This window comes from Sphingopyxis sp. JAI108 (assembly GCF_013410105.1).
In the GTDB taxonomy this organism is placed as follows: Bacteria; Pseudomonadota; Alphaproteobacteria; order Sphingomonadales; family Sphingomonadaceae; genus Sphingopyxis; species Sphingopyxis chilensis.
Window position 1 is genome coordinate 1,578,303 of record NZ_JACCCJ010000001.1, and the last position, 56,609, is coordinate 1,634,911.

Here is a 56,609-nt window from a genome sequence, read left to right on the forward strand (position 1 = left end):
TCCCGGTGCGGAACTTGTTCTGGGCGCGCATGCGGGCGACGCTTTCGCCGCTGATGCCGTCCCATGTGCCGTCATAGTCGCGGATGAGGCGGCCGGCCTGTGCCATGTCTTCCTGATAGCCCATCGTTCGAGTCCTTGTGCGGAGGTGATGGGTGGAAGTTGGCGAAGGTGCCGCGGAAAGTGAAAAGCTTTGTCAATAATATTTGTGAAATACGGCGTATCGGTGTAAATTGGCATGTAAATTTGTAAAGAAAGTTACAACGCGATGGCGGAGCGGCGGGTGTTTGGGGGGGCGGCGGTGCGGCGGGTGCGGCGCGAGGCTGGGATGACTCAGGCTGGGATGGCCGAGGCGCTCGATATTTCGCCAAGCTATCTCAACCTGATCGAGAACGGGCAACGCCCGCTCTCCGCCACGGTGCTGGTGAAGCTCGCCGAACGCTTTGGGTTCGACGCCGCGACGCTGGGCGGCGAGGAAGTGCCGGGGGGCGCGGCGGGGCTGCGGCGCCGGCTTGCCGACTCGCGCTTCGCCGATCTGGCGATCGGGGCCGAGGAGGTCGAGGAGTGGCTGCAGTCCGCGCCCGCGACCGCCGCGGCCTTTGCACGGCTGTTCGATGCGGCGCCCGAAGGCCCGGTGGAAGGGGACGGCGATGCGCCCGAAGTTGCCGCGGTGCGCCGCGCGATCGAGAAATGGCGCAACCATTTCGCCGACCTCGACGCGAAAGCCGAGGAACTGGCCGACGAACTGCGGCTCGCGGGCGGCGACCTTTACGGCACCATTGCCGAGCGTTTGCGCACGCGGCATCAGCTCGGCATCCGCATATTGCCGAGCGACGTGATGCCCGACCGGCTGCGCTGGCTCGACTGGCACGCGCGGCAATTGATGCTGAACGAGCTGCTGCGCCCCGCCTCGCGGACTTTTCAGGCCGCGGCGACGCTGGCGCAGATCGAAGCGAAGGGCGAGATCGACGCGCTCGTCGCGGGCGCCGAATTTGCCGAGGCGGCGGCGGCGCGGCTGTTCGAGCGGCATCTGGTCCATTATTTCGCCGCGGCGCTGATGATGCCCTATGGCCGCTTCCTGCGTGCATGCGACGCGACGGGGTACGACCTGCTGCTGCTCCAGCGGCGTTTTGGAGCGGGGTATGAGCAGGTCGCGCACCGGCTGACGACGTTGCAGCGTGTCGGCGCACGCGGGCTGCCCTTTTTCATGCTGCGGATCGACCGCGCGGGGCAGGGGAGCAAACGTTACGCGGGCGCGAGCCAGTCGCCGCTGACCGACGGCGATGCGCGCTGTCCGCTGTGGGGGGTGCACGAGGCCTTTGCGCGGCCGGGCGAGGTGGTTGCCGACCTGGTCGAGCTGGAGGACGGATCGCGCTGGTTCACCCAGTCGCGCTCGGTCGCGGCACCGGGCGCAACGGGCAGCGGCACGCCCGCGCGCTTTGCGGTATGCGTCGGCGTCGATGCCAAAGTGGCGGCGCCGCTGATCGCCGCGCGCGGGGTCGATCTGATGCGCAGCCCCGCGACGCCGATCGGGCTCGGCTGCCGCCGCTGCACGCGCACCGGCTGCATCCAAAGATCGATGCCGCCGCGCGGGCGCCCGTTGCGGTTCCGCGATGGCGAGCGCGGGGTGAGCGCCTTTGATTTCGCGGGCGATTGACCGGCGCGCATATGGGGGTTTGCTTAAACTGGCACGCATAGTGTCGTTATCAGCAGGGTGCGTGTCTATCAGGCGGCCGCAACGGGACCCGAAATGCTTGTACGAATCCAGCGAGAGGACGTCGAAATCGGCATGTTCGTCCACGCCTTTGAGGGGTCGTGGTTCGATCATCCCTTCTGGCGTCGATATTTCCGCATCGAGACGGAAGAGCAGCTCGACCGCATCCGCAATTCGGCGATCGACGGGCTGCTGATCGACGACGCGCTTGGCGTCGGGCTGCGCGAGGCGGCGGCAGCGACCAAACCCGAAAGGGAGCCGGGACCGCGCCGCAAGCCGGCGGCTCGCAAGAAGTTCCGGGACGAAACGCGCGCGCCGCGCGCGCAAACGACCTTCGCCTTCGCGCAGGAGGAAGCCGACACCCCGCGCCGACGACGCGGTTATGCCGCCGAGTGTCGCCGCGCGCAGCGGACGATCGACCGGACGCGCGATGCCGTCGCGGGCATGTTCGACGCCGCACGCCTGGGCCGCGCGGTCGAGGTGCGGCAGATGGTCCGGCTGGCGAGTTCGATCGGGGCGTCGATCGAGCGCGATGCCAAGGCGCTGATCAACCTGGTCCGGCTGAAGGAGAAGGACGAATATACCTATCTCCATTCGGTCGCGGTGTGCGCGTTGATGATCAATTTCGCGCGCCACCTGGGGCTCGATCCGCAGGAGGTCGAGGATATGGGCGTCGCCGGACTGCTCCACGACGTCGGCAAGGTCGCGGTGTCCGACGCGATACTGAACAAGCCCGGCGGGCTTTCCAAGGGCGAAATGCGGTCGGTGCGCGAACATCCGGTCGCGGGACACCGCTTGCTTGCAAGCTCGGCCGGCGCGCCCGACCTCGCGCTCGAACTCTGCCTGCGTCACCATGAAAAGATCGACGGCACCGGCTATCCCGGCGGGCTGAAGGGCGACGAACTGTCGCTCGCCGCGCGCATGGGGGCGATTTGCGACGTGTATGACGCGGTGACGTCGAACCGGCCGTACAAGGCGGCGTGGACGCCGTGCGAGGCGCTGACCGAAATGCGGACGTGGGAGGGGCATTTCGACCCCGCGCTGCTCGACCGCTTTGCCGACAGCCTGGGCATTCACGCGATCGGCACACTCGTCCGGCTGTCGACAGGCGAACTGGGCGTCGTCGTCGGCAGCGCGGGCGAGGCGGGCGAAAATGTCGTCGTGCGCGCCTTTTTCGATTGCGCGATGCTGAGCGAGATCGCGCCGGTCGACCGCACGGTCGCCCCGTCGAGCGAGCATCCGCGAATCATGGGCCGCGAAAGCCCGACCTTCTGGCGCTTTCACGACTGGGATGTCCTGCGCTTCCGGGTTCTCGCGGCGGCGCCGGACGCCCAGCCCGCGCCGGAAAGCGTCTCACGCTGACCCTGCGATCCGCCTTATAGGCTGCCGTTCCGCATCCTTTCGCGCGCCGAGCCGTTGACCCTGCTCGAACTGCGAGGACGAGCTTTTGAAATTCATCACGATTATTCCCTGCCTGCTGTTGGTCGCGGGCTGCAATGCGCCGGACCAAGACCGTTCGGGCGAGCCGCCAACGACAGCGGAGGCGGCCGATGCGGACTCGCTCCGGTTCGCGGATGCCGACACGGACGCGGCGCCCTTTGCCGCGCCGCCAGTCTTTCGCGCGCAGGTCCGTCTCGATCGTCTTGGTTTTTCGCCGGGCGTGATCGACGGCAAGGAAGGCGAGTCCTATGTCGCTGCCTTGCGCGGTTTCCAGAACGCGCGCGGGCTGGAGGAGAGCGGCGAACTCGACCCGGCGACCGAACGGGCGCTGCAAGAGGGCGGCGAGGCTCCGGCGATGCGTATGGTCGTCATCCCCGCTGGGTTCGCGAAGGGGCCGTTCGTTCCGGCCTTTCCGAAGGATGCCGCCGATCAGGCCAAATTGCCCGCGCTCGGCTATCGCAACCTGACCGAGGCATTGGCCGAGCGCTTTCATACGACGCCCGAGGTACTGGTCGCGCTGAACAGCCCGTCGACGCTGGTCGGCGCGGGGCGCCCCTTTCGCGTTCCCAACATCCCCGACGTCGATGTTCCCGTGATGGGCGAGGACCCGCGCGGCTGGAACGGCACGCTCGAACGGCTGGGCGTCGCGCCGAAGCAGATCGCGGCCGCCAAAATCGTCGTCGACAAATCGGAAGGCGTGCTGAAAGTCTATGACGAGGCTGACAAGCTGGTCGCGCAATTCCCCGCGACGATGGGCAGCCGCCACGACCCGCTGCCGATCGGGACGTGGAAGATAAAGGGCGTCAGCCGCAATCCCGACTTCCACTATAATCCCGAGCTGTTCTGGGACGTGAGCGACAGCAAGGAGGCGGTCGTGCTGCAGCCGGGGCCGAACAGCCCGGTCGGGGTCGTGTGGATCGATCTCAACAAGCCGCATTACGGCATTCACGGCACGAGCGAACCGCACACGATCGGACGCGCCGAAAGTCATGGCTGCGTCAGGCTGACCAATTGGGATGCCGCCCGGGTGGCGCAAATGGTCAAACCCGGAACGCCCGCCATCTTCCAGAATTAGGGACAGATCCGATCGGGCGCTTCGCCGCCGCGCGGGGCGAAGCGCCCGATAACGGTCAGGCCTTTTGCGCCGCCACCCAGCGGTCGATCACGCCCGCCAGCACCTCGATCGGCATGGCGCCCGCCGACAGCGCGGTGTCGTGGAAACCGCGCAGGTCGAACTTGTCGCCGAGCGCGGCCTTTGCCTTTTCGCGGATCGCGACCCAGCGCGTTTGCCCGACCATATAGCTCGTCGCCTGACCCGGCCACACGCAGTAGCGCTCGATCTCGGTGACGTTCGACCCTTCGGGGGTGCCGAGCGAGTCGTTGTAATAGGCGATCGCCTTCTCGCGGCTCCAGCGATAATGGTGCAGCCCGGTATCGACGACAAGGCGCGCGGCGCGGAACATATAGGATTGCAGATAGCCGAGCTGGCCCCACGGGTCGTTTTCATAGACGCCCATCTCGTCGGCGAGCTGCTCGGCGTAGAGGCCCCAGCCCTCGGTATAGACCGAATAGGCGGGCAGGCGGCGGAGGCGGGGGATACCCTCTGCCTCCTGCGCGAGTGCGATCTGGTGGTGATGGCCCGGCGTTGCCTCGTGATAGGTCAGCGTCGGCAGCGTCCACGACGGGTTTTCGGCGGTGTCGCGCAGGTTGATATAATAGGCGCCGGGGCGCGAGCCATCGAGCGCGGGAATCTGGTAATAGCCGCCGGGGGCGCCGGCCTCGATTTCGGGCGGCACGCGGCGGATGTCGCACTTGGCTTTCGGCAGACGGCCGAAGGCCTCGGGCAGGCGGCGCTGCATTTCCTGAATCTGCTCGTTGAGCTTCGCGATCAGGTCGGCCTTGCCCTTGTCGGTGTTGGGATAGAGAAAGCGCGGATCCTTGCCGAGCGCGAGCATGCGTTCGGCGACACTTCCCTTGGTCATGCCCTGCGCCTTGAAGATCGTGTCGGCGCGGGCGGTCAGCGCCGCCATGCGGTCGAGCCCGAGCTTGTGCACCTCCTCGGCCGACATGCCGGTCGTGGTCGCGAAGCGCAGCGCATAGGCATAATATTCGTCGCCCTTGGGCAGGCGCCAGACGCCGGCGTCGTGGGTCGCGCGCGGGCGCACGGCGCGAAGCTCGTCCGCCTGGCGGCGCATCGCGGGATAGATTTTGCTTTCGACCAGCGCGGCACAGCGCCTGGCCCAGTCGCCCGGGATATCTGCGGTCTTGGTCTTGAGGTTGGTGGTCAGGATATTCGCGTCGGGCACGGGTTTCCAGATATTGTCGAACAGCGCGAGCGTGCGGTCGATGACGAAGTCGGGCGGGATGATGCCCGCGGCATGATCGGCCTTGATGCGTCCGGTTTCATTGTCGAGCTGAACCGCGAAATCGGCGCAGCGCGCAAGATAGGCCTCGGCATCGGCGGCGTTCGCGACGCTGTGCTGGTTGGTGAGGAAGTCGGGGATCGAGCGGTAGGTGCCGCTGAGCTGCGTTACCGGATGCGGTTCAGGCCAGCTGTGAAGTCCGTAAGAGAAGTTGTCGTAAGCCTTGACATAATCCTCCCACGGCCCGCGGAAGGTTTCGTAGTTGACGAGGTCCATGCCCGACAGTTTCGCGGGGTCGATCGTTTTCAGTTCCGCAAGGCCGGTGCGATAGAGATCGTGGCCGCGCTCGATGCCGGCGGGCGAGCGGTCGGCGAGCTTGGCCTTGGCTGCGGCCCGGTCGCCCTTGTCGAGGCCGAGCGCGGTCGCGAATTCGGGGTCCTGATCGACGAGCATGTCATAGATGCGTTCGTAGATCGCGGTCAGCCGCTCCCCTTCGCTTCCGGGCGCGGCCGGCGCGGCGTTGGCGGCCGAGCGCATGGCGGCGAGCAGCGAGGAAGCGGCCGCGGCGGCGAGCAGGGTACGACGTTCGAGCATATTCGATTCTCCGGACGATAGATTGGGTGCGCGTCCTGGCCGACCCGCAATGGGTGTATTGTTATAGCAAGTCACCGGCTGCGCAAGAGGCGGATGCGATTATCCGGGCGCGCGGCGATCCTGTTCCGGGTGAACGGGGGTGTGGCGAAGGCGGAGGTCGCAGGCTTTGCCACTTCGTCATCCCGGCGAAAGCGGTGGTCCAGAGCGCGCGCAGGCTGATCCCGCGCCGGGTTTCCCGCTTGCGCGGACATGACGAATGACGATGGTTGGCGTGGAAGCGTCCGCTGCCCACCCCGAAGCCGGGCGACGCGTCAGGCGTCGGTCATGTCGAGGAGCGTGCGGGCGTCGAGGCCGATGCGGCGCATCTGTTGCGCGACCGGGGGCCATACATTGGCAAGGAAATCGGCGCGCATCAGGTCGCGCAGCCGCTCGGTCGCGCCTTCGGCAACGAACATGCCGACCCCGCGCTTGACCGTGACGAGCCCCTCGTCCTGAAAGGTCTGATAGGCTTTCGCGACGGTCAGCGGGTTCGCGCCTTCTTCCGCAGCGAGCGAACGCACCGAGGGAAGCATGTCGCCGTCGCGATAGCTTCCGTCGAGGATGGCGTTGGCGATGACGTCGCGCAGACGCTGGTACACGGGTTTGGACTGATCGAGCATGCCGCCTTAATGCCATAAGACAGCAGCACAGTCAAATTCGGCTTATTACAATTCAGGTTCAAAAACTGAAACTAAATTTCCCAGACGTGAACGACTTCATCATATTCGGGGCGCGGGCGTTCGTCGAGGTCGCGCGAAGGCGTGCCGAAGAAGAAATAGCCGACAATCTTGTCACCTTCGCCGGCGCCGAACGCCGCCGCCACGTCGGGGCTGAACGCCGCCCAGCCGGTGAGCCAGCTGCCGACGAAGCCGTGCGCGTGCGCGGCGTGGAGCAGGTTCATGCCGACGGCGCCCGCCGACATCTGTTGTTCCCACAGGGGGATCTTGGCGCCGGGGACGGGGGTCGAGAGGAGCACGAGCAAGGTCGGCGCCTGATGCGCGAACTGGTCGAGCGCCGAGAGGTCCATGCCCGCCGCGCCGGGATTTTCGGCGACCCATGCCGTTTTGAGCAGCGCCGCGAAGGCGTCGCGCTGGTCGTCGGCGATGGTGACGATGCGCCAGGGCGCGAGCTTGCCATGGTCGGGGGTGCGCAGCGCGAGCGCGATAATGTCGTGCAGCGTGGCGGCATCGGGGCCGGGCGCCACCATGTCGCGCGCCTTGCCCGAGCGGCGCGTGGAAAGATGGGCGAGGAGCGAGGAGGTGTCGTTGAACATGGTGCGCCATGTGGGCTTTTCTGCGCCCCCGCGCAAGTGTTGCGAACCATTCGCAACAGTTTTGGGCCCGGTCCAAGCGGTTTCAGGCGCAATTAGATTCTTCCCATACGCAATTTTCGCGCTAGGTTGCCCCATTCGCGCGGCGGGAGGCCGTGCTCAAGATAATCGATAAAAGGGACGCTTTGATGAAAGATATAGGCCTTTGGGACGAAGGCGACTGGATCGCGGTGATCGCGCTGGTCGTGCTGGGGATATTCCTGACCGTCGGGGCGCTGATCGCGGGGAGCAAGAAACCCGAATTCGCCGGCCATCCCAAGGGCCTCTACATGCTCTTCTTTGCCGAGATGTGGGAGCGTTTCTCCTATTACGGCATGCGCGCGCTGCTGATTTTCTACCTGACCCAGCACTGGCTGTTTTCGGACGGCAAGTCGAACCTGATCTACGGCGCCTATACCAGCCTCGTCTATATCACCCCGGTGCTCGGCGGCTATCTGGCCGACCGCTATCTGGGGCAGCGCAAGGCGGTGCTGTTCGGCGGCGTGCTGCTCGCGCTCGGCCACCTCTTCATGGCATTCGAGGGCGTCGGCGGGCAGGAGGATGCGACGATCAACGTCTTCTGGCTCGCGCTCGCGCTGATCATCGTCGGCTCGGGCTTCCTCAAGGCCAATATCTCGGTGATGGTCGGGCAGCTCTATCGCCTGACCGACATGCGCCGCGACGCGGCCTACACCATCTTCTACATGGGGATTAACGTCGGCGCCGCGCTCGGCACGATCCTCGTCGGCTATCTGGGGCAGAAGATCGGCTGGGCCTATGGCTTCGGCCTTGCGGGCATCGGCATGGTCGCCGGCCTGATCGTCTTCGTGCTCGGCAAGAATGTGCTGCTCGGCGCGGGTGAAGCCCCGGCGCAGCTCGCGCGCAACAAGGAAATGACGATCTATGCCGTCGGCCTTGGCGCGGTGGCGGTGATGTGGGCGCTGGTCCAGTATCAGGATATCATCCAGAACCTGCTGATCGTCTCGGGCCTCGCGCTGCTCGGCTATGTGCTTTACGAGAGCTTCAAGCTCGACAAGGAACCGCGCGAGCGCATGTTCGCGATCCTGTTCCTGATCGCGCTCAATCCGCTGTTCTGGGGCCTGTTCGAGCAGGCGGGCGGCAGCTTCAACCTCTATACCGACCGCTATGTCGACAAGGGCGGCGTGCCCGCGTCGGTGTTCCAGTCGATCAACCCCATCTATATCATCCTGTTCGCGCCGGTCTTTGCCGCCTTGTGGCAATGGCTCGGCAAGAAAGGCCTCGAACCGTCGGCGCCCGCAAAATTCGCGCTGGCGCTGGCGCAGGTCGGCCTCGGCTTCCTCGTCTTCGTGTGGGGCGCGAGCAGCGTCGGACCCGAAGTGGCGACGCCGGTGCTGTTCGTCTTCCTGCTCTATCTTCTCCACACGACCGGCGAGCTGTGCCTGTCGCCGGTGGGGCTGAGCGCGATGAACCGCCTCGCGCCGACCTTCCTCGCCTCGCTGATCATGGGCGCCTGGTTCTATATGACCGCGGTCGGCAATTTCGTCGCCGGCAAGATCGGCGAAGCGACCGGCGGGCATGACGGCGCGATGACCAAGGATGCGACGCTGGGCATCTATTGGCAGATCGGCCTGATTACCATCGGGGTCAGCGTCGTCGTGCTGGCGCTGTCGCCGATCGTGAAGAAGTGGATGCACCTCGACACGCTCGCCGACCGCGACCCGGCCATTCCGGGCAGCGGCGAACTTGGCGAGCCGCAGGCCGCCGGCACCCATCCCAAAGGGGCGTAATCAATGATCAAAGGTGTGAAGGGCAGCCTGCTGGCTGCGGTGTCGCTGGCGCTCGTCGGTTGCGCGGCGACCGGCAAGGAAACGGCCTCGGCGAGCGACAAGCCCGCCGAAAAGCCAGCGAAGTTCAACAAGGACCCTTATCCGTCGACCTACAAGGGGTATCCGACGCGGCTGACGGTCGTGAAGGGCGTCACCATCTTTGACGGCGAGGGCGGGCGCATCGACAATGGGTCGATCGTGATGTCGAGTGGCAAGGTCACGTCGGTAGGCGGCCCCGATATGGAGCTGCCGACCGACGCCGATGTCATCGACGGCACGGGCAAGTATCTGACCCCCGGCGTCATCGACATTCACAGCCATCTTGGCGACTATCCCTCGCCCAGCGTCGACGCGCACTCCGACGGTAATGAAGCCACCGCACCGACCACCCCCGAGGTCTGGTCCGAACATAGCGTCTGGCCGCAGGATCCGGGGTTCAGTCGCGCGTTGGCGAACGGCGGCGTCACCAGCCTGCAGATCCTGCCGGGCAGCGCGAACCTGATGGGCGGGCGCTCGATCACGCTCAAGAATGTGCCGTCGCGTACCGTGCAGGGGATGAAATTCCCCGGTGCGCCCTATGGCCTGAAAATGGCGTGCGGCGAGAATCCGAAGCGCGTTTATGGCGGCAAGGGCCGGATGCCCTCGACCCGCATGGGCAATTTCGCGGTCAATCGCGCGACCTGGGCGAAGGCGGCCGCCTACAAGAAGAAGATGGACGACGGGAAGGCGGTCGACCGCGACCTCGCGATGGAGACGCTCGCGGGCGTGCTGTCGGGCGAAATCCTGATCCACAACCATTGCTACCGCGCCGACGAAATGGCGCTCGTCATCGATATGTCGAAAGAATTCGGCTATAAGGTGTCAACCTTTCACCACGCGGTCGAAAGCTACAAGATCGCCGATATCCTTGCCAAGGAAGGCATTTGTTCGGCGATGTGGGCGGACTGGTGGGGCTTCAAGATGGAAGCCTATGACTCGGTCCCCGAGAATATCCCGCTCGTCTACAAGGCTGGCGCGTGCACCATCGTCCATTCGGACGACGCCAACCAGATCCAGCGGCTGAACCAGGAAGCGGCCAAGGCGCGCGCCGCAGGGCGCCGCATCGGCATCGACGTCAGCGACGAGATGGCATGGACCTGGCTGTCGTATAACCCGGCAAAGGCGCTGGGGATCGCCGAGCAGACGGGCAGCCTGAAGCCCGGAAAGATGGCCGATGTCGTATTGTGGAACGGCAATCCGTTCAGCGCCTATACGCGCCCCGAAAAGGTATGGATCGACGGCGCGTTGATGTTCGACGCGATGGACCCCAAGCGGCGGCCGGTGAGCGATTTCGAGCTGGGCCAGCCGGGCGAAGGAGATGTGAAATGAGAAATCTCTTCGCCGGGATCGCTTTGATTTCCTTGATGGCTGCTGCCGTTCCGGCGGCGGCGCAGGACGTCGCGATCACCAACGCGAAGCTCGTCATCGGTGACGGCAGCGCGCCGATCGAGGGCGGCACCGTCGTCGTGCGCGGCGGCAAGGTCGTCGCGGCGGGCGCGGGCGTCGCCGTGCCAGCGGGCATCGAGCGCGTCGACGCGCAGGGTAAATATGTGACGCCGGGAATCGTCGCGGCGTTCAGCCGCGTCGGGCTGACCGAGGTCGATGCCGTCAGCGGCACCAACGACCGATCGGCGCCGCGCACGCGCTTTTCGGCGGGGCTCGACATCGCGCCCGCGCTCAATCCGATGGGCTCGCCCGTTGCGGTGAACCGCGCGTCGGGCGTCACGCGCGCGATCGTCGCGCCGGGGGGCAGCAGCAATCTGTTCGCCGGGCAGGGCGCGGTCGTCGACCTCGCCGACGACATGGACATGGTGACGCGCCCGCGCGCGCTGCAATATGTCGCGTTCGGTGAAGATGGCGCGTCGAAGGCGGGCGGCAGCCGTGCCGCGACCTTCCTGTTGTTCCGCGAACAATTGCTCGCGGCGCGCAGCTATGCGCGCAACCCCGCGGTGCTCGCCGAATGGGGCAATGACGCGATGATCCAGCGCGCCGACGCCGACGCGCTCGTCCGCGTGATCGACGGGACGACGCCTTTGTTCGTGCGCGTCGACCGCGCGGTCGACATCGTCAATGTGCTGAAACTGAAGGGCGAGTTCCCCGCGTTGAAGCTCGTCCTCGTCGGCGCGACCGAAGGCTGGCTCGTCGCGCGCGAGATCGCCGCGGCAAAGGTGCCCGTGCTCGTCTCGCCGCTCACCGACCTGCCGTCGAGCTTCGAGCAGCTCGGCGCGACACAGTCGAACGCGGGGCGGCTCAAGGCCGCCGGCGTCGATGTGTCGGTCGGCGTGTTCGACGACGATGACGCGCACAAGATGGGCTATGCGACGCAATATGCGGGCAACCTCGTCGGCCTTGCGCGCGTGCCGGGGGCGAGCGGGCTGAGCTGGGATCAGGCCTTCGCCTCGATCAGCAGCGTGCCCGCGCGCGCGGTCGGCATGGAGGCCAGCATCGGGTCGCTGCGTCCGGGCCGCGCCGGCGACGTCGTGATCTGGGACAATGATCCGCTCGAACTCGGTAGCCGGCCGACCGCGGTGTGGATCGACGGCAAGGCGCAGTCGCTGACGACGCGGCAGGACCGGCTGCGCGACCGGTACGAAACCCCGCAGGAAGGGGCGCTGCCCAACGCATACGACTGGTAGGTCCGTCTTGCACTTCGTCATCCCGGCCCCTTCGACCGACTTGCAGGCGCTCAGGGCAGGCTTCGCCGGGATGACGAGCGGTGCGCGCGGAATAGTTACGCGCCATGTTGACGCTGTTATCTTTGTGGCGGATGGTGCCGGCGACGCCGTCGCGATTCGCAAGCTGACGCGGCCTCGGCGTCGAGCAATATTGCTCGATGAGGGAATTCGCCATGCAACCGATGTCGCTTCTGATCGTCACCTGCGTCCTGTTCGTCGGATCGCATCTTGTCCTGTCGCACCCGCTTCGCGACGGGCTCGCGGGGCGGCTGGGGGAGCGCGGGTTCCAGATCGTCTATTCGGTGGTCGCGATCGCGACGCTGATCCTGGTGGTGCAGGCGTGGCGCGGGATGCCGCCCGAGCCGCCCTTGTGGATCGTCGATGACCCGCTGTGGATACTCGCCTCGCTGATCGTGCTGTTCGCGAGCATCCTGTTCATCGGGTCGCTGATCGGCAATCCGGCGCTGCCCGCGCCGCACGCCGCGCGGGACGCGGCAGCCGCCCCGCGCGGGGTGTTCGCGATCACGCGGCACCCGATGATGTGGGGTTTCGCGCTTTGGGCAATTGCGCATGTCATGGTGGTGCCCACGCCGGGACAGATCGCGCTCTCCGCGACGATTGCCTTCCTCGCGCTCGTGGGCTCGGCAGGGCAGGATGCGAAAAAGGCGCGGCTGATGGGCGAGGCCTGGCGCGGCTGGGCGGCGCGAACAAGCTTCATGCCCTATGCGCGGCAGGTCGCCGGCGCGGCGCCGTGGAGCGACACGATCCCGCGGCCGCACGCGCTCTTTGGCGGGATATTGCTTTGGATCGCAGCGACATGGGCGCATGGTGCGCTCGGCTATATGGTCGCCGGCATCTGGCGATGGGTCGGATAGGGTGGAATGAATACGAGCACGCATCTCAACGATTTGTCGCTGCGGTTGCTCGGGCGGGCCTTCGACCAGCTCGATGTTGCGGAGCGCCGGGTGGTCGAGGCGATCGGGCAGCGCGCGCCGAGCAGCCGCGATGCCGCCGATATCGAGGATGCACAGGCAAGCGCGGGCGACCGGCTCGCCGACAAGGTTGCTGCCGTGGGCGGGTCGTGGGGCTTCATCATCGCCTTCGCGCTCATCCTGTTCGGCTGGATGCTGCTCAATTCGGAAGTGCTCCAGCATTTCGGGCTGGCGTTCGACCCCTATCCCTTCATTTTCCTCAATCTGCTGCTCTCGACGCTCGCGGCGGTGCAGGCGCCGATCATCATGATGAGCCAGAACCGGCAGGCAGCGAAAGACCGGCTGACCGCGAGCGTCGATTACGAGATCAACCTGCGCGCCGAGCTGGAGATCATGCGGCTGCACGAAAAGATCGACCAGATGCGGATCGCCGAACTGGCGGTGAAGATCGATGCGCTGTGCGCGCGGATGGATGGGGACGACGGGTAGGCGGGCGGTTTCGGGGTGGTTATCGGTCGGTCGTGCACCCCGGCGAAAGCCGGGGCCCATTGCGGGAATATGCCAGGATAGCGTCATCTTTCTGGACCCCGGCTTTCGCCGGGGCACACATCTCTATCGGCAACCTCCGCTCGAAAGCCGCATTGCGCCAATAAAAAGGGGCCGCAGCGCGGCCCCTTTTGTCTTTCCCGTGAAAGCCCCGCTCAGCGCTTGTCGACGGGGACGAACGGACGGTGCGCCGGGCCGGTGTAGAGCTGGCGCGGGCGGCCGATCTTTTGCGCGGGGTCGGAGATCATTTCGTTCCACTGCGCGACCCAGCCGACGGTGCGGGCGAGCGCGAAGAGCGCGGTGAACATCGTCGTCGGGAAACCGATCGCCGACAGGATCACGCCCGAATAGAAATCGACGTTCGGGAACAGCTTCTTTTCGATGAAATAGGGATCGCTCAGCGCCATTTCCTCGAGCTGCAGCGCGACCTCGAACACCGGATCGTTGACCTTCAGCGCGTCGAACACCTCGCGCACCGTCTTTTGCATCACGGTCGCGCGCGGGTCGTAATTCTTGTAGACGCGGTGGCCGAAGCCCATCAGGCGGAACGGATCGTCCTTGTCCTTTGCGCGCGCGATATATTCGGGAATGCGTTCGGGACGGCCGATTTCGCGCAGCATGTTGAGCGCGGCTTCGTTCGCGCCGCCGTGCGCGGGGCCCCACAGGCAGGCGATGCCCGCCGCGATGCAGGCGAAGGGATTGGCGCCCGACGAACCGGCGAGGCGGACGGTCGAGGTCGATGCGTTCTGCTCGTGATCGGCGTGGAGGATGAAGATGCGGTCGAGCGCGCGCTCGACGGCGGGAACAACCTCATATTCCTCGGCCGGAACGCCGAAGGTCATGCGCAGGAAATTGCCCGTGTAGCTGAGCTTGTTGTCGGGATAGACGAAGGGCTGGCCGACCGAATATTTATACGCCATCGCGGCGATCGTCGGCATCTTCGCGATCAGCCGGTGGCTGGCGACCATGCGCTGGTACGGATCGTGGATCTCGGTCGAATCGTGATAGAAGGCCGAAAGCGCGCCGACGACGCCGCACATGACGGCCATCGGGTGCGCGTCGCGGCGGAAACCGCGATAGAAGGTCGCGAGCTGCTCGTGCAGCATCGTGTGGCGGGTGATGGTGTTGTCGAATTTCGCGAGTTCGTCGGCGTTCGGCAGCTCGCCGTTGAGGAGGAGGTAGCACACCTCCATGAAGCTCGAATTTTCGGCGAGGTCGCCGATCGCATAACCACGGTGGAGGAGGACGCCTTCGTCGCCATCGATATAGGTGATCTCCGATTCGCAGCTCGCGGTCGAGGTGAAGCCGGGGTCGTAGGTGAAGGCGCCCGTCTGGGCATAGAATTTGCGGATATCGACCACATCGGGGCCGACGGTGCCCGACAGGACAGGGCTGTCGACGGTCTTGTCGCCGAGCGTGATTTTCGCGGTGTCGGTCATATTATGTTCCCTGTTCTGACGGCGGGGAGAGTGAGTGGCTATGCCCCTGCCGGATAATGTTGCGCTGCGTCAAGTCGCGCCAGACTGACTTCGCGTCCGAGCAACAGCAGCACGTCGAAAATTCCCGGGGAAACGGTTCGGCCGGTTAGCGCCGCGCGCAGGGGTTGTGCCAGCTTGCCGAGCCCCAGTTCGGCGGCTTCGGCCTCTGCACGCACGGCGGCATCCAGCTCTTCTGTCGTCCAGTCGTCCAGCCCGCGCAGCCGCTTTGTGACGGCGGCCAGCAGGCCTCCGGGCGAGGCCTTTAGCACCTCGGCCGCCTTTTCGTCCATCGCCAACGGGTCCGGCTGGAAAAGGAAAGTCGCCCCGTCGGCGATCTCGTCGAGCGTCTTGGCGCGCGGCTTCAGCGCGGCCATCGCGCGCGTCAGCAAATCGCGATCGGCGTCGCCCAGCGCGCGCCCGACGAGCTTTTCGACGCGCGGCGCGACGAGGCCCGCAAGGCGGGCATCCTCGGCCTCGCGGATGTAGTGGCCGTTGAGATTCTCGAGCTTCTTGAAGTCGAAGCGCGACGGCGATCGGCCGACATGATCGAGGTCGAACCACTCGGTTGCCTGCGCGCGGCTGATGATCTCGTCGTCGCCGTGCCCCCAGCCGAGGCGGAGGAGATAATTGTTCACCGCTTCGGGCAGATAGCCCATGTCGTCGCGATAGGCATCGACGCCGAGCGCGCCGTGCCGCTTCGACAGCTTCGCGCCGTCGGCGCCGTGGATCAGCGGAACATGGGCGTAGACGGGCTCGCGCCAGCGCATCGCGCGAAGCAGCGCCAATTGGCGGAAGGCGTTGTTGAGATGGTCGTCGCCGCGAATGACGTGGGTCACGCCCATGTCGTTATCGTCGACGACGACGCTGAGCATATAGGTCGGCGTGCCGTCGCTTCTGAGCAGGATGAAATCGTCGAGCTCGGCGTTCTGGACGGTGACCTCGCCCTGCACCCGGTCGGCGATCGTCACCGCGCCGTCCTGCGGCGCGCGGAGGCGGAGGACGTGGGGCATCGACGGGTCACCGTCGTCGCGATCGCGCCAGGGGCTGCGGACACGGAAAGGCTGGCGCTTTTCCTGCGCCTCGGCGCGCATCGCGGCGAGCTCGTCCTGCGTCAGATAGCAGCGATAGGCTGCGCCGTTGGCGAGCAGTTCGTGCGCAACCTCGGCATGGCGCGGTGCGCGGGCGAACTGGTACACGGTCTCGCCGTCCCAATCGAGATCGAGCCACTGCATCCCGTCGAGAATCGCGTCGATCGCGGCGTCGGTCGAGCGTGCGCGGTCGGTATCCTCGATGCGGAGCAGGAACTTGCCGCCGTGATGGCGCGCGAAGAGCCAGTTGAACAGCGCGGTGCGCGCGCCGCCGATGTGCAGATAGCCGGTCGGCGAGGGCGCGAAGCGGGTCACGACGTCGGCGCCCGTCGCTTCGGGGGTCGCTTCGACCGCTTTGGGTTGGTTTTCGGTTGCCACTACGGCCTCTTTCACTCACTTTGCCGCCCTGTTGGACGGGGATCGGGGGTGCCCCTAGCATGGCGACAAGTCCGCTTCAAACGCCCATTTCGACGCGCTGGGCGGCGGCCGCGCGACGGGCGGGCGAAGCGCTGGAAGCGCGTCTCGAAGCCGAGCGCGAACGGATCGGGCTCTGGCTTCCCGTTGCGTTGGGCGCGGGGATCGCTGCCTGGCTTGCCTTGCCTGCCGAGGCGCATTGGACCGGACTGTTGCTCGCGCTGGCGGCGGGCCTGCTGTTCGGGCTGCTGATCGGTTGGCAGAGCCGGCTCGGCCGCACGCTCGTCGTCGGATGCGGCGCCGCGGCGGCGGGCGTCCTGCTGATCTGGATCCGCGCGCTGTCGGTCGCGGCGCCCGTGCTCGCGGCGCCGGTGACGACCGCATTTCCCGCCGTCGTCGAGCGCGTCGAGCTGCTTCCGGCCAAGGGACAGGTCCGCATCCTCGCGCTGCCGCAGCGGCGAAGCGACCTGCCGCCGCGCGTGCGCCTGACGCTGCGCGCCGAGCAGGCGGCGGGGCTTGCCGAGGGCGAAACGATCGGCGTGCGCGCGCGGCTGATGCCGCCGCCGACCGCGAGCCTGCCCGGCGGCTATGATTTCGCGCAGCGCGCGTGGTTCGACGGCATCGGCGCGGTCGGGACGATATTGGGCGACGTGTCCCGCGTGCCGGGGACGGGCGCGGCCTCGCCGCCGCTGCGCGCGCGGCTGAGCGCGCATATCCATGGCGAAGTCGAGGGGTCGGCGGGCGGCATCGCGGCGGCGCTGGTGACGGGCGATCGCGGCGCGATCGGCGAAGCCGACGAGGAAGCGATGCGCCGCAGCGGGCTGGCGCACCTGCTGTCGATCAGCGGGCTGCACGTGACCGCCGTGGTCGGCTTTGCGATGCTGCTGGCGATGCGGCTGTTTGCGCTCAGCCGGCGGCTGGCGCTCGCGGGCTATGTGCTGCCGCTCGCGGCGGCCGCGGGGGCGATCGCAGGCGGCGGCTATACCTGGCTCGCCGGCGCCGAGGTGCCGACCTTGCGCTCGTTCATCGCCGCGCTCCTCGTCCTCGTCGCCTTTCTGATGGGGCGCGAGGCGCTGACGCTGCGGCTGGTCGCCGCGGGCGCGTTGATCGTGCTGGTCTGGCGGCCCGAAGCGTTGGCCGGGCCAAGCTTCCCGCTGAGCTTTGCCGCGGTGACCGCGATCGTCGCACTCCATGAAAGCCGGCCGATGCAGCGTTTCCTCGCGCGCCGCGAGGAGCCGCGGGCGTTCCGGCTGGGTCGCGGGGTGGCCGGGCTGCTGATCACCGGGCTGGTCGTCGAGGTCGCGCTGGCGCCGATCGCGCTGTTCCATTTCCACAAGGCGGGGCTTTATGGCGCGCTTGCCAATGTCGTCGCAATCCCGCTCACGACCTTTGTCATCATGCCGGCGGAGGCGCTCGCGCTCCTCTTCGACAGCGTCGGGCTGGGCGCGCCCTTCTGGTGGGTCGCCGAACAGGCGCTGAAAGCCCTGATCGCGTTGGCGCATGGCGTGGCCGACGCGCCCGGCGCGGTCGCGACGCTGCCGAGCTTTCCGCCATGGGGCTTTGCCCTCGCGGTCTTCGGCGGGCTCTGGATTTTGCTGTGGCAGACGCGCTGGCGCACCGCCGGGGCGGTGCCGCTGGCGATCGGGGCGGCGGCACTGCTCGCCGCGCCGCGCCCCGACCTTCTGATCACCGGTGACGGGCGCCATATCGCGGCGGCGCTGCCCGATGGCGGCTATGCGCTGCTGCGCGACCGCGCGGGAGACTATGTTCGCGATACGGTCGCCGAGGCGGGCGGCGTCGACGCGCCCCTATTGTCGCTCGCCGAGCTGGACCATGTCGAGTGCAATCGCGATTTCTGCCGCTGGACGCAAGGCGAGGGCAGGGCGCGGCGCGTCATCCTGGCGTCACACGGGCGCGACCGGATCGACGGCGCGGATATGGCCGCGGCCTGCGCCGCCGCCGATGTCGTGATCAGCGACCGCTGGCTGCCGCGCGAATGCACGGCACGCTGGATGACGATCGACCGCGACAGCCTTGCCGAAACCGGCGGGCTGGCGCTTTATCTGGGCAATAGGCCCCGCGCCGTCGCCGCGCTGCGCGCGGGCGACGAGCATCCGTGGCGGCTGCCGCAGCAGCTTAGTGGTAACGACGAAGCAATCCCGACAGGCGCCCTTGCACGATGACGCGTTCGGCGGGGTAGCGCTGCGGCTCATAGGCGCTGTTGGCGGGGTCGAGCCGGATCATCTGGCCTTCGCGGCGGAAATATTTGAGCGTTGCGTCCTGCCCGTCGACGAGCGCGACGACGATATCGCCCTCGCGCGCGGTGCTCGCCTTCTGGATCAGCGCATAGTCGCCGTCGAAAATGCCCGCTTCGACCATCGAGTCGCCCGATACCTCGAGTGCATAATGTTCGCCCGACCCGAGGAGCGCGGCGGGGACAGCGAGATTGTTGTGATCCTCGAACGCTTCGATCGGCACACCGGCGGCGATCTTGCCGTGGAGCGGCACCTCGACGATGTCGTTCGCCGCGATCGGCCGCATCGCCGGCGGGTTTTTGCGCAGCGGCACGACATTTTCGCGCAGCGGCGCCGCGGATTTCGCCGCTTCGGGCACTTTCAGCACTTCGAGCGCGCGCGCGCGATTGGGAAGGCGGCGGAGGAAACCCCTTTCTTCCAAGGCGCTTATCAGCCGGTGTATGCCCGATTTCGACTTGAGGCCGAGCGCCTCCTTCATCTCTTCGAACGAGGGCGAAATGCCGCTCGAGTCGAGGCGTTCCTGGATGAAGTGGAGCAGTTCATGCTGCTTCGCGGTCAACATCGGTCGTTCTCCATGATGACCCGTTGCGAACGGGCCGGACATAGCAGGAACGATAGTGGAACAAACCGGAACTTGTCAAGCGATGACGATATAGTCCGCCATCGCCCCGGCATCGCGGGCGGGCGCGCCGATGTCGCGGATCAGCAGCGCATTGGCCGAGGCGAGGGGGAGGGTGCGACCGCTTTCCTGGCCGATCATGGGTATGAGCCGGCCGTTTTCGAGGCGCGCGCGCAGATAATCGCGGCGCGTGCCGCCTTCGCCGAGCGGCGCGGCGAGGGGCGCCTGATGCGCGGGCGGCAAGGGATCGCTTGCCCCGGAAAGATGGCGGACGAGCGGCAGCAGGAACAGCGTCGCCGTGACGAACGCCGACGAGGGATTGCCGGGAAGGCCGAGCAGCACCGCCTCGCCCAGCGTTCCGGCGATCAGCGGCTTGCCGGGCTTCATCGCGATCTTCCAGAAAGCGAGCCGCCCGCCAGCCTCGTCCAGCGCGCCGCGGACATGATCGTGATCGCCGACCGACGCGCCGCCGACGGTCACGATGACGTCGTGACGGCGCGCCAACTCCTTGAGAATTCGGGCAAGGGTCGCGCGATCGTCGGGGACATGGTGCGCGAGGACGGCGCCTTCGGCGTCGCCCGCGAGCATCGCGGCCAGCATGGCGCCGTTGCTGTCGGGGATCTGACCGGGCGCGAGCGGGTGTCCGGGCCGGACAAGTTCGTCGCCGGTCGTCACGATCGCGACGCGCGGGCGGCGGCCGACGCCGAGCGCGCCCGCGCCGCTCATCGCCGCGGCGGCGATCGCGCCGGGCGTCAGACGCGTGCCCGCGGCAAGCAGGCGATCGCCCGCGGCGAAATCGGCCGCACGCGAGCGGACATGGCGCCCGCGCGCGCCGGGGCCGTCGCGCGCCAGCGTCAGCGCGCCGCCATCGCGCACGACATCCTCCTGCACGATGACGGTGTCGGCGCCGGGGGGAAGCATCGCGCCGGTGAAGATGCGCATCGCCTCACCGGGAGCCACGCTGCGGTCGGGCGCGCCGCCTGCGGCGCTTTCGCCGACAATGATCCAGGGCCCCGGCATGTCGCCGAAGCGGATCGCATAGCCGTCCATCGCGGAGAGCGGCGCGGCGGGCTGGTCGCGCAAAGCGACAACGTCGTCCGAAAGGTGGCGGCCAAGCGCTTCGGAAAAATCGATATTTTGATTTCCGAGCGGTTCGCGAAGCGCGAAGAGCCGCGCCTGCGCCTCCTCGACGGCGAGCAGCCCGCTCATCCGGCGCGCCAGTCGCCCGAGCGACCGCCGCTCTTTTCGAGGAGGCGGATGTCGCCGAGGATCATCGCGCGGTCGAGCGCCTTCGCCATGTCGTACAGGGTGAGGAGTGCGACCGAGGCGGCGGTGAGCGCCTCCATCTCGACGCCGGTCTGGCCCGCCGTTTGGACGACAGCTGTGACGGCGATACCATTGTCTTCCCACGCGAAATCGACGCCGACCTTGGTCAGCGCGAGCGGGTGGCAGAGCGGTATAAGGTCGGCGGTGCGCTTTGCGGCCATGATGCCGGCGATGCGCGCGGTCGAAAGGACGTCGCCCTTGGGGGCATTGCCGCTGCGGATCGCTTCGAGCGCCTCCTGAGACATGGTGATGCGCCCGCCGGCGACGGCGCGGCGCTGCGTCGCGGGCTTGGCGCCGACATCGACCATCGACGCTGCCCCGCTTTCGTCGAGGTGCGTCGGTCGCGTCATGCCGCGGCGCCCTCCAGCAGCGCCCTCGTTGCCGCCGTGACGTCATCCTGGCGCATCAGGCTTTCGCCGACGAGGAAGGCTTTTACGCCGCTTTTGGCGAGCCTTTCGCAATCGGCGTGGCTCGCGATGCCGCTTTCGCCGACGAGCAGGGTGCCCGGCGGGACGCGCGTGGCGAGGCGTTCGGTGACCGCGAGATCGGTTTCGAAGGTCCGCAGGTCGCGGTTGTTGACGCCGATCAGGCGCGATTCGAGCTGGCTCAGCGCGCGGTCGAGTTCGGCTTCGTCATGCACCTCGACGAGCACGTCCATGCCGCGTTCGATCGCTGCCGCCTCGATCTCCTGCATCATGCCGTCGTCGAGCGCGGCGACGATGATCAGAATTGCGTCGGCGCCGATCGCGCGCGCCTCGGCGACCTGCCAGGGGTCGACCATGAAATCCTTGCGGAGCACCGGAAGCGCGCAGGCGGCGCGCGCGGCGATGAGGTAATCCTCATGCCCCTGAAACCAGGGCGCGTCGGTCAGGACCGACAGGCAGGCGGCGCCGCCTGCCGCGTAGGCGCGGGCGTGGTCGGCGGGATCGAAATCCTGCCTGATCAATCCTTTGGAGGGCGAAGCTTTCTTGATTTCGGCAATCAGGCCGAAGCCGCCGGCGTCGATCCTGGCGTGCAGTGCTTTCGCGAAGCCGCGCACGGGGCCGGCGTCGATCGCGTCGAGGTCGGAGAAGGAGCGCAGAGCGCGGCGCTCGGCGACTTCTGCGGCTTTGGCAGCAAGTATCTGGGTAAGCTTGTTCATTTATAGGCGATCCAGCAATTGAGCAGCGCATTGGCGAGACCCTTGTCGATCGCCTCGGCGGCTTCCTCGACGCCCTCGAGCAAAGTGTCGGCGGCGCCGGCGACGACGAGCGCCTCGGCGGCGTTATAGAGCACCGCGTCGCGATAGGCGCCGGGTTCGCCCTCGAGCAGGCGGCGAAGCGCCCTGGCATTATATTCGGCGTCGCCGCCGCGGATTTCATCGAGCGAGCGCGTGGTCAGGCCCGCATCGGCGGCGGTGCTGCGCTGCATCCGCACGCCTTCGGGCGTCACGACCGCGACCTCGTTGCCGCCCGCGAGCGAGAGTTCGTCGAGGCCCTCGTCGCCCGAGATCACGCGCGAATGATCGGTGCCGAGCCGGTGGAGCGCCTCGGCATAGACGGGAACATAGGCGGGGCGCGCGATGCCCACGAGCTGCCGCGTGACGCGCGCGGGATTGGCGAGCGGGCCCATCAGGTTGAAAATCGTCCGCCGCCCGATGGCCCTGCGGATCGGCATGATGCGCTTCATCGCCGGGTGGCGGGTGCCGGCGAACAGGAAGCAGATGCCGAGGTCGGCGAGCTGTTCCTCCGCCATGCGGTCGGCGCGCTCCATGTCGAGGCCCAGTGCCTCGAGTGTGTCGGCCGCTCCTGATTTCGAAGAAGCCGCGCGATTTCCATGCTTTGCGACCGGAACCTCGCACGCCGCGACGACGATCGATACCGCGGTCGAAACGTTGAGCGTATGGTGGCCGTCGCCGCCGGTGCCGCAGACGTCGATCGCGCCCGTCGGGGCGTCGATGGGAATCAGCCGGTCGCGCATCGCCTGCGCCGCGGCGGCGATTTCGACCATCGTTTCGCCGCGGTCGGACAGCGCGATCAGGAATTCGGTGACCTGTTCGTCGCTCGCGCCGCCGTCGAGCATCGTCGCGAAGGCGTCGGCCGCCTCGTCATGATCGAGCAGCACCGAGGGGTCGGGGAAGGGGCCGAAGCGGCTCATGCCGCCTTGCGCTCGCCGACCGGCAGCCCCGCGATCTTCAGAAAATTGGCGAGCATCGCGTGGCCATGCTCGGTCGCGATGCTTTCGGGGTGGAACTGGACGCCGTGGATCGGCAGTTCGGCGTGGCGGAAGCCCATCACCGCGCCGTCGTCGCTCGTCGCGTTGATCAACAGGCGCTCGGGAATGTCGACGACCTCGAGGCTGTGGTAGCGCGTCGCCTGAAAGGGCGAGGGCAGGCCCGCGTAGAGCCCGCTGCCGTCGTGGCAGACGGGCGAGGTCTTGCCGTGCATCAAATGGCCGCGCTGGACGGTGCCGCCGAAATGCTGGCCGATCGCCTGGTGGCCGAGGCAGACGCCGAGCAACGGACGCCGGGTTTCGGCGCAGGCGGCGACGAGGTCGAGGCTGATCCCGGCTTCGTTCGGGGTGCAGGGGCCGGGCGAAATCAGGATCGCGTCGGCGCCGGTGGCAAGAGCCTGGGCGGCCGTGAGCGCGTCGTTGCGCTCGACGCGCACCTCGACCCCGAGCTCGATCAGATAATGAACGAGGTTGAAGGTGAAGCTGTCATAATTGTCGACGACGAGGATCATGGAGGGCGCACTAACGCTTTTGCAGGGGTTGGGGAAGGGATAGAAGCTTGTGCGGGCGCAAACCCAACTTCGTCATCCGGACGTTGGCATAGCGGGCCTACTCCGCCATCAGCCGTGCGACATCGTCCTTCCAGAACTTCGCCCATGTGTGGGTGCTGTGTCCCTTGGTTTCGGGGCTCGCGGGGATCAGGATGAAGCGCGCCCTGTTCATGCGCGCCGCCGCCTTTTCGGTGATGCCATAGGCGGGCGGGTTGATGAAATCGTCGGCCGAATTGATCCACAGGACGGGCACCTCGATCTTTTCGAGGTCGGGCCAGGGATTGTAGGTCCGCGAGCTGTCGAGCTGATAGATCATGTCATTGGCGTCGCCGCGGCCATAGGCGCGCGCGAAGGCCTCGTCCTTGTATTTTTCGGCGGCTTCGCGCGTCGGATATTGCGCCTGCAACGCATAGGGGTTGGCGCCCGCGATCAGGAGGAGCGAGGCAGCGGTGCGCAGGCCCGCGACGGGCGGGGCGGTATAATCGCCGCCGTTCCACTGCGGGTCGGCCTTGATCGCGTCGATCGCGAGCGCGCGCCACATGCGGTTCTGACCCGCGATCTCGACGGGCAGGCAGGCGAAGGGCGCGAGTTTTTCGGCGAAACCGGGGCGCGTCTCGCCCCAGACGAAGGCGTGCATGCAGCCCATCGACGTCCCGAGAATGAGCTTGAGCTTCTTCACGCCGAGCTTTTCGGTCAGCATCCGGTGCTGCGCGCCGACCATGTCGTTATAATCGTAACGCGGGAATTTCATCCGCAGGCCGTCGCTCGGCTTCGACGAGCCGCCATGGCCGATATTGTCGGGCAGGATGATGTAATATTTGCCCGTATCGAGCGGCTGGCCGGGACCGAAGAGTTCGTCGGCGAACTGCGGCTGGAAGAATTGCTTTCCGGTCCCGCCGGTCCCGTGGAGGATCATCACCGCGTTGGTCACATCGCCCGCGGCGTCGCGCCGCGGCGTGCCGAGCGTGGTGTAATGGATCTTGAGCTCGGGCAGCTTTTCGCCGGTCGCGAAGGCGAAATCCTTGAGGATCGCGTCACCCTCGACCGCGTCGTCGATCGTCTGTGCGTGCGCGGCGGCGGCGCTGGTCAGGAGAAGGGCGAGCGAGGCGAGAATCTTGCGCATGAAAGCGACGCTAGCCGGTTTGCCCGGCCGTGATAAGCCTCCCGCATCGCGCCGCGAAAACGGCCGCGAACCGCTTTTGCCTCTTCGCTAGCGCCCGATCTGCGCCGCCTTGTCGCGAAGGTCCGCCGCCGCCTGCGCTTTCCCGCGCTTTTCCAGCAACCCCGCGTAAAATTCCATGATCCCGGCGTTGAGCGGCTGTAACCGATAGGCACGGTCGATCAGCAGCAACGCGCGCGCATCGTCGCCCTTCGCCGCCCAGGCGCGCGCCAGTTCGCGCAGGATCACCGCGTCGCGGTCGCCGATCCGCCGGCGCACGCGGTCGAAATGACCGATCGCCCGGTCCCAATGCCGAAGGTCCATCGCGAGGTGCCCCGCCAACCGGTCGGCGGCGATGCTCGACGGCTGCCCGTCGCGCAGCGCCAGGATCGCGGCGCCCGATCCCGCGACATCGCCCGCGCGATACAGCGCGTTGGCGAGGCGTAGCGTGGTGCGCTCGCCGGCATCGATGGCGCGCGCGGCGCGATAGGCCTCGACCGCCAGGTCGAACCGCCCGCCCGCCAGCGCCGCGTCGCCGAGCAGGATATGCGCGTCGGCGACGCCGCGGTTCGCGGCGCGCAGCTGCATCGCGCGCCCGATCGCCCGCGCGCTATTACCGCTCGCCAGGTCGACCGCGATCGCCGGGATCGCCTTGGCCGGGTCGAGCGGGGCGGCATCGGCCGCCATCGCGACCAGCCCGTAATCATCGTCGATAGCGAAGGGAATGGCTTCGCCGGGACTGAGCGCCGCGGCGCGCCCCAGATAATCCGCCGATTCCATATCGCGCCCCAGCTCCGCCGCCGCGCGCGATGCCAGGATCAGCGACCAGCTGTCGGCGTCGGGACGGCGGGTGAGCGGCAGCAGCGCCTCGCGCGCGGCCTCGGCATCGCCATCGGCCCATTCGGCGGCGGCAAGGATGCGCCGCGCGGTGAAATTATGCGGCTGCTCGGCGAGCAAGCGGTCCGCCCAGGTTGCCGCGACCGCCTCGCCGCCCAGTTCGAGCTCGACGATAGCGCTCAGCAGCATGAAGGACGGCTGTTCGTCGAGTTCGCCGCGCGTGCGCTGGAGCAGGCTGCGGGCCAGCGCATATTTGCCCGCGCGCGCCGCGAGCACCGCCTGCAGATAATAGAGGCGCGGATCGCGCGGCAGGATCGCTGCCGCATGACGCAGCGCCGCCAGCATGTCGCGATACCGGCCGAGGTCGCCGAGCGTCGCGGCCTGGTCGATGAGCGCGTCCGCATTGTCGGGGTTGGCGACGAGCGCTTCCGCATACCAGCCAAGCGACGCTTCGAGTCCCTCTTCGCCGCGCACGAGATTCGCCTTGAACGCCAGCGCCGCGCTGTTCGCCTTGTCGAGTTCGATCGCATAATCGACCGCGTCGCGGGCGCCGAGCGTGTCGGCGTTGGCCTCGCGAAAGCGCGCGACATCGACCCACAAGGCCGAGCTGCGCGGCAATTCGTGCACGGCCCGGTCATAGGCCTCGCGCGCTGCAGCGAGGTCGCCGTTCGCAAGATGGACATCGCCCGCGACCCACGCCGCCTCGCCCATCATCTCGGGAATGACCGGCCCGCCTTCCAGCGTATCGAGCGCGCGTGCGCCTTCGCCCTGCATCGCGTAGGCGCGGGCGAGCAGGGGCCGCAGCGCCGCATCGTTGGCGCCGGCACCGAGCGCGCCCTTGACCGCCGCTTCGGCTCCGACCCCGTCGCCGAGCCGGATCGCCACCCGCGCCAGCGCGACGCGCCGCGCTATGTCGTCCGGATCGTCGGCAATCGCCGCCTGCAGTGCCGCGCGGTGCTGTTCATCGGCCTGGCGCGGCGTGGCCGGTCCGCCATCGCCGCACCCCGCGAGCAGCAGCGCCGCCACGAACGGCGCACCGGTCCAGACGCGGCGAAAATCCATTCAGCCCTGCATCCGATATTGTTTGAGCAGGTCGTAGAGCGTCGGCCGGCTGATCCCGAGCAACTTCGCCGCGAGCGAGATATTGCCCTCGCTTTGCGTCATAGCGCGGCGGATCGCGACGCGGTCGGCGGCCTCGCGCGCGCTGCGCAGGTTGAGCCACGCCTCTTCACCGTCGCGATCGTCGCCCCCCGCCATATCGAGATCCTCGCGCATCACCAGCTTGCCGTCGGCCATGATCACGGCGCGCTTGATGCGGTTTTCAAGCTCGCGGACATTGCCGGGCCAGTGTCCCTCGTCGATCGCCTGCAGCGCGTCGGGGGCGAAGCCCCGCACGCCGGGGTTCATCTCGGGCGCATATTGGTGGAGGAAATGCCGCGCGAGCAGAACCGCGTCGCCGGGCCGCTCGGCGAGCGGCGGGATCTTCACCACCATTTCGGCGAGCCGGTAATAAAGATCGTCGCGAAAGCTCTGCTGCGCGATCATCGCGTCGAGGTCGCGGTGCGTCGCGCAGACGATTCGCGTATCGACGGGAATCGCCTTGCGTCCGCCGATGCGCTCGATCGTCCGCTCCTGCAGGAATCGCAACAGCTTGACCTGCAGCGGAAGCGGAATGTCGCCGACTTCGTCGAGGAACAACGTGCCGCCATGCGCGAGCTCGATCTTGCCCTCGGTCGTCTTGACCGCGCCGGTGAACGCGCCCTTTTCGTGCCCGAACAATTCGCTTTCGAGCAGATTTTCGGGGATCGCGGCGCAGTTGATCGCGACGAACGCGCCGTCACGCCGCGCGCTGGCCTCGTGCAATCCGCGCGCGAGCAATTCCTTGCCGGTGCCGCTCGCGCCGAGCAGCATGACCGACACGTCGAGGTTCGCGACGCGCTCGATCGTGCGCGCGACCTTCAGCATCTCGGGCGCGCCGGTGATCATCCCGCCGAGCACATGATTGTCGCCCGCGCCGCGTTCGGCGAGCCGCGCATTCTCGACCTCCAGCTCGCGCACATGGAAGGCGCGCGCGACGATCAGTCCCAGCTCGTCGATGTCGATCGGCTTCTGATAGAAATCCCACGCGCCGTTCGCGATCGCGCTCAGCGCGCTCGCCCGCTCGCCATGCCCCGATACGACGATCACCTTGGTGTCGGGCTTGACCTCGAGGATCGTTTTCAGCGTCCGGAATCCCTCGCGCGTGCCGTCGGGATCGGGCGGCAGGCCAAGGTCGAGCGTCACCACATCGGGCTCGTCGGCGCGCAGCATCTCGATCGCGGCGTCGTGATCGCCCGCGACCAGCACCCGATAATCCTCATAGGCCCATTTGAGCTGCGCCTGCAGCCCGGCGTCATCCTCGACCACCAGCAATGTGCGCAAACCGGTCCCGCCCTCGTTCATTTCATTCCCGCTTTCATGATCCGTGCATTGTCCGCGGCCTCGCCGTGCGCATCGGCGAGCGGCAGCCACAGCGTGAAATTGCTGCCCTTGCCCGGTTCGCTCGCCACTTCGATCGCGCCGCCCATCGCCTGCGCGATCTGCAGCGCCTCGAACGCGCCGAGCCCGAAACCCGAATCCTTCGTCGACACGAACGGCTTGAACAGCTCGTCGCGGATGAACGCGTGCGTCATGCCGCAGCCCTGGTCGATCACGTCGATGCGAACACGCCCCTGTTCAGCGACCGCAACGACCTGAACCGGCGTCTCGGGCGCCGACGCGTCGATCGCGTTGGACACCAGATGCTGGACGATCTGGCGGATTGCGCCTGCCTCCGCCCACGCCGACAATCCGGCCTGGCAGCCGACGAACAGCGCGCGGCGCGGGCGCATTTCGGCCGCGACCTCGTTCAGTACCGGCTCGACCAGCGTGCGGCCGGGCTCGGCCGCGGGCCCGCGTTCGCGCGGCGACAGGCGAACGAGCAGGTCGCTGAGCCGCCCGGCCGAAATCTTCAGCGTCTGCGTCATGTCGGCGCGGAATTCGGGCTTGTCGGCATGGCGCTCGGCATTGCGCGCGAGCAGCGACAGCTGGCTCGCCAGATTCTTGATGTCGTGCATGATGAAGGCAAAGCGGCGGTTGAATTCATCGAACCGCCGCGCCTCGGACAGCGCGCGCTGGCTCTGCGATTCGGCCAGATAGCTCGCCGCCTGCTGTCCCGCGATGCGCAGCACGTCGAGATCCTCCCAGTCGAGCGCCCGCGACGCCGGCGGACGGTGCAGGACGGCGATCGCGATCATGCGCTGGAAATGGAGGACCGGCACCACGACCCAGGCGCGCGTGTCGGCGATCAGCCACTCGGGGATCGCGAGATCCTCGCCCTCCGCCTTGTCGCCCGGCGCGCCCCGGCGCTCGGCGTCGAGGTCGACGATATGCTGCGTTTCCTGAAGCATGAAGGCCGAGCGCAGCGACAGGCTGGCGTCTTCGCTCACGCCGCCGGGCCAATGCCATTGCTCGGCGACGCGGAAACCGCCCGAGGCGGCGGGCAGCATCAGCAAGGCGCCCGGGCTGCCCGTCAATTGCGCAAGCGCCTTCGCGACGCGCCGGTATAGGTTGCGATCATCGTCGCCGTCCCCTTGCGCCAGCGTCGCGGTGAACCGCATCCATTCGGCGCGATAGTCGTAGCGATGCTCGAAGAAATGCTTGGAGATCATCACCGACAGCCATGCCCGTGCGCGCGAAGAGGCGAGCATGAGCCCGCCGGCGCCGAGTGCGACGACGAGTGAAATTGCCTGCGCCAGCTCGGCATAATCGCTGCCGACCGCGCGCGCGATCGCGCCGGTCAGCGCGATCAGGATGAGATAGGTGGCAGCGCCCAGCAGGATCAGCGACCGCGTCGCCGCCGTGCGCGACAGCCGCATCCGCTCGCGGCCGATGTCCATCGCGGCGACGACGTGGATCGGCACGGTCAGCAGGGCGACCGCAGGCAACAGCGCGATCAGCGTCGAGGCTTTCTCTCCGGTCAGGGCGCCGATCAGCTGGACGTTGAGTTCATAGGCCCAGAGCATGGCGAAACCGCCCGCGACCGCCATCACCGGCATCCGCAGCCCGCCGCTCGCGCGGCGGACGCCGCCGTCGAGGATCAGGAGTCCGCCGATCGCCACGATCATCGCGGTGAAGGTCAGCGTCGGTTTCATCCACGGTGCGGCGGCGGTTCCTGCGCGCAGGTGCGCCGCCGCGCCGAGCAGGAAGGCGAGCAGGCAAATCGTCGCGAGCATACGCAGGATCAGGCGGAGCGGGCGCGGCATCGGCGCGCGCGATGACCAGAATGTCGCCGCAAGCCAGCCCAGCATCGCGCCGTCGCGGATCATCTGGACGGCCAGCGCCTCCGACGATCCGGGCGAAAAGATCGCCAGCGCCGCGCACCACAGCGCGGTCGCCGCTGCCGCCAGCACCTGCCAGCGGGGTGCGGGCATCAGCGCCGCCATGCGCGCGCGCGGCCGCATCAGCAGCCACAGCGTGACGCCCGAAAAGCCCGCCAGTGCCGCGCCGGACAGGATCTGCGACAGGGCCGCGAGCGCGTTCACGCTAGCGCGCTCCCTCCGGCCACAGCACGACGCGCACGGTCTGGAGCAGGATCAGAAGATCGAGGAAGGGCGAATAATTCTTGGCGTAATAAAGGTCATATTCGAGCTTCACGCGCGCATCCTCGACCGACGCGCCATAGGGATAGTTGATCTGTGCCCAGCCGGTCAGGCCGGGTTTCACCATGTGCCGTTCGGCATAATAGGGCAGCTTCTTTTCGAGCTCCTCGACGAAGCTCGGCCGTTCGGGGCGCGGCCCGACGAAGCTCATCTCGCCTTTCAATACGCACCAGATCTGGGGCAATTCGTCGATACGCAGCTTGCGGATCACCCGTCCGACGCGCGTGATCCGCGGATCATTCTCGCTCGCCCACACCGCCTTGCCGGCGGCTTCGGCGTCGGTGCGCATCGAGCGGATCTTGAAGATGTCATAGGGTTCGCCGAACAGGCCGACGCGCGGCTGGCGGTAAAAGACCGGCCCGCGGCTATCGAGCACCACCGCAATTCCCGCGACGATGATCAGCGGCAGCCCCACGATCAGCACGATCAGGCTGGCAAGGATATCGAACAGGCGCTTGCCGACTTTCGAAATCCGCTGCCCCGCCGAAAAGCCGTCGGAAAAGATGAGGCCGCTCGGGTTCGTGGTCGCGAGGTCGACGCGCCCGGTCTCGCGCTCGATAAAGCTCGCGATATCGTTGACATGAACCCCCGTCGTCTTGACCCGCAAAAGGTCATTCAGCGGCAGCGCGTTGCGGCGCTCCTCGAGCGCGAGCACGACTTCGCCGGCGCGCAGCATCACGACATGGTCCGACAGATTGGCGATCGCATCGCGCGGGATCGCGCCGGCGACCGTCTTTTCATTGGCGCTCATTGCGATGAAGCCGACCATTTCGAGCCCGCTGCCCGGCGCGTCGGCGAGCGCCGCCAGCCGCGCGGCGCGGGGCCCGGCGCCGAGCACCAGGATGCGGCGGCGAAAGGCCTCGGTGCCTGCCGACTGGGTCAGCGCCAGCCGAATGACGAACAGCACCGCGATCGCGAAGATCATCGCATAGAGGCTGTTCGCGCGCCACAGCGTCGCGGTCGGCAACAGGAAGCCGAGCACCGAGAGAAAGATCACGCCGAGCGAGATGGCGGCCAGCAGGCGCGCGGTCGCGAAGCGCATCGAACGCAGCCCCTCGTTCCCGTACATTCCGGTCGCCATCATCGCGAGCGAATTGGACACGCCGAAGGTCAAGAGCGGCAGCCAGCGGCTTGCCAGCGGCCCGGCGTCGAACCCCGCCTGATGCGCATAAAGATGCCACGCCCCCTCGGCCGACCCGAGCAGCGCGAAAAATTCGATCAGCGCCAGCCAGACGACGGCGTGCGGGACATAATGTTTGAACAGCCGGAACATGGTCGCGAAATCCTACAGCCGAGGCGTCAACTGTCGGTTAATTTTACACTTGCTATATCGGCAATGACAAGGTGACCGGCCCCCTCGAAAGCGATAGACCCGATTTATGACGCTGATGATCCAGCCCGTTATCCTGTGCGGCGGCGCGGGCACCCGCCTGTGGCCCGAGTCGCGCGGCACGCGCGCCAAGCAGTTCCTGCTGCTCCACGGCCAGCGCAGCCTGTTCCGCCAGACGGTCGAGCGCACCCCCGCGGGTCCCGATTTCCTTCCCCCGATCGTCCTGTGCGGCGACGGCCATGTCGCGATGGTTCGCGAACAGATGAACGACCGCGAGGAGATGCTGCTCGTCGAACCGATGCCGCGCAATACCGCCGCTGCGATCGCGCTCGCCGTCGCGCGGGCGGATGCCGATACGCTGTTGCTGGTCATGCCCAGCGACCATGTCATCGCCGACGTTCCCGCCTTTCACGCCGCGATCGCCAAAGGGGTGCGCCTCGCGCAGCAGGGCTGGATCGTCACCTTCGGCATCACCCCCGACCGCCCCGAAACCGGCTTCGGCTATATCGCCGCCGGGGCGCCGCTGGGCGGCGCTGACGAAGATGGGGGCTTCGCGGTCGATCGCTTCGTCGAAAAGCCGCCGCTGGCGGAAGCCGAAGCGATGCTCGCGGCTGGCGGCTATAGCTGGAACGCCGGCATTTTTCTGTTCCGCGCTGCGCGAATGCGCGACGCGATGCTCACCCATTGCCGCGCGATCTTCGAGGCCGCCGACAAGGCGGTCGCTGCGGGGATGCGCGATGGCGACGCGCTCTATGCCGACGCCATCGAATTCGCGAAGGCGCCGCCCGACTCGATCGATTATGCCGTGATGGAAAAGGACGACCGGGTCGCGGTCGTTCCCGTCGCGATGGGCTGGTCCGACCTCGGCTGCTGGCACACGATCCACGCGCTCGCCGAAAAGGATGCGGCGGACAATGCCGTCACCGGCGACGCCTTTCTCCACGACAGCCGCGGCAACCTCGTGCGCGCGGGCGACAAGCGCGTGTCGATCCTCGGCATGGACAATATTGCGGTGATCGTCGACGGCGACGACATATTGATCCTGCCGCTCGAACGCTCGCAAGAGGTCCGTGCCGCCGCCAAGGCGCGCGAATAGCCTGGAGGGGTTTTACGGCGCGCCTTCCGGAAACGCCTACAGCCGCACCATCCGCATGCCCTGCTCGCCATAGCGCGGGCCGCTGGTGCCGCCTTTCGGCGCGGCGGCGGCGATCGCGGCGAGGTCGTCGGCGGTGAGCGTTACGCCGGCGGCGGCGACGCTGTCCTCCATCGTCGCGCGGCGCTTGGTGCCGGGGATGGGGACGATATCGTCGCCCTGCGCGAGCAGCCAGGCGAGCGCGACCTGCGCCTTCGACACGCCATGGCTGTCGGCGACCGCGCCGATCGCGTCGACGATCGCGAGATTGGCGGGGAGATTCTCGTCCGAATAGCGCGGGTCGCCCCGGCGCCAGTCGCTTTCGGAAAGCTCGTCGCGGCTGCGTACCGCGCCCGCGAGGAAGCCGCGGCCGAGCGGCGAGTAAGGGACGAAGCCGATGCCATGTTCGCGGCAGACGGGCAGGATCTCGTCCTCCACATCGCGTTCCCAGATCGAATATTCACTCTGCAGCGCGGTGATCGGCGCGGCCTTGGCGGCGCGGCGGATCGTTTCGGGACCGGCTTCGGAGAGCGCGATGTGGCGGACCTTGCCTTCCTTCACCAACGCCATCATCCCGCCGACCGTTTCCTCGATCGGCACATTGGGATCCACGCGGTGCTGGTAGAAAAGGTCGATCGTGTCGATGCCGAGCCGCTGGAGCGAGCTTTCGCACGCCGCGCGGGCGTTGGCGGGCGATCCGTCGACGCCGGTGATTTGCTTGCCTTCGAACCTGAAGCCGAACTTCGTCGCGATGACGAGCCCTTCGCGCTTGCCCTTGATCGCTTCGCCGAGAAGCTCTTCGTTCGAAAAGGGGCCATAGATTTGCGCGGTGTCGAAAAAGGTGACGCCTAGGTCGATCGCGCGGTGGATCGTCCGCGTCGATTCGCCCAGGTCGGCGGCCTCGCCATAGAGGATGTTGCCGCCCTTGATCATCGGCATGCAGCCGATGCCGATCGCGGAGACTTCGAGGCCGTGGCCGAGCTTGCGATATTTCATGGCGTTTCTCCTGCGGATTCGTTTTCGACGCCGTCGGCGGCATATTTGGTCGCGGCGACGTCACCGATAACATTGCCGATCGTCCGGAAGATGTCGGGAAAGGTCTCGACCGCGACGAGCAGCCCCAACGGCGCGACGGGAACCCCCATCGACACCGCGATCGGTGCGATCGAGGTGACGAAGCTGATCGAGCCGGGCAGGCTGACCGAAGAAAGCGCGGCGGCGATGGCGACCGCAAGCCCGATCGCCATCTCCCACGGCGTCAGCTCGATTCCGAACAGCCAGGCGACATAGACGACGACCGCGAGGTTCATCGCGGGGCTGGTGAAGCGGAACAAGGCGACCGCGAGCGGGAGGACGACGTCGGCCTTCTTGGGATCGACGCCGAGTTCCTCCGACGATTTGAGCATCGCGGGCAGGCTGGCGAGCGAGCTTTGCGTGCTGATCGCGACCGCGAGTGTCGGCACCATGGCGCGCAGGAAACGCGGCGGCGCGATGCCGACGACGAGCCAGGCGAGCAACAGCCCGAGGATGATGCAGCAAACACCGATTCCGGAAAGGATAAGCACATAATGGACAAGCCCGCCGAAGGCCGCGACCCCGGCCTTGACCGCGAGCGCATAGCCGAGCGCGAAGACACCGATCGGCGCGAGCGCGAGCACCCAGCCGATGACGATCAGCATCGCGTCGCCGAGCGCCTTGAACAGCCCCGACAGCGTCGCGCGCTGCACGGGTTCGAGGCGGGTGATGGCGAAGGCGAAGATGGTCGTGAAGACGATCAGCGGCAGGATCGCGGTCTCGGCGGCGGCGGCGATGGGGTTGGTCGGGATCAGCGAGAGCAGGAAATCGCCGAAGGTTGGCGACGGTCCCGCCTCGGTCGTGCCGCCCAGGCCGTGACGCAAGGCTTCGGCAGCGCCCGTCGACAGCGGGAAAAGCCGCAGCAGCAGCGGGGTCATCAGCAGCGACATCAATCCCGAGATAAAGATCGCGCCGAGGAAGGTCATCACCGCGCGAAAAGCCAGCGTGCCTGCGCGCGCCGCATCGGCGGTGGCGGTGATGCCCGTGATCAGCAGCGCGACGATCAACGGGACGATCGTCATCTTGAGCGCATTGAGCCAGAGCAGACCGATCGGTTCGATCCAGGGCAGCGAGGCGGTCCCGGCCGCCGGCGACACCAGCTCGACGCCGATCCCGAGGAGCATGCCGGCGATCAGCGCCGAAAGGATGAGCCAAGCGGATTTCAAAGCGGATTCTCCCGGCGATTTTTCTGGCCTGCTTGCCAAGCAAAAGAGGGTGACTTAGAGCACCTCCCGAAAGAAACGGGAACCGGTTTTTGGGCCGGGAAATGCTCCGCGGGGGCCATCCCATGGGACGCCGTTGCAGGCATTTGCCTGATCATCGGCCCGGATAGCAGAGGTGCAATGCGCAGATTTTTTGGAACCGACGGGATTCGCGGCCTGACCAACACGGCCCCGATGACGGCGGAGGTCGCGATGCGCGTCGGCATGGCGGCGGGCGCGCATTTCCTGCGTGGGTCGCACAAGCACCGCGTCGTGATCGGCAAGGACACGCGCTTGTCGGGCTATATGCTCGAAAATGCGCTGGTCGCGGGATTCACGAGCGTCGGCATGGACGTGGTGCAGGTCGGCCCGATGCCGACCCCGGCGATCGCGATGCTGACGCGCTCGATGCGCGCCGACCTGGGCGTGATGATCTCGGCGAGCCACAATCCCTATCAGGACAACGGGATCAAACTGTTCGGCCCCGACGGTTATAAATTGTCCGACGAGGACGAAGCGCAGATCGAGCATCTGCTGACCAAGCAGCCGACGCTCGCCGATGCCGCGCATATCGGGCGCGCCAAGCGCATCGACGATGCGCGCGGCCGCTATATCCATGCGGTGAAGCAGAGCCTGCCCGAATCGGTCCGCCTCGACGGGCTGCGTATCGTGCTCGATTGCGCCAATGGCGCCGCCTATAACAGCGCGCCGACGGTATTCTGGGAGCTGGGCGCCGACGTCGTCGCGATCGGCGTCGAACCCAATGGCACCAATATCAACGACAAATGCGGATCGACCGCGCCCGCGCTGTTGCAGGAAACGGTGGTCGCGAGCGGCGCCGATATCGGCATCGCGCTCGACGGCGACGCCGACCGGCTGATCGTCGTCGACGAAAAGGGCCGGGTCGTCGACGGCGACCAGATCATGGGCCTGATCGGCGCGAGCTGGGCGCGCCAGGGGCGGCTGAAGGGTGGCGGCGTCGTCGCGACGGTGATGTCGAACCTTGGCCTCGAACGCTTTCTGGAGGGGGAGGGGCTGCGGCTCGAGCGGACCAAGGTCGGCGACCGGCATGTGCTCGAACGGATGAAGGAAGGCGGCTTCAACGTCGGCGGCGAGCAATCGGGGCATATGATCCTGTCGGACCATGCGACGACGGGAGACGGTACGCTCGCGGCGCTGCAGGTGCTTGCCGAACTTATCGCGTCGGGCAAGCCGGCGAGCGAATTGCTGCACCAGTTCGACCGGGTGCCGCAGCTTTTGAAGAATGTCCGCTTTGCCGGCGGCAAGCCGCTCGAGGACAAGCATGTCATCGCCGCGATCGCCGAGGGCGAGGCGACGCTCGACGGCCGCGGCCGCCTTGTCATCCGTCCGTCGGGCACCGAGCCGCTGATCCGCGTGATGGCCGAAGGCGACGACGCGGGGCAGGTCGAGCAGGTCGTCGACATGATTTGCAACGCCGTGCGCGCAGCGGCGGCCTAAACCTTTTATTTTTGGAACCGAAAGAGACTGAACATGCTAGAAATGCGACCCGATTGCGAAAAGTGCGGACGCAATCTGCCCGCCGACATCCACGGTGCCTTCATCTGTTCGATGGAGTGCACTTTCTGCGCGAACTGTGCCGACAAGCTCGACGAACTTTGCCCCAATTGCGGCGGCGACCTGCTCGACCGGCCGCTTCGCGAAGGTGCGATCCTCGCGAAATACCCCGCTTCGACGGAGCGAAAGCATAAGGGGTGACCGCGCGCGTCCTGATCATTGCCGGATCGGATAGCGGGGGCGGCGCGGGCATCCAGGCCGACATCAAGGCGGTGACGATGCTCGGCGGCCACGCGATGACGGCCATCACCGCCATCACCGCGCAAAATACGCTGGGGGTGCAGCGCGTCCACCCGGTGCCGGCCGATATGGTGCTCGCCCAGATCGACAGTGTCGCGTCGGATATCGGCGTCGATGCGGTCAAGATCGGGATGATCGGGAGCGCACAAACCGCCGCCGCGGTCGCCGAGCGCCTGTCGCGGCCCGACCTGGCGCAGGCGGCGCTGGTATTCGATCCGGTGATGGTCGCGACGAGCGGATCGGTGCTCGCCGACGCGGCGACGATCGCCGCGTTCAAGGCACTGCTCGATCGTGCGACGGTTGTGACGCCAAATTTGCCCGAACTGGAAGTCTTGGGCGGCGAGGAGGCGGTGCTCGCGCACGGCTGCTCGCTGCTGATCAAGGGCGGCCATGCCGAAGGCGAGACGGTGACCGACCGCCTGCTCGAAACGGGCGAGGGCGAGGTTGCGCGCTGGGAAGCGCCGCGGATCGACACGCCGCACAGTCACGGCACCGGCTGCACGCTGGCGAGCGCGATCGCGACCGGGTTGGCGCAGGGGATGCCGCTCGAGCCCGCGATCGCGCGTGCGCGCGATTTCGTGCGGCTGTCGCTGCTCGACGCGCCGGGGCTGGGGCAGGGGCATGGTCCGATGGGGCAGCAGTTCGTGCGCAACGACGGGCTGTTCACCGGCCCGGCGCTCAACCAGATCACCTTGCCCGCCAGCGATTATGCGGTGTCGGTCGCCTTCTACAAACAGATGGGGTTGACGCAGATCGTCGATAGCCCGGACAATGGTTATGCGCGGTTCGAGGCCGCGAACGGCGTCACGCTGTCGATCCATGTTGATGAAAGCGTCGGCGACGGTGCGGCGGGCGGGGCGACGGCCTATCTTGAGAGCGGCGCGCTCGATGCGTGGGTCGCCTATCTGGCGCGGCGCGGGGTGCGGTTCGACCAGATGCCCAGGGATGAGCAGTGGGGTTGGCGCGAGGCGCGGTTGACCGATCCGGCGGGCAATCGTCTGTGCCTGTATCAAGCAGGCGAGTACCGGAGGTATCCGCCGTGGCGGGTGTAAAATTCGAAACGACATCATGGGTCCGTTCTGGAGCGACGCACATGATCGTCGGCGTCGACGAGGCTGGCCGCGGGCCGCTCGCGGGGCCGGTCGTCGCGGCGGCGGTGCTGCTCTGCGAGGGCGGTATCGCGGGGCTCGACGACAGCAAGAAACTGACCGCGAAACGCCGCGGTGAACTCGAAATCGAGATCAAGGCGCGCTGCCGCTGGGGCATCGGCGAGGCGAGCGTCGCGGAGATCGACTGCATCAACATCTTGCAGGCGACCTTGCTGGCGATGACGCGCGCGGTCGAGGCTTTGGGGTTTGACCCGCACGAGGTTCTCGTCGATGGCAACCGCCTTCCCAAATGGCGGTACAGCGCGCGCGCGATCGTCGGCGGCGATGCGCTCCACCCGTGCATTTCGGCGGCGAGCATCATCGCGAAGGAGCATCGCGACCGCTTCATGATTGCAAAGGCGCGCGATTTTCCTGGCTTTGGCTGGGAAACCAACATGGGTTATGGTACCGCGCAGCATCTCGCGGCGCTGCGCCAGCATGGCCCCACGCCGCTCCATCGGACCAGTTTTGCCCCGGTCGCACAAATGCAGCTGGTCTGAAGCCCGACAGCAAAAGGGGGGGAAGGCGATGAGCAGGGGATTTACGGCCGACGACGTGTCGGCCCAGACCGGCCGCACCGTCCTTGTCACCGGTGCCAATGCCGGGCTTGGCTTCGAGGTTTCCAAAGTGCTGGCGGCGCGGGGCGCGCATGTGATCCTTGCCTGCCGCGATACCGCGAAAGCCGAGGCGGCGATGGACCGCATCCGCGCCGATGTGTCTGACGCGATATTGTCGTTCCAGCCGCTCGACCTCGCCGACCTCGATCAGGTGAAGGAGGCGGCCGCGGCGGTGCTCGCGGGGCCGCGGATCGACGTGCTGGTCAATAATGCCGGGGTGATGATCCCGCCGAGGACGCTGACGAAGCAGGGCTATGAGCTGCAATTCGGGGTCAATCACCTCGGCACCTTCGCCTTCACGGGATTGGTGTATCGCCATGTCGACGACCGTATCGTGGTCACGGGCAGCATCGCACACCGGAACGGCGAAATGGATTACAGCGACCTGTCGGCGTCGCGCAGCTATCACAATTGGGCGCGTTACCAGATGAGCAAGCTTGCGAACCTGCTCCATATGTTCGAACTCGACCGGCGGCTGGGCGCCGCGGGACGGGCGACGCAGGCGATCGGTTGCCATCCCGGCGTCGCGACGACCGAATTGCAGCGGCATTTGCCGCTGCCCTTGCGTTATATGACCCCGCTTGCCGCGCCTTTCTTCAACAGCGCCGCGCAGGGGGCGTGGCCGACCTTGCAGGCCGCGACCGGCGCGCATGTGCAGGGCGGCGATTATCTGGGGCCGCAGGGACTGGGCGAAGTGTCGGGGCGGTCGGGCCCGGCACGCGCGAGCCGCGCGGCGCGCGATCCGAAACTGGCGCGCGAGCTGTGGGAGCGGTCGGTCGAGCTGACCGGGGTTGATCCGGGGCTGTAATCCTCCGCGACGAAATTTTTTTCGCCGGTGAGTCCTCGTCGCCACACCACCAGTGGTTGAGTCCGCGAGTCGTCCACGACTCCATATGGTGTGTCAGACTCCTTTCGTTCTCATCGCATTAACCATTTAGAGAGCGGGAATCCCTAGAGTCCGGCGCTTGACGGCGGGTGTTGCCGGACTCATCAGGGCCTTCTTACGAGCAAGGAACGGGGTGAAGCATGGGTGTGATGGAACGGGTCAAGGCGCCGGCGACGAAGCAGCGGACGCCGAGGGTCGACCCTGCGGACCTGCCGCTCGACAGCATATTGCAGGGCGACTGCGTCGAGATGATGCGCAGCCTGCCCGCGGCGTCGGTCGACATGATCTTCGCCGACCCGCCCTATAATCTCCAGCTTGGCGGCGACCTTCTGCGCCCCGACGGCAGCCAGGTCGACGCGGTCGATGACGACTGGGACAAGTTCGACAGCCTCGCCACCTACGACCGCTTTACCCATGCCTGGCTCAAGGAAGCGAAGCGCATCCTGAAACCGAACGGCAGCATCTGGGTAATCGGCAGCTATCACAACATCTTCCGCGTCGGCACCGCGCTGCAGGACAATGGATACTGGATCCTCAACGACATCGTGTGGCGCAAGGCGAACCCGATGCCCAATTTCAAGGGCACGCGCTTCACCAACGCGCACGAGACCTTGATCTGGGCGTCGATGGGCGAGAAATCGCGCTATACCTTCAACTATCGCGCGATGAAGACGCTGAACGACGAACTCCAGATGCGGTCCGACTGGCTGATCCCGATCTGCGGCGGGCAGGAGCGGCTCAAGAAGGGCGGCACCAAGGTGCACCCGACGCAAAAGCCCGAGGCGCTGCTCTATCGCATCCTGCTCGCCTGTTCGAACCCCGGCGACGTGATCCTCGATCCCTTCTTCGGCACCGGCACGACGGGCGCGGTCGCGAAGCGCCTCGGCCGCCATTTCATCGGTATCGAGCGCGAGGATGATTATATCGCCGCGGCGAACGAACGCATCGAGCTGGCGCTGCCGCTCGACGAAAGCGCGGTGAAGACGATGATGGCGCCAAAGGCTGCGACGCGCGTCGCCTTCGGCACGCTCGTCGAATGCGGCATGATCGCGCCGGGAACGGTGCTCACCGATACCAAGCGCCGCTGGAAGGCGAAGGTGCGCGTCGACGGCAGCCTCGATTGCGAGGGCCAGGCACCGGGATCGATCCACAAGGTCGGCGCGGGCGTGCAGGGCGCGCCGAGCTGTAACGGCTGGACCTTCTGGCACGTCGACACCGGCAAGGAACTGCGCGTGATCGACGCGGTTCGGCAGGACTGGTTGCTGGCGAACGAGGCCTGACATCACATCGTCATTGCGAGGAGCGGAGCGACGAAGCAATCGCCCGCTATCGGCGCGCGACCCCGTTGGCTGGAGATTGCTTCGCTTCGCTCGCAATGACGGATAGGGGATAAGCATGTTCCAGCCACTCACCAAGTCCGACCTCGGCAAGACGTGGGAAGATGCGCGCGTCTATCTGCGTCCGACCTGCTTCGTCGATCGTCCGCATGAGCTGGATGAGAGCGCGCTGCGGATCGCCGACACGATGGTCTGGTTTGCGGCATGGCACGTCAGCCTGCGCGACAATGATATGGTCAAATCGGCGATCATCCCCGTCTGCGAACTCGACGACTGGATCGCGGCGATGCCCGACCGGCTGGCCGAAACGGCAAGAGTGCAGCGGGCCGGCGTGACGCGGCCGCGCGGTAACCTGCAGCTCGGCGAGCGGACGATCCGGCTGGGCGAACCGCAACTGATGGGCATTTTGAACGTCACCCCCGACAGCTTTTCCGACGGCGGCAAGCATGTCGATGCCGCCGCCGCGGCCGAAGCGGGCTTTGCGATGGGTGCCGCGGGCGCGGCGATCATCGATGTCGGCGGCGAATCGACGCGGCCGGGCGCGCCGCTCGTCTGGGAAGGCGACGAGATCAAGCGCATCGAAGGCGTAGTCGCGGCGCTGGCCAAGGGCGGCGTCGCGGTGTCGATCGACACGCGCAAGGCCGCGGTGATGGAGGCGGCGCTCGCCGCGGGGGCGCGGATCGTCAACGATATTTCGGCGCTGCGTTATGACGACCGCGCGATGGATGTGGTGGTTCAGGCCGGTTGTCCGGTGGTGCTGATGCACGCGCCGTCGGCAAAGAGCGATCCGCACGAGGGCGGGACTTATTCGCACGTCCTGTTCGAGGTCTATGACATGCTCGCCGAGCGCGTCACGACGTGCGTCGCCGCGGGGATCGACCGCACGAAGATCATCGTCGATCCGGGGCTCGGATTCGGCAAGGGAGTCGGCGAGAATTTGACGCTGGTGAACGGGCTCGCGCTGTTCCATACTTTGGGCTGCCCGATCCTGTTCGGCGCGAGCCGCAAGCGGATGATCGGCGCGCTGGACAATGAAGCGCCCGCCGACCAGCGCCTCGGCGGCACCGTCGCGCTGCACTATCAGGCGGCGGCGCACGGCGCGCAGCTGCTGCGCGTCCACGACATCGCCGAGAACCGGCAGGCGCTGCGCGTATGGCGCGGGCTGCGCGACGCGGCGCTGACTGCCTAATTCCCGTCCCGGCGTGCCTTCTTGCCGCGTTTGACCTCGGTCGCCAGCGCCTCGAACCTTGGCTCCCACGTCCGTCTGAACCGCTGGATCCACGCGTCGATCTCGTCGAAGCGCGCCGGCGCGACGGCGTAGAGCCGCCGTCTGCCGTCGGCCTCCGACGTCGCGAAGCCACTATCGCGGAGAATGCGCAGATGCTGCGATACGGCTGGCTGCGAGATGCCGAATTCGGCGGCGATCACATCGACGATCTCGCCCGACGCGCGCGCTCCGTTCGCGAGCAGCTCCAATATGCGGCGGCGAACCGGATCGCCGAGGATATCGAAGGCGTGGCTCATTCGGGCGCGGCGGCGCCGGTGTAGAAGGCGGTCGTGCTGGCGCCCGCGCGGTTCGCGGCCTCCTCATCGGTTCCGTAAGCGAGCGAAGCGGCGGTCCAGGCGTCGCTGCTCGAAGTCGCGAACGCTCTGCCTTCGTCGCTCAGCGGCCAGGTCTCTTCGGCGAAGCGCTCCTTCACGGCCTCGCCGGTTTCGAGGTGCCACGCGAGGCCGAGCAGCGACAGATCCCAACCGACTCCGACCGCACCTGGCCCGAACCTATCCCAGAACTCCTCGGACTTGTCGTCCAGCGGCGCAATATGCCTCAGAGTCAGCTGCGTCGCGTCGCCGGCTTCGGCCAACTCGACCTCCACCCAGCTCATCCCGCCCCCGAACTCCCAGGTGAGCGCGAAGCTCCTCGGCGGCTCGCACGCGGTAACGGTGCCGCCGGCATTGCCCTTGATCTGATACTTGCCGCCGAGTTCGAGGTTCCCGTCAACGGGAGCGAACCAGCGCGGGATGCGCGCCTTGTCGGTGATCGCATTCCACAGATCGTCGATATCGGTCGCATAGGCGCGCGAGGCGACGACCGCACGGCAGGGTTGGCCCCCGTGGGTCACATCCTCGACCTTGCGGACGACCATGGCGGCCTGGGCGGTGGTATCGAACGGCATGATGATTCTCCCGATTGGCGTGGGATAATCATATAAGCTCAAACTTATATATCAAGCGCGATCGGCTCGGCCGAGCCGGTCGCGCGTCAGGCCGCGGTGTCGATCCCCAGATCGCTCAGCTTGCGGTAGAGCGTCGAGCGGCCGATGCCGAGGCGGCGGGCGACTTCGCTCATGCGGCCGCGATAATGGCCGATGGCGAGGCGGATGACGTCGGCTTCGATCTCTTCGAGCGGCCGCAGGTTGCCGTCGGGGAGGTACAGCGTAATGCCGATCGCCTCGCCGTTGATCGCGACTTCGCCGTCGCTGCTCACCCCGCCGCCGAGCGCGGCCTCGATGGCGCGGAAATCGGCGCTGGTGAGCACGTCGGTCTTGCTCTCGACCGCGGCGCGGAACAGCACGTCCTGCAACTGGCGGACATTGCCCGGCCAGGCGTAGGCGGCGAGCAGGCGCAGCGCATCGTCGGTGACGCCGATCGGGCCCATGCCGGGCAGCCCGCCGATGCGCGCGAGAAGATGGCGCGCGAGCGGGCCGACGTCGCCGCGGCGCTCCGAAAGCGAGGGCAGGGTGAATTGCGCGCTCGACAGCGCGTAGAACAGGTCCTCGCGGAAGTGGCCCGCCTCGATCAGCTTGTCGAGCGGACTCGTGCTCGTTGCGATGATGCGGACATCGACGCTCTGGCGAATCGACCCGCCGATCATCTGCACTTCGCCGCTATTGAGGAATTCGACGAGCTTCGCCTGCGTTTCGAGCGGGATACATTCGACATGGTCGATGATGATGCTGCCGCCGTCGGCCTGGACGAGCCGGCCGACCTGGCGGTCGAAGGCGCCAGGGAAGGCGCCGCGTTCGTGCCCGAAGAGGCCCGATCCGATCAGGCCCGGCGAGACGGCCGAGCAATCGACCATGACGAGCTGGCCGCGCGCACGCGGGCTCGCGCTGTGGATCGCGCGCGCGAAGACTTCCTTGCCGGTGCCGGGCTTGCCGTTGATCATCACCGGCACGCGCGCGCGCGCCGCCTTCGCGGCGATCGCGAGCGCGCTGCGGAAATTGGGGCTCGACCCGATGATTTCCTCGAAGGCCAGCGGCGCGCGCAGTTTCTCGGTCAGCGGGCGAAGCTCGCCCTGCGGGCCGCCGGTCGATACGACGCGGTCGAGCGCTTCGAGGAGGCGGTCGGGGGCGATCGGTTTCTGGACAAAGTCGCTCGCGCCGGCGCGCATCGCACCGACCGCGACCTCGACCCCGTTGCGCATCGTGATGACGACGAGCGGCAGCGCCGGGCGCCAGCGGCGCAGTTCGGTGACGAATTCGGCGATGTCCATGCCCGGCGCGCCCTGATCGACAAGCACCGCGTCGAGCGCCATGCCCTCCTGCGTGCCGAGTTTGGCGAGTGCGGTGTCGGTGTCGGGCGCGACGATGCTGCGCCAGCCGCCGCGCGACGCCAGCGCGGCGAGAAAGCGCTGCTGGGCAGGCTCGCTGTCAACGATCATCACCATTCGCGTGTCGCGCGTGTTCGTCATCGTTTCGAATCTGCCCCCTGAACCGACATTGCTTTGGGTATGTTCTGCTGAGGGGCGCATATCTATCCGATAGGGGTAAAAGGGCGATTAAGGCCAATCCTCTTTTGCCACAGCGAAGTCCAGTGACCAAACCCGCACTTGAGCATCGCGGGGTGCGTGGCTAAGACCGGCGCGATAACCGATTCTGGGCGTCGCGCTGTGCGTTCGCGCACAGCAAAGGGCGTAATAGGGGAAAAATGATGGCACAGCAGGAAATGAAGGCAGCGAACGAAACCTATTCGGGTTTCCTCAGCCTGCTGAAAGTCGGATCGATCATCACCGCGGTGGTCACTATCTTCGTCGTCCTGCTCATCGCGTCCTGAACCGGCCGCCATGCGCATCGCCGTCCTGAAGGAACTCGCCGCGGGCGAGACCCGCGTCGCCGCAACGCCGGAAACCGTGAAGAAATTCATCGGGCTGGGCGCCGAAGTTGCCGTCGAATCGGGGGCGGGCACCGACGCCTCGGTCGCCGATGCCGATTACAGCGCCGCGGGCGCGACGGTCGGATCGCGCGCCGAGGTGCTCAAGGGCGCAAACATCATCCTCGGCGTCCAGGGCCCCGACCCCAAGACGCTGTCGGGATTTGCCGACGGGGCGTGGCTTGCCGCGGGACTCAATCCCTTTGGCGAGCGCGCGCGCGTCGATGATTATGCGAAGCTCGGGCTTGAGGCGCTCGCGATGGAATTCATGCCGCGCATCACGCGCGCGCAGTCGATGGATATCCTGTCCAGCCAGGCGAACCTCGCGGGTTACAAGGCGGTGCTGATGGCGGCAAACGCCTATGGCCGCGCTTTTCCGATGATGATGACCGCCGCGGGTACGGTAAGCGCCGCCAAGGCGTTCGTGATGGGGGTCGGCGTTGCGGGGCTGCAGGCGATCGCGACGGCGCGCCGTCTGGGCGCGCAGGTCAGCGCGACCGACGTGCGCGCCGCGACCAAGGAACAGATCATGTCGCTCGGCGCCAAGCCGATCTTCGTCGAGACGGTCGCGGGGATCGAGGGCGAGGGCGCGGGCGGCTATGCCACCGAAATGTCCGACGAATACAAGGCGGCGCAGGCCGAACTCGTGTCGTCGCATATCGCCAAGCAGGACATCGTGATCACCACCGCGCTGATCCCGGGGCGTCCGGCGCCGCGACTGATCACCGACGCGCAGCTCGCGACGATGCGGTCGGGCAGCGTGATCGTCGACATGGCGGCCGAAAGCGGCGGCAATGTCGAGGGATCGGCGCCCGGCGAGACGAAGAGGATTCACGGCGTCACCGTGATCGGCGCGCAGAATATCGCCGCGCTGATGCCCGCCGACACCAGCGCGCTGTTCAGCCGCAACCTGTTCAACTTCCTCTCGGCCTTCTGGGACAAGGAAGCGGGCAAGCCCGTGCTCGACGAGGAAATCGGCAATGCCGTGCGTCTGACGCAGGGCGGCAAGGTCGTGAACGAGCGGCTATCGGGGTAGCTGAACGATGGGTCTGTTCAGCGCCGGGGATATCGACGTCACCGGCGCGCAGGCCGAGTTTCAGGCCTGGCTGATCGACGGCGAGCGCGTGCTTGCCGCCTTCCGTACGGTTCGCGACACCGCCTTGCTCACCAACCTGCGTTTCATCTTCGTCGATGTGCAGGGGCTGACGGGATCGAAGAAGGAATTCCTCAGCATTCCGTGGCGTTCGGTCACGCGCTTTTCGTTCGAAACCGCAGGAACTTTCGACCTCGATGCCGACATGAAGATGTGGGTTTCGGGCGCCGCGACGCCGCTCGAGGTGAAGATTTCGCGCAAGAGCGATCCGCAGCATATCCACCGGCTGATGACGCAGCTGATCGTCGGTCGCTGAGACCGCCGTCATAGATCGCCACCGGGCCGTAACAAGAGCGTCATCAACCGCGTGTTGATGCCGGCCGACGGCGCTCGATTCGGGCCGCTGACATGCTTTGCGAAGGACAGCATATGAAAATCCACCTGATCTTGACCGCCGCGGCGGCCGCGCTCGCGTTGGCGGGCTGCGGCAAGGGCGACGCGCCGGCCGACCCGGTTGCGGGCGGCGAAGGCGCGATGTCGGCCGCGATCGGCGGCGATGCGTCGGCGATGCAGGCGACGAGCACGATCGCCGCGAATCTCGCGGCCTCGCCGAACCACAAGTCGTTGACCGCCGCGCTCACGCAGGCGGGGCTTGCCCAAAGCCTGTCGGGCGCGGGGCCGTTCACGGTCTTTGCGCCGACCGACGCCGCCTTTACACAGGTGCCGCCGGTAACGCGCGACGGCTGGATGCGTCCGGCGCAGAAGGCGGTGCTCGCCGGCGTGCTGAATTATCATATCGTTCCGGGCAAGCTGACCGCCGCCGACCTGTCCGCGAAAATCGCCGCAGGCGGCGGCAAGGCGGTGCTCAAGACCGCCAGCGGGCAGGATCTGGCCGCCACGAAAAACGGCAATGCGATCCTGCTGACCAGCAGCAGCGGCAACAAGGCGACGGTGACGGCGGCCGATCTCACCCAGTCGAACGGCGTCGTCCATGTCGTCGACGCGGTGCTGGTGCCGACCATGTAAAAATTTCGTCGCCAACGCGGCGGCAGGATATTTTATGTCGAATAGCGCCCGCATTTCCGGTCATCCGAAATGCGGGCGCCTCTTTTTGGGTGCTTTGGAGTCGACAGGCTGGACGACGCACGGCAAGAGGTGCGCGAAACGGAATCAGCAGGGGAGCGAGCCCGTGGATTTTATCGCGATTTTTTCGATTTTCGTCCTGGCGTGCTTCGTCGGCTATTTCGTCGTCTGGTCGGTGACCCCGGCGCTGCACACGCCGTTGATGAGCGTCACCAACGCCATTTCGTCGGTGATCATCGTCGGCGCGCTGATCGCCAGCGCCGCGGCGGGTTCCGCCTCGTCGAAATGGCTCGGGCTTGCCGCGGTGGTGATGGCGAGCGTCAATATCTTCGGCGGCTTTGCCGTCACCGCGCGTATGCTGGCGATGTACAAGAAGAAGGAGCGCTGAGATGGAATTTCAGTCGATCCTTGCCGCCGCAGCGGGCGGCCATGGCGCGGTGAATCCCTGGGCCGCGATCGCCTATCTGGTCTCGGGCGTCTTCTTCATCCTCGCGCTGCGCGGACTGTCGTCGCCGGCCTCGTCGCAGCGCGGCAATCGTTTCGGCATGATCGGGATGACGATCGCCGTCGTCACGACCTTGCTGACCCACGTTCCGCGCCTCGATGGCGGGGCGCTCGATAGCGTCGCGCTCGCCGAAATCCTCGTCGCGATCGGCATCGGCGCCGTCATCGGCATCGTCATGGCGCGGCGCATCGCGATGACCGCGATGCCGCAGCTCGTCGCGGCGTTCCACAGCCTCGTCGGCCTTGCCGCCGTGGCTGTCGCGGCGGCGGCCTATCTCAATCCGCAGGCGTTCGGCATCGCCGACGCCGCAGGGCAGATTTTCACCGTCAGCCGCATCGAAATGGGCCTCGGTATCGCGATAGGCGCGATCACCTTCTCGGGGTCGGTCATCGCCTTTCTGAAGCTCAACGGCAATATGTCGGGCGCCCCGATCATGCTGCCGGGGCGGCACGTCATCAATCTCGGCACGCTCGCCGCGATCATCGGCCTCGTCGCCTATTTCACCTTCGACCAGAGTCCCTGGGTGTTCTGGACGGTCACGGGCCTCAGCTTCCTGATCGGATTCCTGCTGATCATCCCGATCGGCGGCGCCGACATGCCGGTCGTCGTGTCGATGCTGAACAGCTATTCGGGCTGGGCGGCGGCGGCGATGGGTTTCACCCTCGGCAACACCGCGATGATCATCACCGGCGCGCTCGTCGGCTCATCGGGTGCGATCCTGTCGTACATCATGTGCCGCGCGATGAACCGCAGCTTCATCAGCGTGATCGCCGGCGGCTTCGGCGGCGACGATGCGGCGGCTTCGGGCGGCGGTTCGAAGGAACAGCGCCCCTGGAAGCCGGGCAGCGCCGAAGATGCGGCATTCCTGATGAGCCAGGCCGAGAATGTCATCATCGTCCCCGGATATGGCATGGCGGTGGCGCAGGCGCAGCACGCGCTCCGCGAAATGGCGGACCAGCTCAAGAAGGAAGGCGTCAACGTCAAATATGCGATCCACCCCGTGGCGGGGCGGATGCCGGGGCATATGAACGTGCTGCTCGCCGAGGCGAATGTTCCCTATGACGAAGTGTTCGAGCTCGAGGACATCAACGGCGAATTCGCGCAATGCGACGTCGCCTTCGTCATCGGCGCGAACGACGTCACCAACCCCGCGGCGAAGACCGACAAGACCTCGCCGATCTATGGCATGCCGATCCTCGACGTCGCCAATGCCAAGACGGTGCTGTTCGTGAAGCGCTCGATGGGCGGGGTCGGCTACGCCGGCGTCGACAACGATGTGTTCTACATGGACCAGACGATGATGCTGCTCGGCGATGCCAAGAAAATGGCCGACGACATCGTCAAGGCCCTGAGCGGCAGCGGGCACTAAGACCTGAGGCGGTAGCGGGCACTAAGACCTGAGGCGGCAGCGGGCACTGACCCGACAGCCATTGACCCGAATCGTCATCCCGGCGAAGGCCGGGATCTTGACCTGCCGTTGAATCGCGACGGTGAGACCCCGGCCTTCGCCGGGGTGACGATAAAGGGGTAGATATCACCTATGCGTAAAATCGGCCTGATCGGGGGAATGAGCTGGGCATCGACCGAGCTTTATTACCGCCATCTCAACAAGGGGGTGCAAAAGCGCCTCGGGACAGCTTGTTCGGCGCCGATCCTGATGGAGAGCCTCAACTATTGCGAGCTGTCGCGCATTACGACGGCAGGACAATGGGAGCATGCCAAGGAGGTGCTCATCGCCTCGGCGCAGCGGCTCGAGGCGGCGGGCGCGACCGCGCTGATGATCGCGGCCAATTCGATGCACAAGGTCGCCGAAGACGTCGCCGCGGCAATTTCCATCCCGTTGCTCCACATCGTCGACGAAACCGGCGAGAAGATGAAGGCCGACGGGGTCAAGGCGACCGCAGTCATCGGCACGCGCAACGTGATGACCGAGCCCTGGTTCCGCCAGCGCCTCGTTCGCCACGGGCTGACGCTCGCGCCCTATGACGCGAGCCGCGCCGACGAGATCGACCGGATCATTTACGAAGAGCTGATGCTCGGCAAGGTGAACGAAAGCTCGCGCCGGACGATGAAGACGTTCATTACGGACATTGCGAAGCAGGATATCCAGGCGGTGGTGCTCGCGTGCACCGAGCTGGTGATGCTTGTCGACACCGACGCCAACGTCCTGCCGATCTATGACACGACGCGCATCCATGTCGCGGCGGGCGTCGACTGGATTCTGGGCGAGGGGTGATCTTCTCTCCTCCCGCAAGCGGGAGGGGAATAATTACCCCACCCGCGTCCAGGTTACGGTGCGGCAGAATACCGCGACGCAACCCTTCATCGTCAGCTTGTTGCCCTTCACGCGAAGGTGCGCCTTGTAATAGCGGCCGTCCTCGGGGCTATAGCCTTCGCCTTTCCAGCCGTCGCCGTGCGGGACGAGATCCCAATAGATCTGCAACCCCTCGACCATGCGGCCGCGCTTCGCCTTGTCGGGATTGCGTTCGTCGCGCTGGCCGCCGGCGGGCTCCTTGATCAGGAGTTCGGCAATCCGCCCGCACATCGTCGCGCCGCACTTCGTCATCGCGACGATGCCCTTGCCGTCGTCGGTTTTCCAGCGCCCGGACAGCGATGCGGGCGCCGCCGCCATGGACGGCACGGCAATCAGGGCGACAAGCGCCAAAGCAATTCTGTGAATCAAAGCGACCTCTCCCCGGTTAGCTACACATATGTCAGCAACACGCTTGGCATCCGTCAAGTCTTGCACCATGCTCCCCGAAAATTTGGGGAGAGACATATGCGATTCCATGTCCTGCGCCACCACGCGGCGACTCTTTGCATCGTGGCGGCCCTTGCCGCCCAACCGGCGGCGGCGAAAGTTATCAGCGTCAGTGCGGCAACGCCCGACGCCAATGAAAAGCTGCAAGAGGCGCTGATCCTTGCCGAGCCCGGCGATGTCGTCGAATTGGGTGCGGGCGTGTGGAAGCTGACCGACGGGCTTTCGCTCGACGTGGCCAATGTCACCGTGCGCGGCGCCGGGGCGGGCGAGGGTGGTTCGGTGCTCGACTTCGCGGGGCAGCAGGGCGCGGGCGAGGGGCTGCTCGTCACCTCGGACGACGTCTTGCTCACCGATTTCGCGGTGCTCAACACCAAGGGCGACGGCATCAAGTCAAAGGGAGCCGACCGCATCGTCTATCACAAGTTGCGCGTCGAATGGACCGCGGGGCCCAAGGAAACCAACGGCGCTTACGGCATCTATCCCGTCGAAAGCAGCGATGTGCTGATCGACAGCGTCTATGTCCGCGGCGCGTCGGACGCCGGCATCTATGTCGGCCAGTCGAAGAATATCGTCGTCCGCGATTCGATCGCGACAGAAAATGTTGCGGGGATCGAGATCGAGAACAGCTATGACGCGGACGTCCACGACAATATCGCGACAAAGAATACCGGCGGCATTTTGGTGTTCGACCTGCCGAGCCTGCCGATGCAGGGCGGGCACAATGTCCGCGTCTTCGAAAATGTCGTGAACGACAACAGTACGCCGAACTTTGCGCCCAAGGGCAATATCGTCGCGAGCGTGCCGACGGGCACCGGCGTGCTGATCATGGCGAACCGCAATGTCGAGATTTTCGACAATGTGTTCGACCAGAATGGCACCGCGAATGTGATGATCGTCGGCTATCGTTACGAGCATAAGGATCCGAAATATCAGCCGCTGCCTCGGCACATCGTCGTGCGCGGCAACCAGCATGGCAAGGCGGGTTATGTACCGAAGTTCCCCGGCGGCGATCAGATCGCGGCGGCGATGGGGGGCAGCATTCCGCCGGTGCTGTGGGACGGCGCGGGCGATGCCATCGTGCTCGACAAGGTCGGGGTGCTGTCGCTGAACTTGCCCGACGTGACGACGCCGCAGAGCGAGGCCAAGCCCGCGCCCGCCGACCTGTCGAAGGGGACGCCGCCCGCCGCGCTGCCGCCGATCAAGCTGCCCGAAAGCATGGAGGCAAAGGTCCGGTGAAACGCGTTCTCGCCGCGCTGGGAGCGGCGCTGCTATGCGCAAGCGGCGGGGCGGCCATCGTGGCGCCGGCTGTCGATCAGGCGCTGGTCGAAAGCGATGCGATGCCGCCGAAGCTGTCGGCGTTCGGGCTGTTCCGCGGCAATGATCCGAAAATGCCCGCGACCGGCATCGGCTATACGCTGCGCGCGCCGCTGTTCAGCGACTATACCGACAAGCATCGCTTCATTTCGATCCCGGCGGGCAGGAAGGCGAAGGTCGCCGCCGACGGCACGGTCGAATTTCCGGTGGGAACGGTGCTCGTCAAAAGCTTCGGCTGGGCGGACGTGAACGACGGGCGTCCGGTCGAGACGCGCCTGCTCATCCACCGCGCTGCGGGCTGGGTCGCCTTGCCCTATATTTGGGACGCCGACGGCAAGGATGCGACGCTGGCCTTGGGCGGGCGGCGCATTCCCGTGAGCTTCAAGAGCCCCGATGGCGAGACGCACAGCATTCGCTATGCGGTGCCGAACAAGAACCAGTGCAAGGAATGCCACAGCTTGAACGGCGCGATCGTGCCGATCGGCCCGAAAGCGCGCAATTTCATCCCCGACCCGGCCGCTTCCGACAAGCTTCGCAGCGTCTATTTCGAGAATCCGGCTGCATTGAAACCCGTGATGCCGCAATGGGACGATCCGAACGCCGGCAGCGTCGCGACCCGCGCGCGTGCTTATCTCGACGTCAATTGCGCGCATTGCCATAACCCCGCGGGCAGCGCGTCGAACAGCGGCCTGTTCCTGCGCTGGACCGACGACCCGACGGGCGTCAACTATGGCATCGGCAAGCGTCCGACCGCAGCGGGCCGGGGGAGCGGGGGCATGGACTTCGCGATTACGCCGGGCGATCCCGACCACAGCTTCCTGATCTATCGCCTCGAAAGCACCGATCCCGGCATCGCGATGCCCGAGGTCGGGCGATCGACGGTGCACAGGGAAGGTGCGGCGCTGCTGCGGCAATGGATTGCGGAGATGCCGAAAGCATCGCATTAGGCAGGCCATGACCCACCTCGTCCTCCACGACTATTTTCGCTCCTCGGCCAGCTTTCGCGTGCGTATCGCGCTGAACCTGAAAGGGCTCGATTATGAGCGCGTCGAGGTCAGCCTGATCGCGGGCGAGCAGCGCAGCGACGCCTATCTCGAACAGAATGCGCAGGGCTTCGTGCCGATGCTCGTCGTCGATGGGGAACCGATCATCCAGAGCATGGCGATCATCGACTGGCTCGACCGCGCCTATCCCGAACCGCGCCTGATCCCCGAAGAGGCGATGCCGCGGGCGGTCGCGCTGGCGCAGGCGCAGGTGATCGCGAGCGACATCCACCCGCTCAACAACCTCCGCGTGCTCAAATATCTGAAGCGCGACCTCGGGCTCAACGAACAGACCAAGGACCGCTGGTATCGCCACTGGATCCTCGAAGGGTTCGACGCGCTCGAGGCCATGGCGGGACAGGAGCGTTTCCTGGGCGGCGACACGCCGGGTATCGCAGACTGCTGCCTCGTCCCGCAGATGTATAATGCGCGGCGCTTCGAGACGGTGCTCGACGATTATCCACGCCTCGTCGCGATCGACGCGGCGTGCATGGAATTGGAGGCGTTCCAGAAGGCGCATCCCGACGCGGTCAAGCCGGCGTGATCCGCCTCCTCGGCGGGCTTTCGGCGCTGGCGTTGCCGGCCGCCGTGGCGGCGCAGGACAGTCCGGCCGCCGCGAGCGAGGAACCGATCATCCTCCTCAACGAGACGCGCGAGACGATCGTCGTGACCGGCGCCGGCAGCCTCGCGCCGACGGCAGGCGACAGCGTCCAGGACGTCACGCTAATCCGCGATGTCGAGCCCGGACTCGGCGCGCGGGTCGAAAATCGGTTGCGCGACGAGGCGGGGATCGTCCAGTTTCGCCGCTCCGACGGTCGGTCGGCCCACCCGACGAGCCAGGGCGTCACGCTGCGCGGCCTCGGCGGCAACGCGTCCAGCCGCGCGGTCGTGCTGCTCGACGGCGTGCCGCAAGCCGACCCCTTCGGCGGCTGGGTGGCGTGGAGCGGTTTTGATGCGGTCAGGCTTGGCGGCATCCGCATTACGCGCGGCGGCGGTGGGGGCGCCGACGGGCCGGGGGCGCTGGCGGGAACGATCGCGCTGCACAGCAGCATCACTGATGGCGCCGAGGCGAGCGCCGCCTATGGCTCGCGCGACGCGTTCGACCTCTCGGGCAGCGTCGGAAGCAACCTCGGCGAGGGAGCGATTGCGCTCGACGCGCGCTTCGCCGGCGGCGACGGTTTCACCCCTGTCGTCGCGGACCAGCGCGGCGCCGCCGACCGTGCGGCGCGCTATCGCCAGGGCGGAGGCGGCATCCGGCTTCAGACGCTGACAGGCGGTTCGGGGCGGATCGAGGCAACGGTGCGCGGCTTCTTCGACCGGCGCGACCGCGGCACCGATTATTCGCGGAGCCGCACCGACGGGGTCGATGCCAGCGTCCGCTACGTACTCGACCCGGGTTTCGTCGACGGCTGGCGGGCGAGCGTGCTCGCCTATGTCCAGCTTCGCGACTTCGAGACCGGCTTTGCGAGTGTCGCGGTCGATCGCGACAGCGCGAACCCCGCGCTCGAACAGCATGTGCCGGCAACCGGCCTGGGCGCGCGGATCGAACTGCGCCCCGCCTTCGGATCGCGCAACCCGCTTCGCGTCGGCATCGACTGGCGGCGGACGGTTGGCCGCACCGAGGAGGATTATTTTTTCACCGACTTCGTGCCCGGGCGCCACCGCGTGGCGGGGGGCAGCAGCGACACGCTCGGCGCCTTTGCCGAATGGACCGATTGCCTGGGGAGCGACCGGCTGTTGTGGACGGCGAGCGGCCGCCTCGACCGCTGGTGGCTGGGCGAAGGCTATCGGTTCGAAACCAATATCGGCGGCGCCCCGATCACCGACGCGCGCTTCGCCGCGCGGCAGGGCTGGGAAGCGAGCGGCCGCCTCGGCATCAAATGGACGGCGGGTCCGTTCGCGCTTCGCGCCGCGGCCTATCGCGGCTGGCGGCTCCCGACGCTCAACGAGCTTTACCGGCCGTTCCGCGTCGGCCCCGATGCGACCGCCGCGAACGAGTTGCTCGAACCCGAACGATTGTGGGGTGGGGAGATCGGCGCGGACTGGTCGGCGGGCCGAACCCGCGTGGGCGTGACCCTGTTCGCGAACCGGCTGTCGAACGCGATCGCCAATGTCACGCTCGGTACGGGGCCGGGCAATTTCCCCGGCGTGGGTTTCGTCGCGGCGGGGGCGACATACAGCCAGCGGCAGAATCTCGACGCGATCGACAGCAAGGGCGTCGAGGTGAGCGCCGAGCAGGGCATCGGGCCGCTGATCCTGCGCGCGACCTGGGCTCTCACCGATGCCAGGGTCGATGCGTCGGGAACCGCCGCGACGCTCGACGGCCTGCGTCCCGCGCAGATCGCGAAACATGGCGGCAGCCTGTCGATCCTCGCCGATCGCGGGCGGCCGTTCGGCGGCTTCGCGACGCTGCGCTATATCGGCAGGCAGAATGAGGATGATCTCGGGCTCCTCGCGCTGGATGATGCGCTGACGCTCGACGCCGGGCTGTGGTGGCGCTTATCCGATGCGGTCAGCATCGAGGCGCGCGGGGAAAATCTGTTCGACGAGCTGGTGCCCGCCGCCATCTCGTCCGCCGGCATCGTCGAGCGCGCGACGCCGCGCACCCTGTGGGTCGGTGCGCGCCTTTCTTTCTGATTTTCACGCGTTCCGCCCTTCACAGGTCCGAAACAAGCGGTAGGATGGGCATTGCCGGGAATGACGCGTGTGGGGGTTGGTTAAGCATGGCCGCGAAGAAGCTGAATCTCGATAATTTCCTGCCCTATCGCCTCTCCATCGCCTCGAACGCCCTGTCGAGCCGGATCGCCGCCGAATATGAAAATCGCTTCGGTTTGAAGATTCCCGAATGGCGGCTGATGGCGGTGCTCGGCGAAGGGCAACCGAAGACGCAGCGCGAACTTGTGGCGGCGACGCGCATGGACAAGGTGACGGTCAACCGCGCCGCCAAGGTGCTCGCCGACCGCCAGTTGATCGCGCGCCAGGCGCACGAGGCCGACGGGCGCTCGCACCATCTCGAACTCACCGACACCGGGCGCTCGCTCTACGACGCGATCGTTCCCGCCGCGCTCGCGAGCGAGGCGCGGCTCGAATCGAATATCAGCGCGGGCGAACGCGCGACGCTGATGGCGATCCTCGCCAAGCTGACCGCCGCCGCCGAAGATTATGGCTGATCGCGCCTATCGCGCCGCGCGCGCCGATGCGCTGCGGATCGAACCGCTCGGCGAGCTGACCGCGATCTTCGACCGGCGCTCGATGCAGACGCATCTCGTCGTGTCGCCGGTGCCCGAGATGCTGAACGCGATGGGCGCCGACGCCTGCACGCCGGCGGGCATTGCAGAGCGGCTTGCGGCGACGTTCGATCTCGGCAGCGCGGAAGATGCGCAGCCGATCCTCGCCGAGCGGCTTTCCGAACTGGCGGCGATGGGGCTGGTGGAGCGCGCGTGAGGCACAGCACACGCATCGCGGTCGGCCCGGTGCAATTCCGTATCGGCAGCGACTGGGCCGCACCCGTCGCGGCGCTCGAACGGCTTTATGCCGCCTATCCGCGCGACGATGCGCGGCCCGCTGACGCCACGGTGCGGCTCTTCGCGGCGCGGCCGTGGCGGCGCTGGTTGCGCCCGTCGGTGCATATCGGCGGCGATTTCGTCGTTCCGGGCGCGTTGCCGCTGCCGCTGGCGATGGGGCTTCTGGCCGCTGAAATGGGGATGAATCTGCAGGTCGCCTTGGGATGGCGGCGGCACCTGCTGCTCCATGCGAGCGCGGTCGCGAGGGACGGGCGCGCGCTGATCATGTCGGGCGAATCGGGATCGGGCAAATCGACGCTCGCCGCGCTGCTGGGGGAAGGCGATTGGCGGCTGATGGGCGACGAGTTCACGTTAATCGACCCGCAAAGCGGCGATGCCTTCGCCTTTCCCCGCGCGGTGAGCCTCAAGAATTCGGCGATTGCCGAGGTCGCGGCGCGCGTCGACGCGGCGCGGCTCGGCCCGTTGCTCGCGGCGACGCCGAAGGGCGATGTCCGCCATCTGA

At 66.8% G+C, this 56,609-nt stretch carries 54 protein-coding genes (2 of these 54 cut by a window edge); 31 read left to right on the plus strand and 23 right to left on the minus strand.

The features are described from left to right. A protein-coding gene (locus HDC29_RS07590; protein ID WP_179495871.1) for an isocitrate lyase crosses the window boundary here: on the minus strand, positions 1-124 show its 5' portion. Its footprint begins 1,469 nt before the window's first position; only the first 124 of its 1,593 coding nucleotides appear in the window; its start codon is at positions 122-124; the stop codon falls past the left edge of the window. A 141-nt stretch (positions 125-265) separates the two neighbouring features. On the opposite strand from HDC29_RS07590, the gene HDC29_RS07595 reads away from it, so the two are divergent. From HDC29_RS07595 to HDC29_RS07605, 3 genes are all read left to right on the plus strand, one after another. Beyond that, positions 266-1,654, plus strand: a complete 1,389-nt coding sequence (locus HDC29_RS07595) for a short-chain fatty acyl-CoA regulator family protein (protein WP_179495873.1) — start codon at positions 266-268, stop codon at positions 1,652-1,654. 93 nt (positions 1,655-1,747) lie between these two features. Continuing rightward, entirely contained in the window at positions 1,748-3,073 is a 1,326-nt protein-coding gene (locus tag HDC29_RS07600) for an HD-GYP domain-containing protein (RefSeq protein ID WP_179495875.1), read from the plus strand. Positions 3,074-3,158: 85 nt separating this feature from the next. Next, complete coding sequence (locus HDC29_RS07605; RefSeq protein WP_179495877.1) at positions 3,159-4,226, plus strand: L,D-transpeptidase; 1,068 nt, start codon at positions 3,159-3,161, stop codon at positions 4,224-4,226. A gap of 55 nt (positions 4,227-4,281) precedes the next feature. On the opposite strand, the gene HDC29_RS07610 is transcribed toward HDC29_RS07605, so the two are convergent. The 3 genes from HDC29_RS07610 to HDC29_RS07620 all read right to left on the minus strand — a co-directional run bounded on the left by HDC29_RS07610 (position 4,282) and on the right by HDC29_RS07620 (position 7,420). Further along, a complete protein-coding gene (locus HDC29_RS07610) occupies positions 4,282-6,108 on the minus strand; it encodes a DUF885 family protein (protein ID WP_179495879.1) in 1,827 nt (608 codons plus the stop codon). A gap of 311 nt (positions 6,109-6,419) precedes the next feature. Further along, a complete protein-coding gene (locus HDC29_RS07615) occupies positions 6,420-6,767 on the minus strand; it encodes a GntR family transcriptional regulator (protein WP_179495881.1) in 348 nt (115 codons plus the stop codon). A 71-nt stretch (positions 6,768-6,838) separates the two neighbouring features. Then, the gene (locus HDC29_RS07620; protein WP_179495883.1) at positions 6,839-7,420 is read right to left on the minus strand and encodes a nitroreductase; all 582 of its coding nucleotides are present in this window, start codon (positions 7,418-7,420) and stop codon (positions 6,839-6,841) included. A 185-nt stretch (positions 7,421-7,605) separates the two neighbouring features. Here HDC29_RS07620 and HDC29_RS07625 point away from each other — a divergent pair, with 185 nt between their 5' ends. The 5 genes from HDC29_RS07625 to HDC29_RS07645 all read left to right on the plus strand — a co-directional run bounded on the left by HDC29_RS07625 (position 7,606) and on the right by HDC29_RS07645 (position 13,399). Next, entirely contained in the window at positions 7,606-9,225 is a 1,620-nt protein-coding gene (locus HDC29_RS07625; RefSeq protein WP_179495885.1) for a peptide MFS transporter, read from the plus strand. Between the two features lie 3 nt (positions 9,226-9,228). Then, on the plus strand, positions 9,229-10,632 hold the full coding sequence (locus HDC29_RS07630; RefSeq protein ID WP_179495887.1) for an amidohydrolase: 1,404 nt from the start codon (positions 9,229-9,231) through the stop codon (positions 10,630-10,632). Then, positions 10,629-11,939: an amidohydrolase family protein gene (locus HDC29_RS07635; RefSeq protein ID WP_179495889.1), complete on the plus strand. Its 1,311-nt coding sequence runs from the start codon at positions 10,629-10,631 to the stop codon at positions 11,937-11,939. Before HDC29_RS07630 ends, HDC29_RS07635 begins: the two co-directional genes overlap by 4 nt. 212 nt (positions 11,940-12,151) lie before the next feature. After that, positions 12,152-12,853, plus strand: a complete 702-nt coding sequence (locus HDC29_RS07640; RefSeq protein WP_179495892.1) for an NnrU family protein — start codon at positions 12,152-12,154, stop codon at positions 12,851-12,853. A gap of 6 nt (positions 12,854-12,859) precedes the next feature. Next, on the plus strand, positions 12,860-13,399 hold the full coding sequence (locus HDC29_RS07645; RefSeq protein WP_179495894.1) for a DUF1003 domain-containing protein: 540 nt from the start codon (positions 12,860-12,862) through the stop codon (positions 13,397-13,399). A 212-nt stretch (positions 13,400-13,611) separates the two neighbouring features. Here the strand turns inward: HDC29_RS07645 and HDC29_RS07650 are convergent, their stop codons facing one another. Next, the gene (locus HDC29_RS07650) at positions 13,612-14,895 is read right to left on the minus strand and encodes a citrate synthase (RefSeq protein ID WP_179495904.1); all 1,284 of its coding nucleotides are present in this window, start codon (positions 14,893-14,895) and stop codon (positions 13,612-13,614) included. A gap of 38 nt (positions 14,896-14,933) precedes the next feature. Next, the gene (gene gltX, locus HDC29_RS07655; protein WP_179495906.1) at positions 14,934-16,400 is read right to left on the minus strand and encodes a glutamate--tRNA ligase; all 1,467 of its coding nucleotides are present in this window, start codon (positions 16,398-16,400) and stop codon (positions 14,934-14,936) included. A 59-nt stretch (positions 16,401-16,459) separates the two neighbouring features. Between gltX and HDC29_RS07660 the strand changes: the two genes are divergently transcribed. After that, positions 16,460-18,619 (plus strand): ComEC/Rec2 family competence protein, encoded by a 2,160-nt coding sequence (locus HDC29_RS07660; protein ID WP_179495908.1) that lies wholly within the window; start codon positions 16,460-16,462, stop codon positions 18,617-18,619. On the opposite strand, the gene lexA is transcribed toward HDC29_RS07660, so the two are convergent. From lexA to HDC29_RS07715, 11 genes are all read right to left on the minus strand, one after another. After that, positions 18,573-19,253: a transcriptional repressor LexA gene (gene lexA, locus HDC29_RS07665; protein WP_179495910.1), complete on the minus strand. Its 681-nt coding sequence runs from the start codon at positions 19,251-19,253 to the stop codon at positions 18,573-18,575. The two genes, HDC29_RS07660 and lexA, sit on opposite strands and share 47 nt — an antisense overlap. A gap of 75 nt (positions 19,254-19,328) precedes the next feature. Continuing rightward, complete coding sequence (locus HDC29_RS07670; RefSeq protein WP_179495912.1) at positions 19,329-20,519, minus strand: molybdopterin molybdotransferase MoeA; 1,191 nt, start codon at positions 20,517-20,519, stop codon at positions 19,329-19,331. Continuing rightward, positions 20,516-20,986: a cyclic pyranopterin monophosphate synthase MoaC gene (moaC, locus tag HDC29_RS07675; RefSeq protein WP_179495914.1), complete on the minus strand. Its 471-nt coding sequence runs from the start codon at positions 20,984-20,986 to the stop codon at positions 20,516-20,518. Before moaC ends, HDC29_RS07670 begins: the two co-directional genes overlap by 4 nt. Continuing rightward, positions 20,983-21,777, minus strand: coding sequence for an indole-3-glycerol phosphate synthase TrpC (gene trpC / locus HDC29_RS07680; RefSeq protein ID WP_179495916.1), 795 nt, complete (start codon positions 21,775-21,777; stop codon positions 20,983-20,985). The genes moaC and trpC overlap by 4 nt, the downstream gene beginning before the upstream one ends. Continuing rightward, positions 21,774-22,772: an anthranilate phosphoribosyltransferase gene (trpD, locus tag HDC29_RS07685; RefSeq protein ID WP_179495918.1), complete on the minus strand. Its 999-nt coding sequence runs from the start codon at positions 22,770-22,772 to the stop codon at positions 21,774-21,776. The genes trpC and trpD overlap by 4 nt, the downstream gene beginning before the upstream one ends. Then, a complete protein-coding gene (locus HDC29_RS07690) occupies positions 22,769-23,359 on the minus strand; it encodes an aminodeoxychorismate/anthranilate synthase component II (RefSeq protein WP_179495920.1) in 591 nt (196 codons plus the stop codon). Before HDC29_RS07690 ends, trpD begins: the two co-directional genes overlap by 4 nt. Before the next feature lie 97 nt (positions 23,360-23,456). Further along, positions 23,457-24,521 carry an alpha/beta fold hydrolase gene (locus HDC29_RS07695; protein ID WP_179495922.1) on the minus strand — a complete coding sequence of 355 codons (1,065 nt, stop codon included), beginning with the start codon at positions 24,519-24,521 and terminating at the stop codon, positions 23,457-23,459. An 87-nt stretch (positions 24,522-24,608) separates the two neighbouring features. Continuing rightward, the gene (locus HDC29_RS07700; protein WP_179495924.1) at positions 24,609-26,456 is read right to left on the minus strand and encodes a tetratricopeptide repeat protein; all 1,848 of its coding nucleotides are present in this window, start codon (positions 26,454-26,456) and stop codon (positions 24,609-24,611) included. After that, a complete protein-coding gene (gene prsR, locus HDC29_RS07705) occupies positions 26,457-27,836 on the minus strand; it encodes a PEP-CTERM-box response regulator transcription factor (protein WP_179495926.1) in 1,380 nt (459 codons plus the stop codon). Continuing rightward, on the minus strand, positions 27,833-29,956 hold the full coding sequence (gene prsK, locus HDC29_RS07710) for an XrtA/PEP-CTERM system histidine kinase PrsK (RefSeq protein WP_179495928.1): 2,124 nt from the start codon (positions 29,954-29,956) through the stop codon (positions 27,833-27,835). Before prsK ends, prsR begins: the two co-directional genes overlap by 4 nt. A gap of 1 nt (position 29,957) precedes the next feature. Then, positions 29,958-31,346: a TIGR03013 family XrtA/PEP-CTERM system glycosyltransferase gene (locus HDC29_RS07715; protein WP_179495930.1), complete on the minus strand. Its 1,389-nt coding sequence runs from the start codon at positions 31,344-31,346 to the stop codon at positions 29,958-29,960. 106 nt (positions 31,347-31,452) lie between these two features. Between HDC29_RS07715 and HDC29_RS07720 the strand changes: the two genes are divergently transcribed. Continuing rightward, complete coding sequence (locus HDC29_RS07720) at positions 31,453-32,499, plus strand: mannose-1-phosphate guanylyltransferase (protein ID WP_257018099.1); 1,047 nt, start codon at positions 31,453-31,455, stop codon at positions 32,497-32,499. Positions 32,500-32,535: 36 nt separating this feature from the next. Here HDC29_RS07720 and HDC29_RS07725 read toward each other — a convergent pair whose 3' ends face one another. Together HDC29_RS07725 and HDC29_RS07730 are read right to left on the minus strand one after the other, a co-directional pair. Continuing rightward, the gene (locus HDC29_RS07725; protein WP_179495932.1) at positions 32,536-33,531 is read right to left on the minus strand and encodes an aldo/keto reductase; all 996 of its coding nucleotides are present in this window, start codon (positions 33,529-33,531) and stop codon (positions 32,536-32,538) included. Then, the gene (locus tag HDC29_RS07730) at positions 33,528-34,775 is read right to left on the minus strand and encodes a dicarboxylate/amino acid:cation symporter (protein WP_179495933.1); all 1,248 of its coding nucleotides are present in this window, start codon (positions 34,773-34,775) and stop codon (positions 33,528-33,530) included. Before HDC29_RS07730 ends, HDC29_RS07725 begins: the two co-directional genes overlap by 4 nt. Before the next feature lie 177 nt (positions 34,776-34,952). Here HDC29_RS07730 and glmM point away from each other — a divergent pair, with 177 nt between their 5' ends. The 7 genes from glmM (at position 34,953) to folP (ending at position 41,824) form a co-directional block, all read left to right on the plus strand. After that, positions 34,953-36,290, plus strand: coding sequence for a phosphoglucosamine mutase (gene glmM, locus HDC29_RS07735; protein WP_179495935.1), 1,338 nt, complete (start codon positions 34,953-34,955; stop codon positions 36,288-36,290). Between the two features lie 33 nt (positions 36,291-36,323). Then, positions 36,324-36,548 (plus strand): DUF1272 domain-containing protein, encoded by a 225-nt coding sequence (locus HDC29_RS07740; RefSeq protein WP_179495937.1) that lies wholly within the window; start codon positions 36,324-36,326, stop codon positions 36,546-36,548. Next, positions 36,545-37,699 (plus strand): bifunctional hydroxymethylpyrimidine kinase/phosphomethylpyrimidine kinase, encoded by a 1,155-nt coding sequence (thiD, locus tag HDC29_RS07745; RefSeq protein ID WP_179495939.1) that lies wholly within the window; start codon positions 36,545-36,547, stop codon positions 37,697-37,699. Before HDC29_RS07740 ends, thiD begins: the two co-directional genes overlap by 4 nt. Before the next feature lie 41 nt (positions 37,700-37,740). Then, entirely contained in the window at positions 37,741-38,295 is a 555-nt protein-coding gene (locus HDC29_RS07750; protein ID WP_179495941.1) for a ribonuclease HII, read from the plus strand. 28 nt (positions 38,296-38,323) lie between these two features. Further along, the gene (locus tag HDC29_RS07755; RefSeq protein ID WP_179495943.1) at positions 38,324-39,220 is read left to right on the plus strand and encodes an oxidoreductase; all 897 of its coding nucleotides are present in this window, start codon (positions 38,324-38,326) and stop codon (positions 39,218-39,220) included. A 218-nt stretch (positions 39,221-39,438) separates the two neighbouring features. After that, the gene (locus HDC29_RS07760) at positions 39,439-40,578 is read left to right on the plus strand and encodes a site-specific DNA-methyltransferase (protein WP_179495945.1); all 1,140 of its coding nucleotides are present in this window, start codon (positions 39,439-39,441) and stop codon (positions 40,576-40,578) included. 115 nt (positions 40,579-40,693) lie between these two features. Beyond that, entirely contained in the window at positions 40,694-41,824 is a 1,131-nt protein-coding gene (folP, locus tag HDC29_RS07765) for a dihydropteroate synthase (RefSeq protein WP_179495947.1), read from the plus strand. Here the strand turns inward: folP and HDC29_RS07770 are convergent. The 3 genes from HDC29_RS07770 to HDC29_RS07780 form a co-directional block, all read right to left on the minus strand. Then, positions 41,821-42,159 (minus strand): helix-turn-helix transcriptional regulator, encoded by a 339-nt coding sequence (locus tag HDC29_RS07770; protein ID WP_179495949.1) that lies wholly within the window; start codon positions 42,157-42,159, stop codon positions 41,821-41,823. The two genes, folP and HDC29_RS07770, sit on opposite strands and share 4 nt — an antisense overlap. Further along, positions 42,156-42,809 carry an SRPBCC family protein gene (locus tag HDC29_RS07775; protein WP_179495951.1) on the minus strand — a complete coding sequence of 218 codons (654 nt, stop codon included), beginning with the start codon at positions 42,807-42,809 and terminating at the stop codon, positions 42,156-42,158. The genes HDC29_RS07770 and HDC29_RS07775 overlap by 4 nt, the downstream gene beginning before the upstream one ends. A gap of 86 nt (positions 42,810-42,895) precedes the next feature. Further along, positions 42,896-44,326, minus strand: a complete 1,431-nt coding sequence (locus HDC29_RS07780; protein WP_179495953.1) for a sigma-54 dependent transcriptional regulator — start codon at positions 44,324-44,326, stop codon at positions 42,896-42,898. Between the two features lie 236 nt (positions 44,327-44,562). Between HDC29_RS07780 and HDC29_RS07785 the strand changes: the two genes are divergently transcribed. The 7 genes from HDC29_RS07785 (at position 44,563) to HDC29_RS07815 (ending at position 49,701) form a co-directional block, all read left to right on the plus strand. Further along, positions 44,563-44,688, plus strand: coding sequence for an aa3-type cytochrome c oxidase subunit IV (locus tag HDC29_RS07785; protein WP_179495955.1), 126 nt, complete (start codon positions 44,563-44,565; stop codon positions 44,686-44,688). A 10-nt stretch (positions 44,689-44,698) separates the two neighbouring features. Next, complete coding sequence (locus tag HDC29_RS07790) at positions 44,699-45,820, plus strand: NAD(P) transhydrogenase subunit alpha (RefSeq protein WP_179495957.1); 1,122 nt, start codon at positions 44,699-44,701, stop codon at positions 45,818-45,820. 7 nt (positions 45,821-45,827) lie between these two features. Next, positions 45,828-46,193, plus strand: coding sequence for a PH domain-containing protein (locus HDC29_RS07795; protein ID WP_179495959.1), 366 nt, complete (start codon positions 45,828-45,830; stop codon positions 46,191-46,193). Between the two features lie 113 nt (positions 46,194-46,306). Beyond that, on the plus strand, positions 46,307-46,903 hold the full coding sequence (locus tag HDC29_RS07800; protein WP_179495961.1) for a fasciclin domain-containing protein: 597 nt from the start codon (positions 46,307-46,309) through the stop codon (positions 46,901-46,903). Positions 46,904-47,066: 163 nt separating this feature from the next. Continuing rightward, positions 47,067-47,348 carry a proton-translocating transhydrogenase family protein gene (locus tag HDC29_RS07805; protein ID WP_037510628.1) on the plus strand — a complete coding sequence of 94 codons (282 nt, stop codon included), beginning with the start codon at positions 47,067-47,069 and terminating at the stop codon, positions 47,346-47,348. Position 47,349: 1 nt separating this feature from the next. Beyond that, positions 47,350-48,834, plus strand: coding sequence for an NAD(P)(+) transhydrogenase (Re/Si-specific) subunit beta (locus HDC29_RS07810; RefSeq protein ID WP_179495963.1), 1,485 nt, complete (start codon positions 47,350-47,352; stop codon positions 48,832-48,834). A gap of 171 nt (positions 48,835-49,005) precedes the next feature. Next, the gene (locus HDC29_RS07815; protein ID WP_179495965.1) at positions 49,006-49,701 is read left to right on the plus strand and encodes an aspartate/glutamate racemase family protein; all 696 of its coding nucleotides are present in this window, start codon (positions 49,006-49,008) and stop codon (positions 49,699-49,701) included. Between the two features lie 33 nt (positions 49,702-49,734). On the opposite strand, the gene HDC29_RS07820 is transcribed toward HDC29_RS07815, so the two are convergent. Beyond that, positions 49,735-50,130, minus strand: coding sequence for a DUF2147 domain-containing protein (locus HDC29_RS07820; RefSeq protein ID WP_179495967.1), 396 nt, complete (start codon positions 50,128-50,130; stop codon positions 49,735-49,737). A 114-nt stretch (positions 50,131-50,244) separates the two neighbouring features. On the opposite strand from HDC29_RS07820, the gene HDC29_RS07825 reads away from it, so the two are divergent. The 7 genes from HDC29_RS07825 to HDC29_RS07855 form a co-directional block, all read left to right on the plus strand. After that, entirely contained in the window at positions 50,245-51,462 is a 1,218-nt protein-coding gene (locus HDC29_RS07825; RefSeq protein WP_179495969.1) for a parallel beta-helix domain-containing protein, read from the plus strand. After that, a complete protein-coding gene (locus HDC29_RS07830; RefSeq protein WP_179495971.1) occupies positions 51,459-52,487 on the plus strand; it encodes an SO2930 family diheme c-type cytochrome in 1,029 nt (342 codons plus the stop codon). The genes HDC29_RS07825 and HDC29_RS07830 overlap by 4 nt, the downstream gene beginning before the upstream one ends. A 7-nt stretch (positions 52,488-52,494) precedes the next feature. Continuing rightward, a complete protein-coding gene (maiA, locus tag HDC29_RS07835) occupies positions 52,495-53,127 on the plus strand; it encodes a maleylacetoacetate isomerase (protein WP_179495973.1) in 633 nt (210 codons plus the stop codon). Continuing rightward, on the plus strand, positions 53,124-55,220 hold the full coding sequence (locus tag HDC29_RS07840; protein ID WP_179495975.1) for a TonB-dependent receptor domain-containing protein: 2,097 nt from the start codon (positions 53,124-53,126) through the stop codon (positions 55,218-55,220). Before maiA ends, HDC29_RS07840 begins: the two co-directional genes overlap by 4 nt. 86 nt (positions 55,221-55,306) lie before the next feature. After that, positions 55,307-55,753: a MarR family winged helix-turn-helix transcriptional regulator gene (locus HDC29_RS07845; protein WP_179495977.1), complete on the plus strand. Its 447-nt coding sequence runs from the start codon at positions 55,307-55,309 to the stop codon at positions 55,751-55,753. After that, positions 55,746-56,027, plus strand: a complete 282-nt coding sequence (locus HDC29_RS19210; protein ID WP_179495979.1) for an HPr-rel-A system PqqD family peptide chaperone — start codon at positions 55,746-55,748, stop codon at positions 56,025-56,027. Before HDC29_RS07845 ends, HDC29_RS19210 begins: the two co-directional genes overlap by 8 nt. Then, positions 56,024-56,609, plus strand: partial view of an HprK-related kinase A gene (locus tag HDC29_RS07855; protein ID WP_179495981.1) — the 5' portion only. The gene runs 281 nt beyond the window's last position; the window shows 586 of its 867 coding nt (coding positions 1-586); it begins with the start codon at positions 56,024-56,026; its stop codon lies off the right edge, out of view. Before HDC29_RS19210 ends, HDC29_RS07855 begins: the two co-directional genes overlap by 4 nt.

Excerpts from the sequence above, each read along its gene's own strand:
- moaC (WP_179495914.1), bottom strand. The coding sequence starts at position 20,986 with ATGACGCGACCGACGCACCTCGACGAAAGCGGGGCAGCGTCGATGGTC.
- HDC29_RS07790 (WP_179495957.1), top strand. The coding sequence starts at position 44,699 with ATGCGCATCGCCGTCCTGAAGGAACTCGCCGCGGGCGAGACCCGCGTC.
- trpD (WP_179495918.1), bottom strand. The coding sequence starts at position 22,772 with ATGAGCCGCTTCGGCCCCTTCCCCGACCCCTCGGTGCTGCTCGATCAT.
- HDC29_RS07845 (WP_179495977.1), top strand. The coding sequence starts at position 55,307 with ATGGCCGCGAAGAAGCTGAATCTCGATAATTTCCTGCCCTATCGCCTC.
- HDC29_RS07775 (WP_179495951.1), bottom strand. The coding sequence starts at position 42,809 with ATGCCGTTCGATACCACCGCCCAGGCCGCCATGGTCGTCCGCAAGGTC.
- HDC29_RS07770 (WP_179495949.1), bottom strand. The coding sequence starts at position 42,159 with ATGAGCCACGCCTTCGATATCCTCGGCGATCCGGTTCGCCGCCGCATA.
- HDC29_RS07755 (WP_179495943.1), top strand. The coding sequence starts at position 38,324 with ATGAGCAGGGGATTTACGGCCGACGACGTGTCGGCCCAGACCGGCCGC.
- folP (WP_179495947.1), top strand. The coding sequence starts at position 40,694 with ATGTTCCAGCCACTCACCAAGTCCGACCTCGGCAAGACGTGGGAAGAT.
- HDC29_RS07780 (WP_179495953.1), bottom strand. The coding sequence starts at position 44,326 with ATGACGAACACGCGCGACACGCGAATGGTGATGATCGTTGACAGCGAG.
- HDC29_RS07750 (WP_179495941.1), top strand. The coding sequence starts at position 37,741 with ATGATCGTCGGCGTCGACGAGGCTGGCCGCGGGCCGCTCGCGGGGCCG.
- HDC29_RS07615 (WP_179495881.1), bottom strand. The coding sequence starts at position 6,767 with ATGCTCGATCAGTCCAAACCCGTGTACCAGCGTCTGCGCGACGTCATC.
- HDC29_RS07610 (WP_179495879.1), bottom strand. The coding sequence starts at position 6,108 with ATGCTCGAACGTCGTACCCTGCTCGCCGCCGCGGCCGCTTCCTCGCTG.
- HDC29_RS07760 (WP_179495945.1), top strand. The coding sequence starts at position 39,439 with ATGGGTGTGATGGAACGGGTCAAGGCGCCGGCGACGAAGCAGCGGACG.
- HDC29_RS07725 (WP_179495932.1), bottom strand. The coding sequence starts at position 33,531 with ATGAAATATCGCAAGCTCGGCCACGGCCTCGAAGTCTCCGCGATCGGC.
- HDC29_RS07620 (WP_179495883.1), bottom strand. The coding sequence starts at position 7,420 with ATGTTCAACGACACCTCCTCGCTCCTCGCCCATCTTTCCACGCGCCGC.
- HDC29_RS07650 (WP_179495904.1), bottom strand. The coding sequence starts at position 14,895 with ATGACCGACACCGCGAAAATCACGCTCGGCGACAAGACCGTCGACAGC.
- lexA (WP_179495910.1), bottom strand. The coding sequence starts at position 19,253 with ATGTTGACCGCGAAGCAGCATGAACTGCTCCACTTCATCCAGGAACGC.
- HDC29_RS07815 (WP_179495965.1), top strand. The coding sequence starts at position 49,006 with ATGCGTAAAATCGGCCTGATCGGGGGAATGAGCTGGGCATCGACCGAG.
- HDC29_RS07640 (WP_179495892.1), top strand. The coding sequence starts at position 12,152 with ATGCAACCGATGTCGCTTCTGATCGTCACCTGCGTCCTGTTCGTCGGA.
- HDC29_RS07700 (WP_179495924.1), bottom strand. The coding sequence starts at position 26,456 with ATGGATTTTCGCCGCGTCTGGACCGGTGCGCCGTTCGTGGCGGCGCTG.
- HDC29_RS07715 (WP_179495930.1), bottom strand. The coding sequence starts at position 31,346 with ATGTTCCGGCTGTTCAAACATTATGTCCCGCACGCCGTCGTCTGGCTG.
- HDC29_RS07600 (WP_179495875.1), top strand. The coding sequence starts at position 1,748 with ATGCTTGTACGAATCCAGCGAGAGGACGTCGAAATCGGCATGTTCGTC.
- HDC29_RS19210 (WP_179495979.1), top strand. The coding sequence starts at position 55,746 with ATGGCTGATCGCGCCTATCGCGCCGCGCGCGCCGATGCGCTGCGGATC.
- HDC29_RS07660 (WP_179495908.1), top strand. The coding sequence starts at position 16,460 with ATGGCGACAAGTCCGCTTCAAACGCCCATTTCGACGCGCTGGGCGGCG.
- HDC29_RS07625 (WP_179495885.1), top strand. The coding sequence starts at position 7,606 with ATGAAAGATATAGGCCTTTGGGACGAAGGCGACTGGATCGCGGTGATC.
- HDC29_RS07795 (WP_179495959.1), top strand. The coding sequence starts at position 45,828 with ATGGGTCTGTTCAGCGCCGGGGATATCGACGTCACCGGCGCGCAGGCC.
- trpC (WP_179495916.1), bottom strand. The coding sequence starts at position 21,777 with ATGAACAAGCTTACCCAGATACTTGCTGCCAAAGCCGCAGAAGTCGCC.
- HDC29_RS07825 (WP_179495969.1), top strand. The coding sequence starts at position 50,245 with ATGCGATTCCATGTCCTGCGCCACCACGCGGCGACTCTTTGCATCGTG.
- HDC29_RS07810 (WP_179495963.1), top strand. The coding sequence starts at position 47,350 with ATGGAATTTCAGTCGATCCTTGCCGCCGCAGCGGGCGGCCATGGCGCG.
- HDC29_RS07630 (WP_179495887.1), top strand. The coding sequence starts at position 9,229 with ATGATCAAAGGTGTGAAGGGCAGCCTGCTGGCTGCGGTGTCGCTGGCG.
- HDC29_RS07635 (WP_179495889.1), top strand. The coding sequence starts at position 10,629 with ATGAGAAATCTCTTCGCCGGGATCGCTTTGATTTCCTTGATGGCTGCT.
- prsR (WP_179495926.1), bottom strand. The coding sequence starts at position 27,836 with ATGAACGAGGGCGGGACCGGTTTGCGCACATTGCTGGTGGTCGAGGAT.
- glmM (WP_179495935.1), top strand. The coding sequence starts at position 34,953 with ATGCGCAGATTTTTTGGAACCGACGGGATTCGCGGCCTGACCAACACG.
- HDC29_RS07695 (WP_179495922.1), bottom strand. The coding sequence starts at position 24,521 with ATGCGCAAGATTCTCGCCTCGCTCGCCCTTCTCCTGACCAGCGCCGCC.
- HDC29_RS07595 (WP_179495873.1), top strand. The coding sequence starts at position 266 with ATGGCGGAGCGGCGGGTGTTTGGGGGGGCGGCGGTGCGGCGGGTGCGG.
- HDC29_RS07720 (WP_257018099.1), top strand. The coding sequence starts at position 31,453 with ATGACGCTGATGATCCAGCCCGTTATCCTGTGCGGCGGCGCGGGCACC.
- maiA (WP_179495973.1), top strand. The coding sequence starts at position 52,495 with ATGACCCACCTCGTCCTCCACGACTATTTTCGCTCCTCGGCCAGCTTT.
- HDC29_RS07670 (WP_179495912.1), bottom strand. The coding sequence starts at position 20,519 with ATGAGCGGGCTGCTCGCCGTCGAGGAGGCGCAGGCGCGGCTCTTCGCG.
- HDC29_RS07800 (WP_179495961.1), top strand. The coding sequence starts at position 46,307 with ATGAAAATCCACCTGATCTTGACCGCCGCGGCGGCCGCGCTCGCGTTG.
- HDC29_RS07645 (WP_179495894.1), top strand. The coding sequence starts at position 12,860 with ATGAATACGAGCACGCATCTCAACGATTTGTCGCTGCGGTTGCTCGGG.
- HDC29_RS07785 (WP_179495955.1), top strand. The coding sequence starts at position 44,563 with ATGATGGCACAGCAGGAAATGAAGGCAGCGAACGAAACCTATTCGGGT.
- HDC29_RS07740 (WP_179495937.1), top strand. The coding sequence starts at position 36,324 with ATGCTAGAAATGCGACCCGATTGCGAAAAGTGCGGACGCAATCTGCCC.
- HDC29_RS07690 (WP_179495920.1), bottom strand. The coding sequence starts at position 23,359 with ATGATCCTCGTCGTCGACAATTATGACAGCTTCACCTTCAACCTCGTT.